The organism is Microvirga aerilata, from assembly GCF_016743775.1.
GTDB classification, from domain to species: Bacteria; Pseudomonadota; Alphaproteobacteria; order Rhizobiales; family Beijerinckiaceae; genus Microvirga; species Microvirga aerilata.
Genome location: NZ_JAEQMY010000009.1, coordinates 1 through 55,466 on the forward strand (window position 1 = coordinate 1; position 55,466 = coordinate 55,466).

Sequence of the window (55,466 nt, forward strand, 5' to 3'; positions counted from 1 at the left end):
GGCTACACCCGTCATGGCAGCCTCCTGTGTCAGATCAGGAGATTATGAACCCATGCGCAGGAGGTGCAACTGTAGTGCTAATCATCGATCCCCTTCACGCACGCGTGCGTCGAAGGTCGCATCTTACCTGTAGGGATAGCAGCGGCTTCGATCGAGCGTGAGGCCAAAATGCTGGGCGAGCCGGGCAATGGCCTCCTCATGCTCGGGGTATGGGTCCCGATTTGCCGCCCCCACGATGATGCTCCTGAAGTTCGAGGCCGCTCGTCCGTTCGGCGGCAGCATGGCCGTGACGAGTGCCGTCCCTTCCGCATCGCGCAAGGTCAGGAACAGCGGCATGACGCGTTGGATGTGGGCTTTCAGCCCGATGTTCTGCTCGACAAAGGGAACGGCGCTCGACCGATAGCTGTTCTCAGCAGCCTCCCAGGCCTGACGAAAGTGCTTCTCCACCGCATGGCCCATCGCGCTCGACTCGAGCACGGCCTCACCCTCGGTCTCGATCCGGAACCAGGTTTTCGATCCCGGCGCATCGCAGATGTATTGCATGACCTGTCAACGCGAAGAGCCCGTTGAAGGTTTGCGATGCCCTCTGTCACACCCAAGGGTCAACGCCCTTTGTTGACAAGGACCGATCAGGCGCCAGCAACTCGCTCAAGGCCGGCCATCCGTGAATTCGACGAGATCCCATAGGTTGCCATACAGATCCTCGAACACGGCCACGATGCCGTAATCGGCCTGCTTTGGCTCCCGGATGAATGTGATCCCCGCCTCGACCATGGCTGCATGATCGCGCCAGAAATCGTCGGTTCGCAGGAACAGGAAGACACGACCGCCAGCTTGGTTGCCGATGAACGACGCCTGATGCTCATTGGAGGCGCGTGCCAACAGAAGCGAAGTGCCCCCATTTCCTGTCGGCCTGACGATCACCCACCGTTTGTCCTGCTCCGGCTGGTAGGTGTCCTCGAGCAATTCGAACCGAAGCTTATTGACGTAGAAGTCGATGGCCTCGTCGTAGTCGCGAACGACGATAGCGATATGCGCAATCGATTGATCCACGTCGCCATTCCCTGAAATCGAGAGTGAAAGGCCATTCAGCGGGCGGCCCAGCGTCTGCGAAAGCTACGCTGTTTCACGTCTTCCATGCAAGGATGGCGTGGTCGGATCTACACCCAGCGGTGACTGCGCCCCTCAATGGTCAGGATTTTGCCCTGCCAGATGTCCATGCTGGCGGCCTGTCGGGAGTTGACCCCGCAGGCGATGGCGAGAAAGGCGCGGGCGACGCCGCCATGGGCCACCACCACCGTGTCGCGGGTGATGTCGTCGAGGAACGGGCGGATGCGGGCGACCAGCATGGCGTAGCTCTCGCCGCCACCGGGGGGAGCGTAGTTCCACTTGTCCTGTTCGCGCAGGACCGCCAATGACGGCTCGGCCTTGCGCACTTCCTTCCAGGTCATGCCCTCCCAGGAGCCGAAGGTCAGCTCCACGAGACGCTCGTCCAGCTTGTAGGATTCCGGGTGGAGGCCGATGGTCCCTCGCAGGATCTCCATGGTTTCGCGGGTGCGGGTCATGGGGCTCGCCACATAGGCGAGGTCCTCATAATGCGGCGCGAGGGCCTTGAGCTTGCGCCCGGCCTCCTCCGCCTGGACGCGCCCCACATCGTTCAGCGGAATATCCTTCTGGCCCTGGAGCCGGCCCTCGAGGTTCCAGTCCGTCTCGCCATGGCGAATGAAGTAGATCGTGGGGCGAGACGGCGTCACGGCTGATCCCGATTACTCTTTGTCCAGTGACAGATCGGGCGCTTCCGGGTTCTTCATGCCCACCACGTGGTAGCCCGCATCCACATGCAGGATTTCGCCGGTCATGCCGCGGGCCATGTCGGAGACCAGGTAGGCTGCCGTCTCGCCCACCTCCTCGGTGGTGACGGTGCGGCGGAGCGGGGAGTTGTACTCGTTCCACTTGAGAATGTAGCGGAAGTCGCCGATGCCCGACGCCGCGAGCGTCTTGATGGGGCCTGCCGAGATGGCGTTGACCCGGATGTTCTTGGGGCCGAGATCCGCCGCCAGATAGCGCACGGAGGCCTCCAGCGCGGCCTTGGCCACGCCCATGACGTTGTAATGCGGCATCCACTTCTCGGCGCCGTAATAGGTAAGCGTCAGGAGCGATCCGCCCCCGTTCATCAGCTTCTCGGCCCGCTGGGCGACCGCCGTAAAGGAGTAGCAGGAGATGAGGAGCGACTTGGTGAAGTTGCCCTCGGTGGTCTCCACGTAGCGGCCGGTGAGTTCGTCCTTGTCCGAGAAGGCGATGCAGTGAACCACGAAGTCGATGGAGCCCCAGAGGCGCTTGACCTCGTCGAACACCGCATCGATGGAGGCGCCGTCCGTCACGTCGCAATGGCCGACCACCACGCCGTCGAGTTCCTTCGCGAGGGGCTCGACGCGCTTCTTCAGGGCGTCGCCCTGGTAGGTGAAGGCGAGTTCGGCGCCATGCTGGCGGGCGGCTTGCGCAATGCCCCAGGCGATGGAGCGATTGTTCGCCACGCCCATGATCAAGCCGCGCTTACCGGCCAGAATGCCGGTGGCTTTTGTCTCCGCCATAGTTCACCTAGATCGTCGCTGGACAGGGAATTCGAGAACGGCCTCTTTAGCCGACCCTGCGGCGAGGGGGAAGACCTCTTGGGGGGCCTTGAGGCAATCCGGGCGTTCTAGGACTGATTTTCTATCGGGCTTCATGCATGGCCGTGGTCATCGGGCCTTGGCCGAGCGGCGCTTGCGGGCATAGTCCATCAGGTCCTCGTCCACCACCTCGGGCAGCCTGATCTCCACCGAGACCAGGAGATCGCCGTGTCCGGTCTTGCCCGGAAGGCCCTTGCCGCGCAGGCGGAAGGTGCGGCCCGAATTGGTCATGGGCGGGATCGACATCTCCACCGCGCCGCTCAAGGTCGGCACCCGGATGGTTCCGCCGAGGATCGCCTCCTCGATCTCGATGGGCAGACGCTGGCGCAGGTTGGAGCCCTCGGGGGTGAAGCGCTCGTGCGGAGCGAAGTTGATGGTGAGCAGCGCATCGCCCGGATCGATCCCCGGAGCGCCCTGCCCCAGGCCCCGCAGGCGGATCACCTGGCCGTCCGCGACGCCCTTGGGAATGACCACGTCCACGTCGCGGCCGGTGGAGAGCCTGATCCGCTTCTTGGCCTCCAGGGCCACCTCCTCCAGGGTGACCGTCAGGGTGGCGGACACGTCCTCACCCTTCTGCTGCGGCCGCCCGCGGCCCTGACGCATCCCGTCGTTGCTCGTGCGGAACGCGTCGCCGAAGAGCTGGGAGAAGATGTCGTCGCCCAGATCGGCCCCGAAGCCGCCCTTGCCCCGCCGTGCGCCGCCGCCGAACCCGGAGAAGCCCGCGAAATCCTCCGCCCGCGCACCGCCCCGGCCGCCGCCGAAGCCTTCGAACCCCTGGAAGCGCGGCTTGCCCTCGGCGTCGATCTCGCCCCGGTCGAACTGGGCGCGTTTTTGCGCATCGCCGAGGATTTCATAGGCCGAGTTCGCTTCCGCGAACTTGTCCTTCGCCTTTGGGTCATCCTTGTTGCTGTCGGGATGATAGGTCTTGGCGAGCTTGCGGAACGCCTTCTTGATCTCCGCTTCACTCGCGGAGCGGGATACGCCGAGAACGTCGTAGGGGTTGCGCATTGTGGATTCCATGAACCGTCAGAATAAGAGCCGGGAGCTCAACGGATTTGACGGTCATATGGGCAAAGTGTTGCCCCTTTGCAACGCCGCGACCGGCAAAAGCTAAACCTTGACCGCGCCTTTAGCCGGCTTGATCTCCTTGATCGTCCACTCGCCGCCGGACGGGCGACAGGCGGTGCCCTGGAGGGAGGCCGAGGACGGGCCGCTCAGCTGGGCCGAGAACGTGCGGCAGATCTCGTCGTTCTTCACGAAGGGTGCGCCCATGGGGGTGAAGTTGCCCTTCCGCGTGGTGTCGGGATTGTCCCACGAGACCTGGGTGCCCGCCCCCTGAGGATCGAGCGCCACGCCGAGCGCCGCCTTGGCGCGCCGCCAGTCCTCCTCGTCCAGATCGGAGGAGAGCGCGGTCACGGCCTTGGTGGCGATGGCTCCCGTTGCCTTCGGCTCGTCGTCGTCGAGGGCCGAGGTGCCAAGCGCAAGGCTGCATGCGCTCGTGGACAGGGCCATCAGCCCAACGGCCAGGATTTTTATGGCTTCGCTGAAGATAGCATCTGATCTATAACGGCGCGCATTGATCCACGTCACGCGTCGGATCCCCCAGAACCAAAAGACACAGAACGGAATTAAGCAGTGAACCAGTTAACAACCGGTGACTTCACTGAAACCGAAGAGCCCTTCGGGCTTTTTAGGGCCTGGATGCGGGAAGCCGAGGCCTCGGAGCCCAACGATCCCAACGCCATGGCGCTGGCCACCGTGGACGAGGACGGCCTGCCGAACGTCCGCATGGTGCTGCTCAAAGGCTTCGACGAGAACGGCTTCGTGTTCTACACCAACACGGAGTCCAACAAGGGTCGCGAGCTTCTCGGCCAGAAGAAGGCCGCCCTCGTGCTGCACTGGAAGAGCCTGCGCCGGCAGATCCGCGCCCGCGGTCCGGTGACCCTGGTGAGCGACGAGGAAGCCGACGCCTACTTCCAGAGCCGCCCGCGCGACAGCCGCATCGGCGCCTGGGCGAGCCAGCAGTCGCGCCCGCTGGAGAGCCGCTTCGCGCTGGAAAAGGCAGTGGCCCTGAACACCGCCAAATTCGCCGTGGGCGAGATCCCGCGCCCACCCCACTGGACAGGGTTCCGCATCGCGCCGGTATCCATCGAGTTCTGGCAGGACAAGCCGTTCCGCCTGCACGACCGGGTGGTGTTCAGCCGCGAGGACGACGGCTGGCGGAAGGTGCGGCTTTATCCCTGACGCGTCGCGACACCATGGACCCTGCCCTCCAACCCGGATAAGGGTTTGCACCCTTCGCACAGAGAATTCCCATGTCCTCTTCGACCAATGCTCCGCGCCGCATCATGCTGCTCACCGGCGCCAGCCGGGGCATCGGGCATGCCACGGTCAAGCGCTTCTCCGCGGCCGGGTGGCGGGTGATCACCTGCTCGCGGCACGGATTCCCCGAAAACTGTCCCTGGGAGATGGGGCCGGAGGATCACCTCCAGGTCGATCTCGCGGATGCGCAGGACACCCGCCGCGCCATCGCCGAGGTGAAGGAGCGCCTCGCCGTCGAGGGCGGTTGCCTGCACGCGCTCGTCAACAATGCAGGCATCTCGCCCAAGGGTGAAGGCGGATCGCGGATGGGCACCCTCGATACCCGCTACGAAGATTGGCTGCGGGTGTTCCAGGTCAATTTCTTCGCCTCGATCATGCTGGCCCGCGGCCTTCAGGACGAGCTCGCCAAGGCCAAGGGCTCGGTGGTCAACGTGACCTCGATCGCGGGCTCCCGGGTGCATCCCTTCGCGGGTGCGGCCTATGCCACCTCCAAGGCGGCGCTGGCGTCCCTGACCCGCGAGATGGCGGCCGATTTCGGGCCGCTGGGGGTTCGCGTCAACGCCATCTCGCCCGGCGAGATCGACACCTCGATCCTGTCCCCCGGCACGGAAAAGATCGTCGAGCAGCTCCCGCTCCAGCGCCTGGGCACCCCGGACGAGGTGGCAAAGGCCATTTATTTCCTCTGCACCGATGCAAGCTCCTACGTCACAGGCGCGGAGCTCCACATCAATGGCGGCCAGCACGTTTAAGAGAACCTCCCGCCGTCATGCGGCTTCCGCCGGCCGCGGCCCCACATAGCGCGACTGAGGCCGGATGATGCGGCCGGTTCGAGCCTGCTCGATGGTATGAGCGGCCCAGCCCGCCGAGCGGCCTGCAGCGAAGAGCGGCGTGAAGCCCTCGCGGGGAACGCTTAAGGAATCGAGCAGAAGCGCCGTGTAGAACTCCACATTGGTGTCGAGGCGGCGCCCGGGCTTGCGGCGCTCCAGCACCTCCAGGGCGGTGCGCTCGACTGCCTCCGCGAAGGCAATCCGGTTGTCAGCGCCCTTGAGCCGTGCGACGGCACCTTTAAGAACATCCGCCCGTGGGTCGCGCACCCGGTAGATGCGATGGCCGAACCCCATAAGGCGCTCGCCGCGGGCAATGGCGGCATCGAGCCAGGCCTCCGCGTTCTCAGGTCTGCCGATCCGGTCGAGCATGTCGAGCACCGGACCGGGCGCTCCGCCGTGCAGGGGACCTTTCAGGGCGCACAGTCCTGCGACCACCGCCGACAGAAGGCCCGCCTCGGTGGAGGAGACCACACGGGCCGCGAAGGTGGATGCGTTGAGGCCGTGGTCGATCACCGTCACGAGATAGGTGTCGAGGCCCCGCGCCTCGCCATCCTCGACGGGCGCGTCGCGCAGCATGCGCAGGAGGTCGGCCGCGTGGCCGGCGGACGCATCGGGAGCCACCGCCGGGAGGCTCCGGGACCCTCGCACCGCCATGGCGGCCGCCACCGCGGCAGCGCCAACGGCCAATGAGGCATGATCCTCCTCCGCATCCGGCAAGGCTGCGAGCAGAAGGCGCATGCCTTCCACCGGGGTGAGCCCGGAAAGGTGCGGGGCCAGCGGCGCAAGATGCGCGAATGCCCTGACCCGCGCCCTGCCGAGAAGACACCGGGGATCCTCGGAGATGTCGGGAACGAGCCCCTCCCACAGGGTGGCTACCGCCTCCTCGAAGGAAACCTGCCCGGCGAGCTCCTCCAGGTCACGTCCGCGTATGATCAGGCGGCCCGCCTCTCCATCCACATGGCTGAGCGCGGTTTCGGCGGCAACGACGTCATCAAGTCCGATCTTCATGGGATTGCTCCTGTGTCTCGGGCAATCTCATGCGGGGATTGCGCAAGCGTCAATCTTGAATCAACATATCAACCTATGCGCTCAGACTCCCTCGCTCTCGCCTCCGCCGAAGAGGCTTCGGCCCGTCTCGGCATCAGCCGGGCGAGCCTCTATGCCTATGTGAGCCGCGGCCTGATCCGATCTTTCTCCTCCCCGCACGATCCGCGCCAACGGCTCTACGCCGTCGACGACGTGGAAACCCTGGTGGAGCGCAAGGCGCGGTTCCGGCGTCCAGCGGCGGCGGCCGCAACGGCTCTCGATTGGGGCCTGCCGGTGCTGGAGACGAGCATCACCCGGATCAAGGACGGGCACCTGTTCTATCGTGAGAGGGATGCGATCGTTCTCGCCCGAGCCGCGACCCTGGAGCACACGGCCAGCCTTTTGATCGGGGCTTTGGACGAGGAGGCCTTCCGCCGTCCGTCCAGGGCCATCGAGCCGCTGCCCGGCCCCGCATTCGGACCCCATGCCTTCGTGGCGCAGGCCATCCGGCTCCTCTGCGCCCCGGCTCCGAGGGAGGCCCGGGCAGAGGAAATCGCAGCGATCCTGCGCCTGATGGCGGCGGCAGCCAGCGGCACCGATCCGGGCGCAACCCCCATCCACCGGCATCTCGCCGCCGCCTGGAGCGCCCCTGCGTCGGCGGCGGACGCGATCCGGCGGGCCCTCGTGCTGTGCGCCGATCATGAGCTCAGCTCCTCGGCCTTCGCAGTGCGGGTCACGGCCTCGACGGGGGCAACGCTGCGCAACGCTGTCATCGCAGGGCTTGCCGCCCTGAGCGGCCCCTATCATGGCGGCATGACCGAGCGGGTCAGGACCTTCCTGGAGGATCCCAGGATGCAATCCTATCCCGGGTTCAGGCATCGGCTCTATCCCGATGGCGATCCCCGCGGGCCGGCCCTTCTGGAGAACGTGCCGCTGCTCTCCTCCGATGCGACGACCCTGCGGGCCATCGAAAACGCAACAGGAGAGAAGCCCAGCATCGACACGGCCCTGGTCATGCTGGAGCGGGCCTATGGACTGCCGGCCGGTGCAGCCTTTACGCTCTTTGCCGTCGGGCGAACCGCCGGATGGCTCGCCCATGCCATCGAGCAGCGCAGTCAATCCAGCCTCATCCGGCCGCGAGCCCGTTATGTTGTGGCCGAGGACCAGCATTCCCCATGACCGACGACCGCTTCTACCCCTCCCGCCCCGTTCTTGCCGCCTCAGTCGCGGTCCTGCGCGAGGGACGCGTCCTGCTTGCCGCGCGGGGCAAGCCGCCGAGCGAGGGGCTATTCTCCCTGCCCGGCGGCAAGGTCGAGATCGGCGAGACCTTAGGCGAAGCCGCCCTGCGGGAACTTCGCGAGGAGGTTGGGGTTGAGGCCAAGCTTATTGGCTTGATCGCTCCCGTTGAATTCATTGAAAGGGACGAGAAAGGCCATATAAGACATCATGTCGTCATCGCCGCCCATGCAGCCCGCTGGGTCTCCGGCGAACCCCAGACAGGTCCGGAAGCAAAGGAAATCCGTTGGGTTACGGAACGGGACATCGCCGATCTACCGATGACGGCAGGGCTCGCCGGCATTCTGGAGCAGGCCTTCAGGCTCGGGCGCCAGGATCGGGCGTGATGAAGCGCGCAAGCCTTGCGCTCGTCATTCCCATGATGGCGCTGGCTTCCCTTCAGCCCGCGGCGGCACAGGGCTTCTTCGAGCGACTTTTCGGCCCTCCTCCGGGCCCGCAGCAGGGGGCGCCGCCGGCGCAAACCCGGCCGCAGCCGCAATACAGGCCGCAACCGCAATATCGCCCCCCGCCTCAGCAGCAGCAGCCGAGGCGCCCCCAGCAACAGCCGCAATCCCAGCGCCCCGCGCCCCAGCCACAACAGCCGGAGCAGCAGCAGGCGGAGCCCGCTCCTCAGGCCGAGCCGCCGCCCGCTCCTTATGAGAAGGAATTGCTGCGCCTGGCCGAGATCATGGGATCGCTCGCCATGCTGCGCCCCCTCTGCAACGCCCCCGACGCACCGGAGTGGAGCCGGCGCATGCAGGTTCTGCTCGACGCCGAGGGCACGACCCCCGGACGGCGCGAGCGGTTGGCCGGCGCCTACAACAAGGGCTACCAAGCCTATGCCCTCACCTACCGGGTCTGCACCCCATCGGCACAGGAAGCCTCCGTCCGCTTCGTCGGCGAGGGCGAACAACTGGCCCGCAACATCACCGGACGCTACGGCGGCTGACCGGGGCCTGTCCAAGACCACCGCAGCCCTGCCCTGAAGGCTTGGCTGGCTAGTGGCTCATGGGGTTGTAATGAGGCGCTGGTTCCCCTCCCCCTTGTGGGGAGGAGGGCTCCAGCGCCTTGATGGTCCCAACGCTCCCAAGAGAAAGACGGGTCTCGCGGCGTGCCTGAGGCCAGCGGGGAGAGGAGAGCTGGCGTCGTGCTTGACCCAACCAGCCAGAAGTTTCCCCATCCACTAATAAGCTAAAACTTCAGGAGCAAACGCAGCCTGACGGCCGCTCGTCAGCTTGCGCTCCGATGTGAGCCCCGGACACTGCCGATCCTGCGGGAGCCGGTGTTGCATGGCGGCCTCTTATCCACATTTTTCGCCCCGCACCCTCTCGCGTTAACCTCTTTGCAAGGTGATGCTGGCGGCGGGACGGTGCGATCGCTTAAGTTCTGGGCTCAACCGAACCCGCGCGCCGCCCCTCAAAGGGGCCAGGATCATGATGGACAACGACGTCCCCCTCGACGAACTGCCCGAAGACCTCAGCGCCCTCAAGCAGGCGGCCCTGAGCTATGTGACCGAGGCTTTCGCCGAGGCCGAACTCGACGGCCTCGACGGCGACTGCATGGCGCAGGCCGCCCTTTTCGCGGCCTTCACCGAACTCGTCGCCACCTATGGCGAGGACGCGGTGGCCGAATACGCCGCCACCCTACCGGACAAGATTCGCAGCGGCGCGTTCTCGATGGCGGTTTCGCTGAAGCATTGAGGGCGCAAACCCAACCAGCAACGGCAGGCTTGACCTGCCGTTCATTCTGGCCATGATGCGTCCATGCACGCGACCCGCCATATCTTCTCGTATTATCGGCCGACTTCATAGAAGCGGCACGGGTCGATTGTTACTATCGAAATGATGCCGCCGCGTGGCGGCATTTCAGTTTCAAATGATGTCCTCGCGGCGACCTTGCCACCACCGAGGACAACATGCTCAGCCGCCATCTCCAGCTATCCGAGAAGCCCAACCTTGCCATTGTCGGCGCAGGCGCATTCGGGGAATTCTGCATTCCGCATCTTCGCCGCTTCTTTAGCATCCGGCTCTGCGATCCAAGGCGGGATCTCGACGAGGTCTCCAAAGCACATCGCGTCGACACGGTCGATCTGGCAACCGCCGCCAAGCAGGATGTTGTGCTGCTGGCCGTACCCTTACGTCATCTGCGCTCGGTCGCGAAAGCTATCGCGCCGCACCTGAGGCCTGGAAGCCTTGTGGTTGATGTCTGCTCCGTCAAGGTGAAGCCTCTGGCCATTCTTGAAGAGGAGCTGCCACTGAGCGTCAGCATCATCGGAACGCATCCCCTGTTCGGCCCACAGAGCGGCCGAAACGGCATCGCAGGTTTGCGCATTGCGATCTGCCCGGCACGCGGACGGAGAAGCCGCATGGTCGAGCGGTTTCTACGAGGGAAGCTCAAACTCGACGTCATGCGGGTAACAGCCGAGGAGCATGATCGGCAGATGGCCTATGTGCAGGGACTCACCCACCTGATCACAAGAATCGTCGTCACGATGGATATGCCGCCGCTCGAGCACACAACAGCGACGTTCTCGCACCTGAATACGATGGTCGGCATGGTGCGTCACGACTCCGACGAACTGTTCCGCACGATCATCGCGGACAACCCGTTCACGGATAACGTGATGCAATCATTCGTCAAAGCCACAAAGGACGTTCTGCAATCCTTCGACGTCTCATCTGGCAAGGGCGCCTTGCCATGAATGCGATGAAGCTGAAACCGCTTATCCTCCAAGCGTCTCATCGAACCGCACCGCCTCACCCACCGACGGCGTCTCGAGCGAACCGTCCCACATGACCACATGGCCTCGCACGACCGTGCCGATGGGCCAGCCGGTGACCTTTTTGCCGTCGTAAGGCGTCCACTGCGATTTGGAGGCGATCCAATCGTTGGTGATTGTCTCGGTGCGCTTCAGGTCGACCACGGTGAAATCCGCGTCGTAGCCCGTTGCGATACGGCCCTTGCCGGCGATGCCGAATAGGCGCTTGGGACCGGCGCTCGTCATGTCGACGAAGCGCTCCAGGGTCATCCTGCTGGCGTTCACGTGGTCGAGCATGATCGGCACAAGCGTCTGCACGCCGGTCATGCCGGAGGGCGTGTTGGGATAGGCTTTGTCCTTCTCAGCGCGGGTATGCGGCGCGTGGTCGGAGCCGAGGATGTCGGCGATGCCCTCGTCCAATCCCTGCCAGAGGGCTGCGCGATGGAGTTCGTCGCGCACCGGCGGGTTCATCTGGATGTAGGTGCCGAGCCGCTCGTAGTCCTCGGGCCCCACCAGCGTCAGATGATGCGGCGTGACCTCCACGGTCACGAGATCCTTGTGGTCCTTCAGGAGCGCCATCTCCTCGGCGGTCGTCACATGGAGCACGTGGATGCGGGCACCCGTGTCCCGCGCGATGCGCACGAGGCGCTGGGTGCAGGCAAGCGCCACTTCGGCCGAACGCCACACGGGATGCGAGCGGGCATCGCCCTCGATGCGCAGATCCTTCCGGGCGCGCAGCATTGCCTCGTCCTCGGAATGGAAGGCGGCGCGGCGGCGGGTATGGCGCAGGATGCTGGCGATGCCCTCGTCGTCCTCGACCAGGAGCGAGCCGGTGGACGAGCCCATGAACACCTTGATCCCGGCAGCGCCCGGCAGGCGCTCCAGTTCGGGCAGATCTTTCACGTTCTCATGGGTGCCGCCGACCCAGAAGGCAAAATCGCAATGCATGCGGTGGCGGCCCCGCCTCACCTTGTCGGCGAGCGCGTCGGCGCTCGTGGTCTGCGGGTCGGTGTTGGGCATCTCGAACACCGCCGTGACGCCGCCCATGACGGCGGCGCGGGAGCCCGATTCGAGATCTTCCTTGTGGTCGAGGCCCGGCTCGCGGAAATGCACCTGGGTGTCGATGACGCCCGGCAGGATATGCAGGCCCCGGCAGTCGATCTCCCGTGCGGCGGAGGCATGTGACAGGTCGCCGAGAGCGGCGATCCTCCCGTTGCGCACGCCGATGTCGCGCTCCGCGCGCCCGTCGTGATTCACGACGACGCCGCCTTTGAGGATCAGGTCGAAGGTCTGGGCCATGGCAATCTCATCCCTTGAGGCCGATGCGGAAGCGGCATATGTCACGCGGATCACAAGTGCAACTGGAGCAGGGCATGCCGTCAGTCCATTTAGCCGACCGGGGCGTGGTAAGGGTTTCGGGCGAGGAGGCCAAGAGTTTTCTCGACAACCTCATTACCTGCGATCTGGGCCGTGTGTTCCCGCACACCGCGCGCCTCGGCGCCCTGCTGACGCCCCAGGGCAAAATCCTGTTCGACTTCATCGTCTTTCAGGCCCCCGAGGAGATCGGCGGCGGCTATTATCTCGACGGTCTCAAGGTTTTCGCGCCGGACCTCGCCAAGCGGCTCGGCTTTTACAAGCTGCGGGCGAAGGTGGCGATCGAGGATCTGTCCGATGCCATGGCGGTCGTGGCGGGCTGGGACGAGCCGAGGCCCGAGGACGAGGCGGGCCTCGTCGTGGAGGATCCCCGCCTGCCCGATCTCGGCTGGCGCGCCATCGTGGCGGCCCAGGACGCGGCGGAGTTCGCCAAGGATCCGGCGGACGCCTATCATGCGCGGCGCATCGCGTTGGGGGTTCCCGAAGGCGGCCGCGACTTCCTCTTCGGGGACGCTTTCCCGCACGAGGCCCTCATGGACCAGCTCAACGGCGTCGACTTCGACAAGGGGTGCTATGTGGGCCAGGAGGTCGTCTCGCGCATGCAGCACCGGGGCACGGCCCGCACCCGGCTCGTGCCGGTCGTTTACGAAGGCGGCTTTGCGGCGGATGTGGGCGTCGAGGTCATGGCCGGCGACAAGGTCCTGGGCAAGACCGGAACCGGCGCCGATGGCCGCGGGCTCCTGATGATCCGTCTCGACCGGGCCGCGGATGCGCTGAGCGCCGGCGAAACGATCCGGGCCGGAGGGATCCCGGTTCAGCTGCAGAAGCCGGCCTGGATCGGCTTTGCCTTTCCGGCTGAGGCGGGCTCGGCATCGCAAAGCACAATATAGTCAAGGTTCGACCGAACCAATGAACGACTTCCGCGTTGTACCGGATCGGGCTGTATACACGCCGACGCAACGGCATGAGACACGGCCCGACAGGGGATTCTCGATGAACGCTGTCCAAGCGTCCGGGACAACGTCACAGGAAGGGCGGTTTCAGCTCCTCGTCGACGCGGTCACCGACTACGCCATCTACATGCTCGATCCCACCGGCATCATCGCCAGCTGGAATTCGGGGGCCCAGCGATTCAAGGGCTATGTGGAAAGCGAGATCCTCGGCGAGCATTTCTCCCGCTTCTACACGGATGAGGACCGGGCGACCGAGCTGCCCCGGAGGGCGCTCGAAACGGCGGTGCGCGAGGGCAAGTTCGAGGCCGAGGGCTGGCGCGTCCGCAAGGACGGAACGCACTTCTGGGCTCATGTGGTCATCGACCCGATCCGGGACGCCCGCGGCAACCTGCTCGGCTTTGCCAAGATCACCCGCGACCTGAGCGAACGCAAGAAGGCGCAGGACGCCCTGAAGGAGAGCGAGGAGCGCTTCCGCCTGCTCGTTCAGGGCGTGACGGACTACGCCATCTACATGCTCGACCCCACGGGCCACGTCACGAACTGGAATGCCGGAGCCCAGCGCATCAAGGGCTACCAGCCCGACGAGATCCTCGGCCAGCACTTCTCCCGCTTCTACACGCAAGAAGATCTGGCGACCGAGCTGCCCCGGCGGGCGCTCGAAACGGCTGCCCGCGAGGGCAAGTTCGAGGCCGAGGGCTGGCGCATCCGCAAGGACGGAACACGCTTCTGGGCCAGCGTCGTCATCGATCCGATCAACAACGATCAGGGCGAGCTGATCGGCTTTGCCAAGATCACCCGGGACATCACGGAACGGCGCAATGCTCAATTGGCTCTCGAGCAGGCCCAGGCGGCACTCTTCCAGTCCCAGAAGATGGAAGCCGTCGGACAGCTGACAGGCGGCATCGCCCACGATTTCAACAATCTTCTGACGGTGATCGTCAACAATCTGGACCTGCTGACCCGCGGCGCCCGCGATGCCCGCGAGACCAGGCTGATCGAAAGCGCGCAACGCGCGGCCGAGCGCGGCGCGAAGCTTACCCAGCAGCTCCTCGCCTTCTCCCGCCGTCAGCCCCTGCAGCCCAGCCTGCACAACCCGAAAAAGCTCATCGAAGGCTTTGAGGCGGTTCTGCGCCGGGCCTGCGGCGAGATGATCAAGCTTCAGTTTTCCATGCCGACCCGGATCCGATCAGTGAATGTCGACGCGCCCCAATTCGAAGCAGCCCTCCTCAATCTCGTGGTCAACGCCCGCGATGCCATGCCCGAGGGCGGCAAGCTGATGATCACGGTGAACAACGCTGTCCTGAAAGAGCACGAAGCGGTCTCGTCGGGCTTGCGGCCGGGACCTTACGTTTCGATCTCCGTGCGGGACACGGGCCATGGGATGACTCCCGAGGTTGTCTCGCACATCTTCGAGCCGTTCTTCACCACCAAGGAGGTGGGGAAAGGAACGGGCCTGGGGCTCAGCCAAGTCTATGGCTTCGTGAATCAGTCGGGCGGCCATGTCGATGTGAACAGCACACCCGGGGAGGGCACGAAGTTCACCATGCTGCTCCCGGCCCAGGAGGACGGGGAGGATGCGCCTGAGGAGCAGAATGCCGGTGTGGCACGCCCTGCCAAGGAGACGGCCGGAACCGTGCTGATCGTCGAGGACGAACCTGCCGTGCTGGAGGTTGCCAGCGACATTTTCGACAGCCTGGGCTATGACGTGCTGACCGCAAGCGACGCCAACGAGGCCATCGAGGTGCTCGGGCGCGACGTCCATATCGACGTGATGTTCAGCGATGTGGTCATGCCGAACGGCATGAACGGGGTCGAGCTGTCCCGAAAGGCCCGCGAGCTGCGCCCCACCATGAAGATCCTGCTCGCCTCGGGCTATCCCATGTCGGCGCTTCCCTCGGAAGGGTTGGGCGAGGGAATGTCCTTCATCAGCAAGCCCTATCGATGGGCTGAGCTGTCCGACAAGCTTCGGTCGCTCCGGACCGGATCCTGACAACCATTCATCGGCGTGATGGACGGGACCGGCATTATTGATTGGTTTGCAGCGGGGCCTTGCGGCTAGAGTTCCGGCACCATCAGCCTGAGAGCGCCATGTATCAACCGCCCCACTTTCGCGAGGACCGCCTCGAGGTTCAGCATGCCCTCATCCGGACGCATCCGCTCGGTCTTCTCGTCACGCTCGGGAGCACGGGGCTTGTGGCCAATCCCATTCCATTCGTGCTGGACGCCTTAGCGCCTCCTTACGGGACTCTCAAAGCCCATCTCTCCCGCGCCAACCGCCAGTGGCAGGATTTCGACCCTGCCCAGGAAGTCTTGACGGTATTTCAAGGGCCAGAGGCCTACATCACCCCATCCTGGTACGCAGCCAAGCGGGAGCACGGCAAGGTGGTGCCGACCTGGAACTACGCCATCGTGCAGGCCTATGGCCGTATGACAATCATCGACGAACCAGCCTGGCTTCTTCAGCAGATCACCGCAATGACGGAAGATCAGGAAACGGCACGGCCGGAGCCCTGGGCCGTGGGCGACGCGCCAGAAGCCTTCGTGGCGGCGCAACTCAAGGGTATCGTCGGCATCGAGATCGAGATCACTCGGATCGAGGCCAAGTGGAAGGTGAGCCAGAACAGATCCGATGCCGACCGGCTGGGCGTGACTGCAGGATTGCGGGCTCGGCAGGATGAGGCTTCGCAACAGATGGCCGAACTGGTCGAGACGCGAGGCGCGCCGCGCGGCAGCTGATAGGCTTATGGTGTCCTTCTGGACGGGGCAGCCCATCCAGGATCGTTGGACGAGTAGAGCGCGGGCTCCCAACCTGCGCAAGAATAAGCTCATCCCAAGCGGGCCGAGATGAGCGAAGCGGACAGATCCAGCGCCACCCTTGTCCGGCAGTTCCGGGCCGGCTCGCACCGTCTGGCCCGGCAGTTCCTGTCAGCAATCTTGCCTCACCCTCTTCCTGTCGGTTCAGAGGCCCGCTACACCTGGGCCATGACCGACGGACTGATCCTTCATCCCGACCACAAGACCCGCTGCTGGTGGCCCGGCACCGACCCGTTCTATGTCGCCTATCACGACACCGAATGGGGCGTGCCCGAGCGCGACGACCGCGCCCTCCTCGAAAAGCTCATTCTCGACGGCTTCCAGGCGGGCCTTTCCTGGATCACGATCCTGCGCAAGCGCGAGAATTTCAGGCGGGCCTTTGCCGGGTTCGATCCCGCCGTGATCGCCCGGTTCGACCAGGCTCAGGTGGAGGCGCTGATGCTCGATCCCGGCATCGTGCGCAACCGCGCCAAGATCGAGGCGACGGTGGCCGGCGCCCGCGCCTGGTTGGAAATCCAGGAGCGGGGCGGCTTCTCGCGCTTCCTGTGGGATTTCGTCGACGGCCGGCCGGTGCAGACCAATGCCCGCTCCCGTGGCGACGTGCCGACGGAAACCGAGGTGTCCCGGCGGATCTCGAAGGCGCTCAAGGCGGAAGGCTTCAATTTCGTCGGCCCCACTATCGTTTATGCCTTCATGGAGGCGGTGGGCATGGTGAACGATCACCTGACAGGCTGCTACCGCCATGCGGAATGCGCGGCGCTCGCCGAGACGGCCTGATGGCGAAGGCACCCCGCGTCTGGCAGCGGATGCTCTCCGGCCGCCGGCTCAACTTGCTTGACCCCTCGCCCCTCGACGTGGAGCTCGACGATATCGCTCATGGGCTCGCCCGCGTCGCCCGCTGGAACGGGCAGACGGAGGGCGCGCATATCTTCTCCGTGGCTCAGCACAGCCTGCTCGTGGAGGCGATCGCAGACCACCTCAATCCCGGCATGTCCCGCGATTGGCGCCTTGCCGTGCTGCTGCACGACGCGCCTGAATACGTGATCGGCGACATCATCTCGCCCTTCAAGGCAGTGATCGGCGATGCCTACAAGGCGATCGAGGCGGGCCTGCTTGCGGCCATTCATCTCCATTTCGGCCTGCCCGCCCAGCCTGCGGCGGCGCTGAAGCGGTGCATCAAGCAGGCTGACCGGCAGGCGGCCTTCCTCGAGGCCACCCAGCTTGCCGGCTTTGCCCGGGAGGAAGCCGTCAGGTTTTTCGGGCGGCCGGAGCCCCTGCCCCGCACGGTGCATGCCCTTCTCGAGCCCTGGCCCGTCGCGCAGGCGCAGGAGCGCTATCGGGGCAAAGTCATGGCCGTGACGGCAGCATCTTCATCATAGGCTTACCCGAATCGGATAGGCTGATCGGCCCCAACGAGACAAAACGATGCCGACCCTGCACGTCTGCCCCCTCTCCCGCCTGCACGATACCGTGGCCGAGACCCGCGCCAGCCACCTGGTGACGCTCATGGGCAAGGACGCCGAGGTCCAAAGGCCCGCGAGCATTGCAGCGGAGCGCCACCTCGTCATTGGGGTCAGCGATATCGTAGAGCCCTTGGAGGGGTATGTTCTGCCCGGCGCGGAGCACATCGAGAGCCTTCTGGCCTTTGCTCGCGCCTGGGATCGCGAAAGCCCCCTCGTCCTCCATTGCTGGGCCGGCATCAGCCGCTCGACGGCGGCCGCCTACATCGTCGCCTGCGCCCTGGCGCCGGAGCGGGACGAGGCCGCCATCGCCTTTGCCTTGCGGGAGGCGGCCCCCAGCGCCACCCCGAATGCCCGCTTCATCGCACTTGCCGACGAACTCCTGAACCGGCGCGGCCGCATGGTCGATGCAATCCGGCGCATCGGACGCGGCGCCGAGGCCCCGGAGGGCACGCCTTTCACCCTGCGCCTGGCGTGAAGCGCGGCAACGCTGCACCGGAGCCCGAACTTGCCACGGCGCTCCACAATCCTCATAAGACCCAAACGACCCGAGGGGACTGCCGCATGACCGACACCACATCCATCAAGACTCTCCCCTTCGAGAAGGCCCTGGCCGAACTGGAGGAAATCGTGCGGCGCCTCGAGCGCGGCGATGTGCCCCTGGAAGACTCGATTGCGATCTACGAGCGCGGCGAGGCGCTGAAGAAGCACTGCGAGCAGCTGCTCAAGAAGGCCGAGGCCCGAATCGAGAAGATCACCATCGGGCCCGATGGCGCAGCCTCCGGCACCGCTCCGCTCGACGTCGACGGGTAGAGCGCGCCCCGCTTACGCGCCTTCAGCCCGTTCAAGGGCGACATCGACCTCCCGCAGGATCTGATCGGGATCGATGGCAAAGGCCTGCTTTTGTCCCTCCGGCTCGCCGATGACGGGCTCGTAATCGGCCCCCACTTCGGCTGCCCAATGCAGGCCGGTGCTCTTGCGCGCGTTCTGGGCCATCAGCTCGATAAGGAGCGGCTGGCGCCGGGCCCACAGGATGTTGGCAACGCCCGCCCCATGAACCGCCATGGCGACCTTGGCCTCGCCGAACCAGTGGATCTGTTCGTGGTGGTTTGCCCAGGACGCCTGAACGATCCTGAAGTCGCGCTTGCGCAGCCCCTCGATCAGGGCCGCCTCGCCTGCGACCTGGCGCAGGCGGGTATTGCCGCGGGTCAGATAGATCCGGGCTGCGGCCTCAGGCAGCTGGCGCTCCGCATAGGCAGCCTGAAAGACCGAACGAGCATAGTCCACCGCCTCCGGCGTCGCGAAGATGCGCTCGACGTTGCAGCAGTGGCTACGGGCATAAAGGTAAGCATCGGTTCGCACGCGTTCCCAAGGAGCAAGCCGCAGGTGGCTCACGGGAACGCCGATCCGGCGCAAGCCATCGATGAAACCCGACACCATCGGGTTGACGGACCGCGCCGTCACGATGGTCAGGGTCTCGCCGGAAGCAAGGGCGCCCCGGTGCAGCGCATAGCAGAGAGGCATCAGCACATCGGTGAGCAGATGCCCGTAATGTGAATAAGGCGGGATGGCCGCGACCGGCCCGTCCACATGCCGCGTCCGGAAGGCTGCAGGTGCAGGGAAGGCGAAATTCCAGTTGCTGTCGGCGGTCATGTCGAAGGCGAGCTGCCGCCCGGTCGACGCATCCACGGGGGTGATCGTGTGGCCGGGGATCAGCACGTCGGCGACCACCGCGATCACCCGATGGGCCGTGTCCGGATCCGTGAACCGGCAGGCGGGGTTCATCACGTCGACGTTGTGCTCAGCGACGAAGGCGCGCTGGCGGCTGTATCGCTCCTGCTTCAGGCAGAAGGCATGGACGCTGTGTTCCCGAAGGCTCACCTCGGCGCTGTCGGGCCAACCGAAATCGGGGAAGAACGACACGGCTTTCCGGAGCGCCGGGTGGGCGCTCGTCAGCCCTTTCATGGTGCGGAATGCGATGGGCTTGAGGTTGAACCTCCGGTGGAGAGCCGAGTGGTGCCGCGCCATCTTGATCCGTCACATGCGCTGAAGGCTGTCGGGGGAGGAAGCCACAGAGGCTAGGCGGTGGTCTGCTGCAGGCGACGGCTCCCCCCTCGCCGAGACGAAGAAGATGGGAAACCACATGAAGAGATAATGCGTGTTGAAGAACGCGAAGGGATTCGACAGGTCCGCACCCATGTAGCCGAAGGAAAAGATCAGGGACGCAAGCCCGAAGAAGCGCAAAGCGACATCCTGCCGGCCGCGAGCCAGATTTCCGGCGTAGAATGCGACCATGAGCCCGAATGCCGCAAGACCCACCAGCCCGAAATACATGGCCGTGCCGAGAAGGCCGTTATGGGCATGGCTCATCCATTCCTTTGAAAACCGGAAGCTCGGACCGCTTCCCAGGACCGGATGAAGAGCAATCTGCTCCACGACCCAGTCCCATATTTCGTTGCGGTACGATGGGCGGCACCAGGCATTTCCGAAGCTGCAGATCAGCGCCTTGAGGGGTTCCTCGAACAGGATGAGCCCCGCAACCACTAGCCAAGCTCCCACGCAGGCGGCGAGCACCGCGAACGCCCCCCGTCGATTGAGCCAGAAGGCCGATGGCAGCGCCAGGCAGAGCGCAATGAGCGGAGCACGGCTCTGCGTCCACACCAGGGCTGCCACCATGGGAAGCGCCAAGGCCATGGCAAGAGCCAGCTCCTTGCCGCGCCTGATGCCCTGCTCGCGCCACAGAGCCGCCGCCGCGATAAGCGCGACCGCAAGGCCGCCGGCTCCTGGGATCGGGTTTCCTGCCCGGCCCAGCGGGATGAGCCTTTCCATGAGATGAGGCGCTGTCAGAACGTGGACGACAATGGACAGAACGGCGTTTGCGGCTCCGAGGACGGCAATCGTCCAGAGAACCTGCTTCGTGCTCAAAACCCTGGCAACCTCGGCCGCAAACAGGGAAAACGCTCCGAGCAGGGCTATGTTCAGGAAGTCGGATGCCTGATAGCTCGTCTGTCCCAGGGTCGCTCCCAAGGCCAGCCACACCGTCAGGAACGCCAAAAAGAGCCACAGCCAGGGCGTTCGCCTGATCGCCTCCGCCGCAGCCCCGCTCCGGATCGCCAGGAGCGCCCCTGCCACGATGGGCGAGACGATCAGGCCGGGAGCTTTTCCGCCCTTGGCGAAGAAGACCGCAATCACGAAGAGGACAAAGGCCGCCATGCCCATGGCCGCAAGACGGCCATGATCTGCGAGTTGCTTTCGCAGCAGGACGACAGCATATGTCAGTCGGGAGGTGGTAGACGTCATCGGAGCCGGCAGACCTTGTCCCGACGCAGGGTTTGGAACATTATTTCTGGAATTCGGGCCGTCTAACACTTTAGAACCACTCTTTCAACCTTGCTCCATCCTATCCGCAGGATTCGAAGCAAGGGAGAACTTTGCATTCTGGTGATCACGTGAACGCAGCAAACACTCCTCTCCTGGATGCCATCCAGACCCCGGAAGATCTCCGCGGGTTGCCCGAGGGTCAGCTCAGGCAGGTGGCGGATGAGTTGCGCACCGAGACGATCAGCGCCGTCTCCGTCACCGGTGGACATCTTGGCGCAGGCTTGGGCGTGGTCGAGCTGACGGTGGCGCTTCACTACGTGTTCGACACTCCCCGCGACCGGCTGATCTGGGATGTGGGCCACCAGGCCTATCCGCACAAGATCCTCACGGGCCGGCGAGACCGGATCCGCACCTTGCGTCAGGGGAACGGGCTCTCGGGTTTCACCAAGCGGCAGGAGAGCGAGTACGATCCCTTCGGGGCTGCCCACTCGTCCACCTCCATCTCGGCCGGGCTCGGCATGGCGGTGGCGCGGGATCTCGAGGGCAGGAAGAACAACGTGATCGCCGTGATCGGCGACGGCGCCATGTCGGCTGGCATGGCTTATGAGGCCATGAACAACGCGGGCGCCATGCATTCGCGCCTCATCGTCATCCTCAACGACAACGACATGTCGATTGCGCCGCCAACCGGCGCCATGTCGTCCTATCTGGCCCGACTCGTTTCGGGCGGCACCTACCGGGGCCTGCGCGAAACGGCCAAGCAATTGGCCAGGAGGCTGCCGAAGTTCTTCTACGACAAGGCCGCCAAGGCCGAGGAGTTCGCCCGCGGCTTCTGGACCGGCGGCACCATGTTCGAGGAGCTGGGCTTCTACTATGTAGGCCCCATCGACGGCCACAACCTGGACCACCTCCTGCCGATCCTGAAGAACGTCAGGGACTCCGAAACCGGCCCGATCCTGGTTCATGTGGTCACCAAGAAGGGCAAGGGCTACGCCCCTGCGGAGGAAGCCGCCGACAAGTATCACGGCGTCGTCACATTCGATGTGGTCACCGGCGCTCAGACCAAGGCGAAGGCCAACGCTCCCTCCTACACCAAGGTGTTCGGGGAGAGCCTGATCAAGGAGGCCGCCAAGGACGACAAGATCGTCGCCATCACGGCGGCCATGCCGTCCGGCACGGGCATCGACCAGTTCAGCAAGGAATTCCCCGCCCGCACCTTCGATGTGGGCATCGCCGAGCAGCATGCGGTCACCTTCGCGGCGGGCATGGCGACCGAGGGCTACAAGCCGTTCTGCGCCATCTACTCCACCTTCATGCAGCGCGCCTACGACCAGATCGTCCATGACGTGGCGATCCAGAACCTGCCCGTGCGCTTCGCCCTCGACCGGGCGGGCCTCGTCGGAGCGGACGGGCCGACCCATGCGGGCTCCTTCGATGTGGCCTATCTCGGCTGCCTGCCCAACATGGTGGTCATGGCCGCCGCCGATGAAGCCGAGCTTGTCCACATGGTGGCCACCGCCGCCGCTTACGACGCCGGCCCCATCGCCTTCCGCTACCCGCGCGGGGAAGGCGTAGGCGTGGACATGCCCGAGCAGGGCGTGCCGCTTGCCATCGGCAAGGGCCGGATCGTCAAGGAAGGCAGCCGGATCGCGATCCTCTCCCTCGGCACCCGCCTGTCCGAGGCCCTGAAGGCGGCCGAGGAGCTGGAGGCGCGCGGCCTTTCCACCACCGTCGCGGATGCCCGCTTCGCCAAGCCCCTCGACGAGGATCTGATCCTGGGTCTTGCCCGCGACCACGAGGTTCTCGTCACCATCGAGGAAGGCTCCATCGGTGGCTTCGGGTCCTACGTGCTGCAGCTTCTCGCCGACAAGGGAGCGCTCGACCGGGGCACCCTCAAGGTCCGCACCATGGTTCTGCCCGACATCTATCAGGATCACGACAAGCCGGAGCGCATGTACGCCAAGGCCGGCCTCGACGCGGCAGGCATCGTCACCAAGGTGTTCGAGACACTCGGTGAGGGGGAGAGCCGGAAGGTAAGGGCTTAACAGCACCACCGCTGTGATTCCGGGACCGCTCAGCGGAGCCCGGAACCCATAACCGCTAACGGTACAGAAAGAAGCGGGGCGCTACCTACCCTTGCTGAAACCTCGTGTTTATGGATTCCGGGCTCGACTCTAAAGAGCCGCCCCGGAATGGCAGTGATGCCTAAATCGTCAGCGTCCCGGCTTTCGCGGCGACGTAGCGCTCACCGATCCGATCCCAGTCGAGCACGTTCCACCACGCCTTCAGGTAATCGGCGCGGCGGTTCTGGTATTTGAGGTAGTAGGCGTGCTCCCACACGTCGTTGCCCATCAGGACCCGCTGCCCGTCCATGAGAGGCGTATCCTGGTTGGGCTTGTTTACCAGACTGAGCTTGCCCTCACGGGTGACCGTCACGAAAACCCAGCCTGACCCGAACTGGCGCGTACCGGCGGCGTTGAAGTCCTCCTGGAACTTCGCAAAACCTCCGAGATCCCGGTCGATGGCGCTTTTCAGCTCAGCCGTCGGCTCTCCCCCCGATCCGCCCATGATCTGCCAGAACATGGTGTGGTTGGCATGCCCTCCTCCGTTATTGCGAACGGCGGTGCGGATCGATTCGGGCAGGTCGCCGATCTTCGCCAGCATCTCGTGCAGGGGCATCCTGGCAAGCTCGGCGTTCTGGCCCACCGCCGCGTTCAGGTTGTTGACATAGGCCGCATGATGCTTGCCATGGTGCAGCTCCATGGTCTGAGCATCGATATGCGGCTCGTTCTTGGACGGCGCATAGGGCAAGGGATCGAGCTTGAAGGGACCCGAGGGGGCTTGCGCCCAGACGCGGGGAATGGCAGCGCTGGCAGCGAGCAAGGTCGCGCCTGTCAGAAGGTTTCGGCGGCTGATCATGGGATCTCCCTTGGCCTGACGGACTTATGAACGGAGATGTTTCCGGGGCAATCTTGGTTCCGGTTCATGAAAGGATCGTGAACTCACATGGACTTGAGGCTTCGATGACCCGCAAACGCGCCGATGTGGTTCTCGTCGAGCGCGGCTTCTTCGCAAGCCGCGCCCGGGCGCAGGAGGCGATTGCGGCGGGCCTCGTTACCGTGAACGGCGCCGCCATCCGCAAAGCCTCCGACGGCGTCGCGGCGGACGCGGCCATCACCGCCGAACAGCCCCACCCCTACGTGTCCCGCGGCGGGGTGAAGCTGGCCGCGGCCCTCGATGCGTTCCGCATCGACCCGAAAGGCAGGATCTGCCTCGATATCGGAGCCTCCACCGGGGGTTTCACGGAAGTGCTGCTCATGCGCGGTGCGGCCCATGTTTATGCGGTCGACGTCGGGCACGGCCAACTGCATCCGAAGGTCGCCGGCGATCCGCGGGTCACCAATCTCGAGGGCACGGATGCGCGCTCGGTGAACGGGGAACTCATTCCTCAGGCAGCCGACCTGCTCGTGTCGGACGTGAGCTTCATTTCACTCAAACTGGTCCTTCCCGCCACTGTCGCCCTGTTGCGGCCTCCCGCCGAACTCGCCGTTCTCGTGAAACCGCAGTTCGAGGCCGGCCGCGATCACGTGAAGAAGGGCATCGTACGGGATGAGGCCGTGCATCGCGCCGTATGCGAGACCATGACGGCTTTCGTGGCCTCGCTCGGTTTTGAAATCATCGGGCTCGTTCCCTCGCCCATCGAGGGTGGGGACGGCAACCGGGAATTTTTGTTGGGAGCCCGCCGTGGCTGAACAGGTAACGATCAAGCGCCTCGGCGCAAAGGCCGACGGGGTTGCGGAGGGGGCGTCCGGCCCTGTCTTCGTGCCCAAGGTTCTGCCGGGCGAGACAGTGACGATCGAACGCGACGGAGCCCATGCGCGCCTCGTCAGCGTCGATACGGCCTCGCCCGAGCGCGAGACGCCGTTCTGCCCCTATTTCGACGCGTGCGGCGGCTGCGCGACGCAGCACATGAAGCATGGCTTCTATCAGGCCTGGAAGCAGGAGACGCTCGTCCATACCCTGCGCCAGGCGCGGATCGAAGCGCCCATAGATCCCCTGATCGACGCCCACGGGGACGGTCGCCGGCGCGTGACCCTGCATGTGCGCTTTCCCGACCGGGCCATGCATGTGGGCTACATGGAGGCGCGCAGCCACCAGATTGTCGAGATCGCCTTCTGCCCCATCGCGGAGACCACCCTGAAGGAGCAGGCGCCAGGCATCGCGCGCGCCATCGGCGAGCATCTCAAAGGCGCCCGCAAGCCCCTCGACATCCAGATCACCACAACGCAGACCGGCTTCGACGTGGACGTGCGCGGACATGGCCCCTTGAAGGACAAGGACTGCCTGAGCCTGATCGATCTTGCCGCCCGTCTCGATCTTTCCCGCCTGTCGATTCATGGAGACGTGATCGTGGAACGGCGGCCTCCCGCCATTCTCATGGGCCGGGCCGCCGTAGTCCCGCCCGCAGGCTCGTTCCTGCAGGCGACGCGGCTCGGGGAGGAGACGCTCGCCGGTCTCGTGACCGAAGCCTGCGAACGCTCCAAGCGCGTGGCCGATCTGTTTGCCGGGTCAGGCCCCTTCTCCTTACGCCTTGCGGCAAAATCCGAAGTTCATGCGGTCGAGTACGATCAAGGCTCGATGGCTGCGCTCGACAAGGCCTTCCGCGCGACGCCGGGCCTGCGGCGCATCTCGACCGAAGCCCGCGACCTCTTCCGGCGTCCGCTTCTCACGCCAGAACTCAACGCTTTCGACGCCGTGGTGCTCGATCCGCCCCGCGCGGGCGCGGAAGCGCAGGTCAAGCAGTTGGCGCTCTCAAAGGTCCCGCTCGTGGTCAGCGTCTCCTGCGACGCTGCTACATTCGCCCGCGATGCGGCGATCCTGATCGGCAGCGGCTACCGCCTGGAGCGCGTGGTTCCGGTCGATCAGTTCAAGCACTCGCCGCACCTGGAAGTCGTGGGCATCCTGCGAAAGGACGTGGTGAAGAAGCGGCGGTAAGCCGAGCCGGGATGATGCCTGCAGACGGTCAGAACAATCGCCCCTGCTCGTCCTCGTCGCTCGACAAGGGCTTCTTCGCCTTGGGCTTCGATTCCCGCACCGGCGCGGATTCCGGCTCAGCCAGCGGCTCGAGCAAACCGGGATCGTCGTTCTCCACCTTGTTCACGCGGCTCGACACAGGCACCACGTCGAGCCAATCGTCCGGGCATGGCCGCACGAGGCGCGTGACATCGGCCCGCTCGTCCCGCACGTCGAGCCATGCCGCGATGTCGTCGGGCGAGAGGATCACCGGCATCCGGTCATGCACGCCGGAGAGCGCGCCGTTGGCGTCCGTGGTGACGATGGCGGCGGTGTCGATCTCCCCTCCGTCCGGACTGCTGTAGGTTTCCCACAAGCCTGCCAGCGGCATGGGACCGCGATGGCGCGGACGGATCAGGAACGGCGTCTTCTCGCGCCCATGGCGCTGCCACTCGTAGAAGCCGTCAGCCAGGAAGATGCAGCGGCGGCGCTTCAAGGCATTCCTGAAGGTGGGCTTCGTTTCCAGGGTTTCGCCGCGGGCGTTGATGACGAGTGGGAAGTCCTTCGGGTCCTTCACCCAGGACGGCAGGAAGCCCCAGCGCACGAGCATGAAGTGCCGCTCGTCCTTGTCCTGCAGCACGATGGGCACAGGCTGCGTCGGAGCCACGTTGTAGCGGGGAGGAAAGTTAGGCTGCTCGGAGTAGCCGTAGAACTCCCGATAGGTCTCTGGAGGCAGCGTGATCGCATAGCGCCCGCACATGGATGTCTCCTATAGCCAACGTTTCCATCGGAAGTACAGATAGGGCAACGCGGCAGCGAGGATCATGAGGGTGATGGCCCAGGGATAACCCAGATCCCACTCGAGTTCCGGCATGAACTTGAAGTTCATGCCGTAGAGCGATGAGACCAGGGTCGGCGGCAGGAAGATCACCGACATGACCGAGAAGATCTTGATGATGTCGTTCTGCTCGATCGTCACGAGGCCGAGGGTGGCGTCGAGCAGGAACTGGATCTTGTTGGACAGGAAGGTGGCGTGCTCCTCGATGGACTGCACGTCGCGCAGGGCCGTGCGCCACTCCGACTGGTAGCCTGCCGTCTTCTGCGGCCGCGGCATGCTGGCCGAAAGGAACAGCAGCATGCGCTCCACCGACACCATGCTCTCGCGCACGTTGGAGATGATGTCGCCCTTGCGGCCGATGGATTTGAGCGCAGCCCGGAAGGACGCGGCGCGGCGCGCACCCTGCTTCTCGTTGTCGAAAATCGATTGCGACAGGCGGTCGATGCGGCCGCCCACCGTGCCCAGGATCTCGGCGGCGCGATCGATGATCGTCTCAATGAGGCCGTCGAGCACCGCCTCCGGCTGGTGCCGGCACCCGCCCGGCTTCACGGCGCGGGACATGAACATGCTGAAGGAGCGCGGCTCCCCATAGCGCACGGTCACGAGCGCTCGCTCTGTCAGGATGAACGAAACGTCGATGAGCTTGGGGGTATCCGACTCCGAGCTGCAGAGGACGCGCACCGTCATGTAACGCGCGTTGTTCTCATGGTAGAGGATCTCGGAGGGCTCGATATCCGCCATCTCCTCCCTGGTGGGGATCTCGATGTTCAGATGCACCTCGACGAGCCGGTCCTCCTCCCGGGTCGGCTCGATCATGTCGATCCACAGGGCATCGTCCGGAATCGGTGCTCCGGGCGGCAGAACATGACGGTCCAGGGACTGTCCCAGCGGTCCTGTTGCCTGCGCCGGCCTGTGGATCAAAATCATGCGTGTTCCTGCCCCTCAAGAATATTGGCTTTGACCAGATTGGCTTGAACCAAGCGGCCCTTGTCATGCCCGGCCGGAGCGTAGCGAAGGGGACGGGGATCCACAATCGGTCCGGGTTCTCAATGGGTCCCTTCCCTCGCCTGCGGCTCGGCCTGAGGATGGACAATGAGCAGTTTTTCTTAACCCAAGGATGACAAGGGCGGCGTATCGTCGGGCACGAAGAAATCGGGCATCAGCGGCTTCGTCGGATCGACGCGATACTTCTCGAAATCGGTGATGCCCTCGCCGTGCAGGAACACATCGTCGATGAGGAAGTGACCCGAGAAGCTCGTCGAAGGCTTCCGGAAGACCGCATAGGCCGCATCGGCCAGGATCTCCGGCGTGCGGCTCGCCTGGACGATCTCCTCGCCGCCGAGCAGGTTCCTGACGGCGCTCGTGGCGATGGTCGTGCGGGGCCAGAGGGCGTTAACGGCGATGCCCCTGGGCCTCAACTCACCCGCCAGGCCCAGCACGCAGATGCTCATGCCGTATTTCGCAAGCGAATAGGCCACATGCGGCGCAAACCACTTCTCGCTCATGTCGAGGGGCGGCGACAGCATGAGGATGTGGGGGTTCTCGGCCTTTTCGAGATGCGGGATCGCATTTTTCGACACCATGAAGGTGCCGCGCGTGTTGATCTGGTGCATCAGATCGAAACGCTTCATGTCGGTGATCGAGGTGGGCGTCAGGCTGATGGCGCTGGCGTTGTTCACCACGATGTCGAGGCCGCCGAAGGTTTCGACCGTTCTCTCAACAGCCCCCTTCACGGCTTCCTCGTCGCGCACGTCCACCACGAGCGGAAGCGCCTTGCCGCCTGCCGCCTCGATCTCTTCGGCCGCCGTATAGATCGTGCCCGGCAGCTTCGGGTGCGGCTCTGCGGTCTTGGCCGCGATCACCACGTTGGCGCCGTCCTTCGCGGCGCGAAGGCCGATGGCGAGACCGATGCCGCGCGAGGCGCCGGTGATGAAGAGAGTTTTACCTTTGAGAGTCATCGTGTCAGCTCGCGAGCGCCAGAGTTGCATCCTGCAGGAAACCTGCACCGTTCAAGACCGTATCCTCAAGCCCCCCTGCGCCCACCGCGATGTTCTCCGCAAAGAACCGGCACAAGGCGATGCGGCCCGCATGCGCCGGGTCCCCATCGCCGCCGGCCATCGCTGCATTTGCGGCAAGAGCCATCTCGGCAAGGGCTGCGCCGCCCTGCGCCAAGGCGAAGAGGCGCAGGTATGGGGTCGCGCCCGCCAGGGCCTCGCCCTGGGCATTGGATGAGACCTGCTGCAGCAGATGGCTCGTCGCCCGGTCCAGGCTCTCGATGGTATCCCGCAGGCGGGCGGCCGTGGTGCCGAAGGCGGGCGTACCCTCCTTCATGAGGCGCGCCACCGTCGCCCGCATGGCGGCGATCTGCGCCCGCACCGTCTGGCCACCCGACAGGGGCAGCTTGCGGACCACGAGGTCGATGGCCTGGATGCCGTTCGTGCCCTCGTAGATCGGTGCGATACGCGCGTCGCGGTAGTGCTGCGCCGCACCGGTCTCCTCGATGAAGCCCATGCCGCCATGGACCTGAACGCCGATGGAGGCAACCTCCATGCCGATATCGGTCGAGAAGGCCTTCGCCACGGGCGTCAGCAGGGAGGCGCGCTCGTGAGCCTTCTTCCGGCGCGCGGGATCCTCCTCCAGGTGCGCACGGTCAATGGCTTCCGCCGTCATGTAGCAGATGGCGCGGGCTGCAGCCGTGAGCGCCTTCATGGTGAGGAGATTGCGCTGCACGTCCGGGTGAACGGCGATGGGGCTCATGCCTTCCACGGCCCCGATGGCGCGGCCCTGCTTGCGCTCGTTGGCGTAACCCAGCGCCTGCTGGTAGGCGCGCTCGGCAATCGCCACGCCCTGCAGGCCCACGGCGAGGCGGGCGTTGTTCATCATCGTGAACATGCAGTTGAGCCCGCGGTTCTCCTCGCCCACGAGCCAGCCGACCGCGCCGCCGTTGTCGCCGAAGATCATGGTGCAGGTGGGCGAGGCATGAATGCCGAGCTTGTGCTCGATGCTGTGACAGCGCACGTCGTTGCGCGTGCCGTCCGGCAGAAATTTCGGCACCAGGAACAGCGAGATGCCGCGGGTGCCGGCAGGCGCGTCGGGCAGGCGGGCCAGGACGAGGTGGATGATGTTGTCGGTCAGATCGTGCTCGCCATAGGTGATGAAGATCTTCTGGCCCGTGATCCGGTAGGTGCCGTCGCTGGAGGGTTCGGCGCGGGAGCGAAGCGCTGCAAGGTCGGAGCCTGCCTGCGGCTCCGTGAGGTTCATGGTCGCTGTCCACTCGCCGGAGACGAGCTTTTCGAGATAGCGGCTCTTCAGGTCCTCGGTCGCGTGAATGTTCAAGGCCTCGATCGCCCCCATGGTGAGCACCGGACCGATGCCGAAGGCCATGGAGGCGGCGTTCCACATCTCGACGCAGGCGGAATTGAGCAGTGTCGGCAGTCCCTGTCCGCCGTATTCCACAGGACCTGGAAGCGCGTTCCATCCGGCTTCCGTCCAGGCAGTGTAGGCAGCCTTCCAGCCGGGCGCGGTGGTCACCACGCCGTCCTTCAGGACCACCCCATGCTTGTCGCCGTCACGGTTGAGCGGCGCGATCACGTCGTTGGCGAAACGGCCCGCTTCCCCCAGGATTGTTTCCGCCAAATCCGCGGACAGATCCCCATAGACCCCGTCGGCAACGGCCCAGTCGAGGCCCGCCACATGCCGCATGGTAAAGACGATGTCCGAAACGGGCGCGCGGTAGGTCATGGGTGTTTCCTCTCCAGCGAAGGGCTTTTCATATTGACGCGTGTTCTTGCGCGGTTAAACCCGCCCAGCAAGCGCTAATCCCGCAAGGGCAAGGAATAGTTTAGACGTGAACGATCCCGGGTCAATGCTCCAAACGGAACGCCTGACCGCCGATGAGGCCGGTCTTGCCCAAGCAGCGGCCGTCCTGCGGCGCGGCGGGCTCGTGGCCTTCCCGACGGAAACGGTCTACGGGCTCGGCGCCGATGCGACGGATGCGACGGCGGTCGCCCGCATCTATGCGGCCAAGGAACGCCCTAGCTTCAATCCCCTGATCGCTCATGTGGACAGCGTCGAGGCCGCCCGAATCCAGGGCATCTTCGACGAAACGGCGCAACGGCTGGCGGATGCATTCTGGCCGGGCCCGTTGACCCTGGTGGTGCCGGCCGCTCCCACGTGCACCGTGTCGGATCTGGCCCGCGCGGGCCTCGACAGCCTGGGGCTGAGGGTACCGGCCCATCCTCTTGCGCATGAACTTCTGAAACTCACCGGCCGGCCCGTGGCCGCGCCATCCGCCAACCGCTCGGGCCGCGTGAGCCCGACCGACGCGGATCACGTGCTGGGCGATCTCGATGGACGCATCGAGGCGGTGCTCGATGGCGGCGCAGCCCAGGTGGGGGTGGAGTCGACCATCGTGGCCTGCCTTGGCGGCGCGCCTCGCCTCCTCAGGCCGGGCGGCGTTCCGCGTGAGGCCATCGAGGCCCTGATCGGCATGAGGCTCGAGGGTGGATCGGAAGGCGGCAAGAGCCCGCTCGCGCCGGGGATGCTCGCCTCCCACTATGCGCCGCGGGCGCGGGTGCGCTTGAATGCGACGAGCGTTCAGGCGGGCGAGGCCGTTCTGCTGTTCGGCTCAGGGGTCCTTCATGGCGCGGAGGCGGCTCAAGCCTCCCTGAACCTCAGCAAAAACGGCAGCCTCGTGGAGGCCGCCGCTCATCTGTTTTCCTATCTCCGGCAACTCGACGCATCGGGTGCGCCAACCATTGCGGTCGGCCCGATCCCGGAGACCGGCCTCGGGGAAGCGATCAACGACCGCCTCCGGCGCGCCGCGGCGGAGCGGTGACCCGCCCCGCCTGAGCCCCTTACTTCGCTGCGAGCTTTGCGGCGATCTGGGCCACGTGCTTGCCCTGGAAGCGGGCGCCGTCGAGGTCGATCTCGGTCGGCTGGCGCGAGCCGTCGCCGGCAGCAACCGTCGAAGCGCCGTAGGGCGAGCCGCCGCGGATCTGATCGACGCCCATCTGCCCCTGGAAGGAGTAAGGCAGGCCGACAACCACCATGCCGTGATGCAGGAGCACCGGCAGGGTGGTGAGGATCGTGGCCTCCTGGCCGCCGTGCTGGGTGGCCGTGGAGGTGAACACCGATCCCACCTTGCCGATGAGCTTGCCCTGCGCCCAAAGACCGCCGGTCTGGTCGAGGAAGTTCTTCATCTGCGCCGTCATGGTGCCGTAGCGGGTCGGCGTGCCGAAGATGATCGCGTCGTATTCCGGCAGCTCGGCGACGGTGGCGATCGGAGCCTTCTGGTCGACCTTGTAGTGAGCGGCCTCGGCCACTTCCGCCGGCACGAGCTCGGGTACGCGCTTGACCACGACCTCGGCGCCTGCCTCGCGAGCACCTTCGGCGGCCGCATAGGCCATCTGCTCGATGTGCCCCCAGGACGAATAATAAAGAACCAGAACCTTGGTCATGTGAACTCCAACAGGTTGGGATGTGACGCAGAGCGATCGGCTTCCAGGCTCGTCGTTGCCTCGAACTGGAAGGACATCGCGCTCCGTTTGTGTGACGCCAGGAGGATAAGCTTTCCAGGCTGCAAAACCAGTGTTAGATATGCAGGGTGTCTCTTGCGTGAATGCAAACCTATGGCCAAACAGCAGCATCTCGACTGGGACGATTTCAAGCTTGTGAAGATCATCGCGGAGGCCAATGGCCTTGCCGGTGCGGCCGAGCGCCTTGGGGTCAATCATTCGACTGTTTTTCGGCGCCTCGGCCAGATGGAGGAGAACCTCGGGGTCAAGCTTTTCGAGCGCCACCGGACCGGCTACGTGCTCACCGCCGCCGGCGAGGAGATGGCGGCTCTTGCCGAGCAGATGGACGAGAACGTCACCGCCTTCACGCGCAAGCTCGCAGGCCAGGCGGTGGCGCCTGCCGGCGAGCTGCGGGTGACCACCAACGACACGCTCCTCGTGCACATGCTCACGCACATCTTCGCACGGTTTATCAAGAACTGCCCGGAGATGCGGCTCGACGTGGTGCTCGCCAACCAGGCGCTGAACCTGTCGAAGCGCGATGCGGACGTGGCCATCCGCGCCACGGACGATCCGCCGGAAACCCTGGTCGGGCGGCGCGTGGCGACCATCGCCTGGGCCGTTTACGGCCGCGCCGTGGACTTTCCGGATCTGCGCAGCCCGGCCGACATCGATCTGGCCGATCTGTTCGACCGGCACTGGGTTGCGCTTGGGGATAACCTGGCGACCCTCAAGGTGGCCCGTTTCGTGCGCGAGCGGGTTGCTGCGGAAAACATCGTCTACAAGGTCAACACGGTCCTTGGCCTTGCGGAAGCGGTGGAAGCCGGAACCGGCATCGGCCCCCTGCCCTGCTTCATCGCCGACGCGAGTCCCAACCTCGTTCGCCTGTCGGAGGTCAACCCGGAATTCTCAGCGGGACTGTGGCTCCTGACCCACCCCGACCTGCGCCAATCGGCCCGGGTCCGTGCCTTCATGGATTTCATGGCAGCCGAGATCGGCAAGCAGAAGAGATGGATCGAGGGCAGCGGCAAGAGAGCCGCAACCCTGCTGTCGGCGGACTAGCACTCAGCTTCCACCGACCTCTACCACGACGCGCCCCTTGATGCGCCCAGCCACGATCTCCTTCCCCGCCTCGAGAATCCCTTCGAGCGGAACGGTCGACGTCATGGCGGCGAGCTTGTCGTGGTCGAGCTCCCGCGCCAGCCGGCCCCAGGCCTCAAGCCGGAGCTCCCGGGGCGCCATCACCGAATCGACGCCGAGGAGCGCCACGTTGCGCAGGATGAAGGGCGCAACGGAGCCGGACAGGTCCATGCCGGCAGCCAAGCCGCAGGCCGCAATGGCGCCGCCGTACTTGGTCATCGACAGCACATTGGCGAGAATCGTGGAGCCCACGGTGTCGACGCCGGCCAGCCACCGTTCCTTGGCGAGCGGACGGGAGGGACCGGTCAGCTCCGCCCGGTCGAGGATTTCAGCGGCTCCCAAACCCTTCAGGTAATCCGCCTCCTCGGGCCGTCCGGTCGAGGCGATCACATGCCAGCCGGCCCCTGCCAGCAGCGCCACGGCCACGGAGCCGACGCCACCGACGGCGCCCGTCACGATGGCAGGACCGCGACTGGGCTGAAGGCCGTGCCGCTCCAGGGACATGAGGCACAGCATCGCCGTATAGCCTGCCGTTCCGATGGCCATCGCCTGCCGGGGCGACAAACCCTGAGGAAGTGGGATCAGCCAGTCGCCCTTGACGCGAACCCTCTCGGCATAGGCGCCGAGATGGGTCTCGCCCAGGCCCCAGCCGTTCAGCACCACGGCGTCGCCGGGTTTGAAGTCGGGGTTCGAGGAGGCCTCCACCGTGCCTGCAAGGTCCACGCCGGGGATCATCGGAAAGCGGCGCACCACCGGCGCCTTGCCGGTGATCGCAAGACCATCCTTATAATTGAGCGTGGAATGGGACACGCGGACGGTGACGTCGCCGTCCATCAGATCGGCCTCGTCGAAGGTGCGAATCCCGACGCTCTGGCCAGCTTCCGTCTTGTCGATCACGACGGCCTTGAATGCGCTCATCCCGATTCCTCCCCTCATTCCTTTGTCCGTACCATTTGTGGCGCGGCAGGGGATCAGGGCAAGCGCATCGTGCGGACCCGCAGGGCCGCGTCAGCGAAAAGTGGGCCCGGTTTTCCGCACGATGCTCGAGAAAGCCTATTCCTTCGCAGCAGTGGCGCGCTTACTCCGCAGGCTGCAGGGCAGGCGCGCGGTCGACGGGCTGCTCCTTGATCGGCAGGTTGATCAGGGCGGAGGCGAGGCCGAGCAGAACCGAAAGCCACCAGACCGCGCTGTAGTTGCCGTTGATCTCGTACAGGAGGCCGCCGAGCCAGACCCCGAGGAAGCCGCCGACTTGGTGCGAGAAGAAGGCGAAGCCGTAGAGCATGGCCATGTAGCGGGTGCCGAACATCAGCATCACGAGGGAGGATGTGGGCGGCACCGTCGAGAGCCACAGGAGGCCGATGGAAATGCCGAACAGGATCGACGTGACGGGCGTCGCCGGCAGCAGGATGAAGGCCGCAATGGCGACCGAGCGTCCGAGATAGATCCAGGCGAGCAGCCAGCGCTTCGACATGCGGGTGGACAGCCAGCCCGAGCCGAGGGAGCCGACCGCATTGGCAAGGCCGATGACGGCGAGCGTCCACCCGCCGATGGCGGCGGAGAGACCGGCGTCCTTCAGGTAAGCCGGCAGATGCACGGTGATGAAGGCAAGCTGGAAGCCGCAGGTGAAGAAGCCGAGCACCAGCAGCACATAGGAGCGATGCTGGAAGGCTTCCGTGAGCGCCTGGCGGATCGACTGGTTCGGCATCGCGGCCGGTCCAGCCTGCGTGGAGGTCGCGGTTGATCGCGTTGCGAGAGCGATGGCCAGGGGCATCACGAGCAGGACGCTCGCCGCAAACACCAGGAGAGCCTGCTGCCAGCCGAACGAATCGATCAGCACGTTGCCGATGGGCGGGAACAGGAACTGGCCGAAGGATCCCGCCGCGGTCCCTGCCCCGAAGGCCATGGGGCGCCACTTCTCGGGCAGGAGCTTGCCGAAGGCGCCCAGCACCAGGTTGAACGAGCATCCGGAGAGGCCGAAGCCGATGAGCACGCCGGCGCCCAGCTGGAGCATTCCGGGCGTGGTCGCATAAGCCATGACCACAAGACCGAGCGCGTAGAGCAAAGCGCCGGCACAGAGCACCCGGAAGGCGCCGAAGCGATCCGCCACCGCTCCGGCGAAGGGCTGTCCGACGCCCCAGAGCAGGTTCTGAACCGCGATAGCGAGACCGAAGGTGTCCCGGCCCCAACCGTATTCGGTGATCATGGGAAGCTGGAACAGGCCCGAGGACGCCCGGGGTCCGAAGGTGATCAGCGCGATCAGGCAGCCGGAGAGGACGATGAGTTCCGGCGAGACGCGGGACTGAGCGGGAGATGCGGACATGGCCACGGCCCTTGTAGGGAAAGCAGGGTCGCACCCTAGCTCAAGTCATGCATCGGCAACATTGAAAGTTTGTCGCCTTTGGTATGACGCTTTGTGATGGGTGAAAGGAGTGGCCCATCACTTGGGCCACCCCTTTCCGGCTTGGGCAGTCTATTCGTCAGATGACGGCGAAGTCCTTATACGTAAGGGGAAGGTTCTTCTTGATCACTGCGAAATCAACGGCAGCCTTGGACCCTGAGCCGTCGGCATCGTAGGACAGAACGCCCGTCTTCTTGTTGTAGATGATGTAGTCATCCTTGTCCTGGGCCTTGTCGGCAATCTTGAAGTAGGATGCCTTGAGCTTAGAAGGGTTATCCTCAGTCCCCTTTTTTCCAAGCTTCTTGAAGATGCCGTTCTCCAGCCAGATCGTGTCGTCTTTTACCTTGAAATCGACGATGGTGTCCTTGTTGGTTCTTTTGTTCGGCGTCGTGCTGAAGACGAAGAAGTCCTTGCCGCCCCCTCCGGTGAGCTTGTTCGCGGCGCTGTTTCCAATCAGATAGTCGCTGCCGAAGCCGCCAATCGCATTCTCGATGACCGCCCCCTTGGCGATGGTGAAGCCACCGGCGACGTTGATATGCTTGGAGATGAAGCCGCCGGCGTTCGGATCACCATTCGCCAGGGTAGCGGCCCGCAAGTCGATGACCACGCTCCAGATCGCGCCTCGAGCAGTGATCGTATCGTTGCCGCCGGCATCCCAGATGCAGGTCCAACCCGTGGCCCTGCCGACGCCCCACTCCTCGTCCCAGTCGTTGTATGTGGGCAGCTCGTAAACGTTGTTGCCAGTGGCCGTCGTCATGTTGGCGCCGTAGATCGCCTGAAGGGCAGCGATGTCGAACGCCCCGAAGCTCTTCATGGAGCCCCATTTGCCGTTCGGATGCCCGGTATTCTGAAAGCTCCAGTTACCCGACATGACGGTGAAGGGCGCCTGGTTGAGGCCGAACAGGCCAGGGTCGTTCTCACCATTTATACCAGGAAACTCGGCATGGGCCTGCCGCAGGCCGAGCGCCTTGCCGACCATGTTCAGGAGCATCGTGTAGCCCATGCCGCCAGGGTGCGAGCGATCCCACGCGTCCCCGAAGTAGACGCTATGGTAGAGCCAAGATTGGGTTCGGTTGGCCTCAAAGCTCTCCTGCGGGGTGTCGGCATCCGTCCAGATCCCGCCACTTCCCCAAAACTCTATATGAGTTTTCCAGAGAACCACATTCGCGGCACTTGCAGGCCGGTCGGTGTCACCGAACACAGGATCAATATCGAAGTTGATCTGCGCAACTGCGGAAGCGTTCGCCAGTGCGTTTATGATCGGCACTGCGTCTATATCCCGATAATCGCCTACGATCCACTCCCGTGGGTCGGTTGGTCCCCAGTCTGCGAGATAGGACTTCCCATCAGAGTTAGTCTTTGGAAGCACCCCGCCATGGTGTGCTATCGATCCCGGGCGGTCATAATCCAAGCCAAAATCGAACGTGATCGGCCCGGTGCTCATGTCCCAAACCGCGCCACCCGCAACCAGCGCGTCAATGTAAGCGCTGCCGTAGCCTGTGCCTGAAATCGTGCGAAAGCCTGCCATTTACGATTCACCCAGTTAACGTACACAAACCTTTTATACAAAATTACGTTACAGACAAGATGTGCTAAGGCGCACATCCCATAGCTGCGACAAGCAATGAACACGCCGACCGGCGTGTCGACCCTAGAGGGATGCACGATGATTGGAAGCATAGACGGGGGCGGCTCTAGAGGCTAACCTTCTGGGTGCTGCCCTTCCCCGTCACAAAACGGTTCATGCCGGCGTCGAGGCTGCCAGGAGCAGTCTAAACCACGAAGAAATCGTTGTGCGTCATCGCAAGGCCCTTCTTCAGGGTGGCGATCTCGACAGGCTTGTATTTGGAGCCGGAGCCGTCAGCATCGTAAAGGAGCACGCCCTTCTTGCTGTCGTAGATGATCCGGTCCTCCCGGTCCTTCGCCTTGGACGCCTTGACGAACATGTCCTTCTTGAACTTCACCGGGCTGTCATAGGAGCCCCGCCCGAGCTTGAAGTCCTGATTGTCGAGCCAGATCGTGTCCGACGCGACGCTGTAGTCGGCAATCTGGTCCTTGTTCGAGGATTTGTTCGGCTTGGTGTCGAACACGAAGAAATCCCGCCCCGCGCCGCCCCTCAGGACGTCGTTGCCGCCGTCGCCCCAAAGGATATCGCTGCCGGCATTGCCGATCAGCGTGTTGGCGGCCCAGTTGCCGATCAGCTCGTCGGCTCCGCTTCCCCCGACCGCGTTCTCGATGATCACGCCGTTTGCAATCGTGAAGCCGCCGGCAACGCCGGTTTCATTGGAGATGAAGCCGCCGGCATTGGGATCGCCGGTTCGCAGGGTTGCCGGGCGAAGGTCGAGAACGACGGCTGAGGACGCATGGGCCGCGCTGAGCGTGTCCGATCCGCCCGCATCCCAGATGCAGGACCACCCTTCTTCGCCCACATAGGGGCTCGAGGTCGGCAGCTCGTAGGTATCGTTGCCAAGAGCCGTCGACATGTTCGCACCATAAAGCGCCTGCAGGGCCGCGATGTCGAAGGCGCCGAGGCCTCCTTGGGCGCCGAAGGTCTTGTCGTAGGTGCTCCCGTCCCATCCGGCATTGTAGGACATGACTGTCCAGACGCCCTGGTTCAGGGCGTGATCGCCCCTTGAGCCTGCCTCCGTCACGCCCGGGAAGTTGGACGCGCCCCACTCGGTTCCCCCATCATGCGGGTGAGCCAGGCCCAGGCCATGCCCTAACTCGTGAATGATGGTATGCCGACCGTCACCGCCGAAGGCGAGGCTGTCCCATGACGGTGCCAGGGGATTGAAAAAGCCCCAGAGCTGGCTGTTGCCCTGATCTGCGACCGGCACTTCATGGTAACCGGCCGTATCGGCTCCGAGATCGGTCTTCCACCAGACGATATCTGCGTGAGCCGCCGAAGCGGCCGCCTCGAACTGCAACCCGCAAACGCTCTCGTAAACTCTTACGACTTCGTCGAAGACCGCATATTCATGGTCGAGCCAATCGTAGAACCCGGTATTCCCGTCAACGATGTCGCTGTACCCGTGAACGGCCTCTGCCTTGTCGTAATCCTCGGCCTGACCGAACCAAACCTTGATCGTTCCGTTCGCCATGCTCCAGGCGGCACCGCCCCAGATGAGGGAATCCGTATAGACGTTGCCATAGCCATGGCCCGGAACGTCGTGTCGAATGATAGCCATGGCATCCTCGCCTGAGATCTCGTGTGCATGAGTTATAATACTTCATTTCACGACTCAAAGTGCAGAAATGCACAAACCGAGGTCGTTCAGGTCTGCCCCGGCTTCAGCTTGTAGAAGATGTGGCGTCCGATCACGTCCATCTTCTTCAGGCGACGGGCCCAGCCGGGGCGGACGTAGTTGGCGTGGTAGTGGGTAGCTCCCCCAACGTCAGCCAAGTAGGTCTTGCCTTCGAGAACGGCGCTGGCGACGCGCGTTGCGCGCTCCCATGAGTCGGTGTCGCGAATGCGCAGGGCCTTGCCTTCGCAGGCGAAGGTGAACTGGCAGGCCAAGTGGCGATGACGGTTCTGGTACACCACGCCGCAGATGGTGGAAGGATAGAGCCCGCTCTTCATCCGGTTCAGGATCACCTGCGCGACGGCCGCCTGTCCTTCCTCGGGCTCGCTGCGGGCCTCGAAATAGACGGCTTCGGCCAGGCAGCGCTGCTCCTTGCCCAGGTTGTCCGGGTCGATCAGATCCGCATAGCGTGGGCGATCCGGGTCGCCGGACTTCGGCATCACCGTCATATCGCCGTAGCCCCCGCGGTCGAGGCGCGGGGACTGCAGGGACACGGGAGCTGCCGCGATCTCGATGGGGGTCGCCTCGACAGGGGCCGGCGTGGTCGAGGACAAGGTGACCGCGCGCTTGACCATGGGGGTCGTGGGGCTTGCCGACGCACCCGTCGACCCGGCTGCCGCCGCCGCAGGCGATTGAACCGAGGTGGCCTGGCGCGTCGTGGTGAACTCGGGAGCCTCCCAGGGCTCGAAAGCCTGCTCCAGTTCAGGCCCTTCGACCTGCCCCTCCATCAGGACTGTCGGGGGCAGAAGGTTCTCGTCCCGGCTGTAGAGGAGCCGCGCGCTACCCGCCTGATCGAGCACCGAGCGCAACTGCCCTGCCCGCCGAGACAGGGTGGCCTGGGGCGCCACCAGGGGGTTGCCCTTGAGGGCGCGGTCGACCACCGCCTCCGTGCCTGCATCGGCCTTGCGGTCGGCTTTCAAGGGAGCGCCGTCGGAGGCCTCATCGGGCAGGTCGTACCGAGGCAGGGAGCGTAGAATATCGCGCTCGATCCCGAGCCTGCCGCCGGCGAGGGAGGCGCCCGTGGGAGGGATGAGAGCCGTATCGGTCAGGCGGCCTGCGGCGCTGCGCGCCGCAAAGCTCACGCCGGAATGAAGATCGTTGCTGGCGGATGCCGTGAACGAGATCAGAAGCCCCGTTGCCAGTGCCCAGGGGGCCACGGTGGCGCAGATCCATTTCACCCGAGATCGACGAGACCGAAGACGCACGCGCAACACCCTGCAAAAACTAAAACAATCCGAAGCATCCAGCAGGACGGCTCCGACGCCTTAAAGTTATCGCGGGTTAAGGTTGATGGGTGGTTAAGAGGAGTTCCTCTCACCGGGCCGCAGCTGCGGTGGCCTGGCGCTTCCCGGCCAGCTGCCTCAGCAACCGGGCGCTCTCGGGATCGGCGGGAAAGAAGGCCTCGATGGCCAGTTCCGACAGGGTGACGTCCACCGGCGTGCCGAAGATCGTGGTGGTGCTGAACAGGGTGAGCACGCCCTCGTCGGTGGTCAGCTGGAGCGGCACGACGATGCCCGCGTAGTCATGGCATGTCGTCGTGGCGCGGGCGGCATCGGGCGTCGGATAGGACCGCAGCTCCTCGGCAAGCCCCCCCAGAACCGCATCGCCCGTCGCGTCCACCTGACGCTGCAGGCGGTGAACAAGATGGTTGCGCCACTCGGTGAAGTTCACGATGCGGCGCGCCAATCCCGCCGGATGAACGCTCAGGCGCAGCACATTCACCGGCGGCTTCATCAGGGCCGGATCCACATCGCCGATCAGGGACACGAGAGCCTCGTTAGCGGACACCAGCGACCAATGCCGGTCGACCGCAAGCGCCGGATAGGGATCGTGCCCTTTGAGCACGAGATCCACCGCCTGTCGCATGCTCCCGAGGGCCGGATCGTCCAGCGAGCGCTCCGAATAGACCGGTGCGAAGCCCGCCGCCACCAGCATGATGTTGCGTTCGCGCAGGGGCATGTCGAGCTTTTCCGCCAGCAGCAGCACCATCTCGCGGCTCGGCTGCGAGCGGCCGGTTTCGAGGAAGCTCAGGTGCCGCGTGGAGATCTCGGCATCGAGAGCCAGGTCCATCTGGCTGAGGCGCCGGCGCTGGCGCCATTCGCGCAGGTAGTCGCCTACATGCGGGGTGCTGTTCACGGGTTGAGGGCTTGCGGTTTTCATGGGCGGACCATAACGCGACGCCGGCGGATGTTCCATGACCTCGGAGGTAATCGACCGCGCTCAGAGCCTGCGCAATCCTTTGTCCAAGGTTGATGGCCTCAACCGGTGAATCACAAGGAGCCAGCCATGATGACGATCCATTCCTCCCCGCTTCTCCGCCAAGCCCTCGTGGCGGATGCCACCACCAGCGCCGCCTTCGGGCTGCTGATGCTGATCGGCGCCGGGCCGTTGAGCGGCATTCTCGGTTTGCCGGAAATGCTCCTGCGCATCGCGGGAGCGCTCCTCCTGCCCTACTCCGCCTTCATCGGCTGGCTGGGCATCCGCGAGCAGATCGGGAAGCCCGTCGCCTGGGCGGTGGTGCTGGGCAACGCCCTCTGGGTGGCCGACAGCCTGCTGCTTCTGGTGAGCGGCTGGGTGCAGCCGACGAGCGCGGGCTATGCCTTCGTGATCGCGCAGGCGCTCGTGGTGCTGATGTATGCGGAGTTCCAATATGTGGGACTGCGTCGGTCAACGGAAGCGATGGCGTGAGATAGCGAGCGCCCCCTGTCATCCCGGACGGACAATGCCGATCCGGGATGGCGCTTTGGCGCCCTATCCCCTGGCATCCCGCCCGTTGAAGGGGATCGTCCTGAGGTCCGCCAGCTCCACCGTCTCCAGGCAGCGCACGTTGATCGCCGCCGTCGCCTCTCCGGTCGGCTGCTTGCCCTCGCCGAAAGGGGCGGCGCCGCAGGTGGAGCAGAAACGGTGCTGGATCGTATGCGTGTTGAAGGTGTAGGTGGAAAGATCCTCCTCGCCGCGGATTACCTTGAGGGCTCCGCGCGGCACGAAGGTCAGCAGGTAACCCTTCCGGCGGCAGATGGAGCAGTTGCATTCGATGACCTGCTCGAGATCCGTCTCGACCTCGAACGCCACCTTGCCGCAATGGCATGAGCCCGTGTGCAGCGCCATTTCCCGATCCCTCTACGCTAAGACCCCAAAGCCACCATCAGGGTCACGATCAGCCCCGCGCCGATCACGGCGACGAAGCGGTCCCCCATGGTGAGCGGCTCGGTCCTCCCCTGCGCGGCCAGCTGCCCGATCGCAAGATCGAGCAGCAGCGACACCGCGAAGGGCCAGGCCGCGGGCGGCAGGGCAAGCTCCTGCAGGTCTGGCCGCTGCCTCACGACGAGACCGATCGCGATGCCGGAGACCAGCACCGCGGCGATGTAGAGCAAGCGAGTGCGCGACAGGGCCATGTGCCTTACGCCTGGCTTGTAGCTTTGCTGCCCAGGGCTGCTTGGGCTGCGGCCAGGCGGGCGATCGGCACCCGGTAGGGCGAGCACGACACGTAGTCGAGCCCGGCCGCCTGGCAGAAGTGGATCGAGGCCGGATCGCCCCCGTGCTCGCCGCAGATCCCGAGCTTGATGGTGGGCCTCGTCGTCTTGCCGCGCTCGACCGCAATCCTCACAAGCTCACCCACGCCCTCCTGGTCGATGGTCACGAACGGATCGGCCGGCAGCAGTCCTTTCTGCGTATACGGGCCCAGGAACGAGGCCGCGTCATCGCGCGAGATCCCCAGCGTGGTCTGCGTCAGATCGTTGGTGCCAAACGAGAAGAACTCCGCCGCCTCCGCGATCTCGCCCGCCCGCAGCGCCGCCCGCGGCAGCTCGATCATCGTGCCCACCTGATACGCGATGGTCACCCCGCTTTCCGCCTGCACGGCCTCGGCCATGGCCACGATGCGCTCCTTGACCAGGTCGAGCTCCGCCTTGGTCATCACCAGCGGCACCATGATCTCGGGAACAACAGGCTGGCCCGTGCTGCGGCCGGCCTCCACCGCCGCCTCGAAGATGGCCCGCGCCTGCATCTCGGCAATCTCCGGGTAGGCCACCGCCAGGCGGCAGCCGCGAAAGCCCAGCATCGGGTTGAACTCGTGCAGCTCGAGCGCGCGGCGCTTGAGCTTCTCGACCGGGGCGTTCATGGCCTTGGCCACCTCCTGCATCTCTTCTTCCGAGTGCGGCAGGAACTCGTGCAGGGGCGGATCGAGCAGGCGGATCGTCACCGGCAGCCCGCTCATGATGGTGAACAGCTCGGCAAAGTCCTTGCGCTGCATCGGCAGCAGCTTGGCCAAGGCCGCCCTGCGGCCCGCCTCGTCGTCGGACAGGATCATCTCGCGCACCGCCACGATGCGGTCGCCCTCAAAGAACATGTGCTCCGTGCGGCACAGGCCGATGCCCTCCGCCCCGAACGAGCGGGCGGTCTTGGCGTCGAGCGGCGTTTCCGCATTGGCGCGCACCTTCATGTGCCGCACCGCGTCGGCCCAGCCCATCAGGGTGGCGAACTCGCCCGACAGCTCCGGCTCCAGCATCTTCACCTGGCCCAGCAGCACCTGGCCGTTGGAGCCGTCGATGGTGAGGATCTCGCCCTTCCGCAGCACCTGGCCGGCCACCGTGAGAGTCTGGGCGGCATAGTCCACCCGGATCTGGCCTGCACCCGACACGCAGGGCTTGCCCATGCCGCGGGCCACCACCGCCGCGTGCGAGGTCATGCCGCCGCGGGTGGTCAGAATGCCTTCCGCCGCATGCATGCCGTGGATGTCCTCCGGCGAGGTCTCGATGCGCACCAGGATCGCCTTCTGGCCCGCCTTCTTGGCCGCCTCCGCGTCGTCCGAGTTGAACACGATCGCGCCCGAGGCCGCGCCCGGCGAGGCCGGCAGGCCCGTGGCCAGGATCCGGCGCTCGGCCTTGGGGTCGATGGTGGGGTGCAGCAGCTGGTCGAGGGCGGCGGGATCGACGCGGGTGACGGCCTCTTCTTCCGTGATCAGCCCCTCGGAGGCGAGCTCCACGGCGATGCGCAGCGCCGCTTTGGCCGTGCGCTTGCCGTTGCGGGTCTGCAGCATCCAGAGCTTGCCGGTCTCCACCGTGAACTCCATGTCCTGCATGTCCCGGTAGTGCTTCTCCAGGATGCCGTAGATGCGCACCAGCTCGTTGTAGGCGTCGGGCATGGCCCGTTCCATGGAGGGCTTGTCGGAGCCCGAGGCAAGGCGCGCCTTCTCGGTGATGTCCTGCGGGGTGCGGATGCCCGCCACCACGTCTTCCCCTTGCGCGTTGATCAGGAACTCGCCGTAGAGCTCGCTCTCGCCGGTGGAGGGGTTGCGGGTAAAGGCCACGCCGGTGGCCGAGGTCTCGCCCATGTTGCCGAACACCATGGCCTGCACGTTCACGGCCGTGCCCCAGCTGGCCGGAATGGCGTGCAGCTCGCGGTACTTGATGGCGCGGTTGTTCATCCAGGAGCCGAACACGGCCCCGATGGCGCCCCAAAGCTGCTCCTGCGGCTCCTGCGGGAAGGGCCGGCCGAGCTCCTTCTCGACCAGCGCCTTGTAGCGTGGGAGAATGGCCTTCCAGTCGGCGGCGGTCATGTCGGTGTCGAGGGAGTAGCCGCGGCGGTCCTTGTACTCGTCGAGGATCTCCTCGAAGTGGTGGTGCTCGAGGCCCAGCACCACGTTGGAGTACATGGTGATGAAGCGGCGGTACGAGTCGTAGGCGAAGCGCTCGTCGCCGGCGCCCTGGGCGAGCGCCTCGACGGTGACGTCGTTGAGCCCGAGGTTGAGCACGGTGTCCATCATACCGGGCATGGAGGCGCGGGCGCCGGAGCGGACGGACACGAGGAGCGGGTTTGCGGCGTCGCCGAAGGTGCGGCCGGTGAGGCGGCCGACGTAAGAGAGGGCGCTCTCGACCTGGGCCTTGAGCTCGTCCGGATAAGTGCTGCCGTGGTCGTAGTAGTAGGTGCAGACTTCCGTCGTGATGGTGAAGCCCGGGGGCACGGGCAGGCCCAGGTTGGACATCTCGGCGAGGTTCGCCCCCTTGCCGCCCAGCAGGTTCTTCATCCCCGCCTGGCCCTCGGCCCGTCCATCCCCGAAGGTGTAGACCCACTGCGTCATCACTCGACCCCTTGGCTCAAAAACGCCCTGCTGCAGCGCAGGTGTTGGCTTGAAACATGTGGAGCCCAAACGCAAGCTGAACAGCCGAGGTTCCGGGTTTTTCTGGCGGAGTAGCCTTTTGGGTCAGGGGAGGAGCCCGCGAGCGGCCGCTCGCGAGCATGTCCACGAAGTACCTCATGGCCAAGAAAAAGGCGGCCCCAAAAGCCGCCTTGCTTCAGACCCGGTAGCGCCCGTTGCGCTTCACGTAGACCGTGGTGCCCACGGGAACGCGCTCGTACAGGTCGGCCACGTCCTCGTTGAGCATGCGGACGCAGCCGGAGGAGACCTGCTCGCCGATGCTCCAGGGCTCGTTGGTGCCGTGGATGCGGAACAGGGTGTCCCTGCCGTTCTGGTGCAGGTAGAGGGCGCGGGCGCCGAGCGGGTTGTCGAGGCCGGCCTCCATGTGGCGCGGGAGATCCGGCTTGATGCCGATCATGGTCTTGGTGGGCGACCAGGCAGGCCAAACGCCCTTGCGGCCGACGGAGGCGACGCCCCGCCAGGAGAAGCCCTGCTTTCCGACGCCGACGCCGTAACGGATCGCCTTGCCCTCGGGCTGGACGAGATAGAGCATGCGCTCGTCGATATCGACCACGATGGAGCCCGGCTTCTCCGAGCCCTTGTACTCCACCGTCTGGCGGGCGTACTTCGCGTCCATCCTGCGCCGGTCGACCAGCGGGATGTTGTGCGGCTGGTCCGGGATCGAGCCCACATACCAAGCGGCATCATCGTTCGCCGAGGCTACCGGCTGTTGGGCGGTCTGGCATGCAGCCAGGGGCGCGCTCAGGAGAGCGGCGATCAGGAGGCGTCGAATCATCATCGGTCTTCTGAATTGAATCGGTTGCCGCCTACCTAGGGCCTGGGGGCCGCCTTGGCTGTGCCCCTTGAGCCACACCTTAACCTGAATTAACCCGGTCAGCCCTCAATCCGGGAGAAGTCGGCCACCGTGCGGGTCGCCTCGCGGATGCTGTTCAGGAGTCGGAGGCGGTTGGCCCGAAGGCCTGCGTCGTCGGCATTGACGGTCACCTTGTCGAAGAACGCGTCCACGGGCTGGCGCAGGCGGGACAGGGCCCGCATGGCGCCTTCGAAATCCTCCGCCTCGACGGCAGCGGCGGCCTCGCGCTTGGCGCCGTCGAGCACCACGGCGAGCGCCTTTTCCTCGATCTGGCCCTGGTCGTTAACGATCTGGAGATCGGGCGCCTCGCTGTAGACCCGCCCGTCCTTCTTCTCCTCGATGCGCAGGATGTTGGCCGCACGACGATAGCCGGCGAGCAGGTTCCTGCCATCCTCGGTGTCGAGGAAGCGACCCAGCGCCTCCACGCGGCGGACGATCATGAGCAGGTCGTCCTGGCTTTCGAGCGCGAACACGGCGTCGATGAGATCGTGACGCGCGCCTTGATCGCGGAGATAGACTTTCAGGCGATCGGCGAAGAAGGAGAGGAGATCATTTCCAAGTTCCTTGTCGCCAAAGAACTCTCTCGCATCTTCAAGCTCGATGGCCTTTGTGCCGCCGGCGAACTTCGTAGCGACCTCGTCCAATTGATCGCTGCGCATTTTCTGCGCAATATTCTCGATATCTTGCAGCTCACTAGACCGTGCACGTAGATAACTGACGAATTGATGCATCGCACTTGCGTAGATGAGCGGTTCAGAAATTGGAAGGCGTAGCTGGTTGTCCAAAACTAGCCGGACCACACCCAACGCCGCACGGCGGAGCGCGTAAGGATCCTTCGATCCCGTGGGCTTCTCGTCGATGGCCCAGAAGCCCACGAGGGTGTCGATCTTGTCGGCGAGCGCCACGGCCACCGAGACCGGATCGGTCGGCACGCGGTCGGAGGGGCCGAGGGGCTTGTAGTGCTCCTCGATGGCGGCGGCGACGGACGCGTGCTCGCCCTGCAGCGTCGCGTAGTAGCGGCCCATGAGGCCCTGCAGCTCCGGGAACTCGCCCACCATCTCGGTGACGAGATCGGCCTTGGCGAGACGGGCCGCGCGCTGCGCGAGTTCAGGGTCGGCGCCGACGATGGGAGCGAGTTCCTTGGCCAGCGCCGCGATGCGCTCCACGCGCTGATATTGGGTGCCGAGCTTCTCGTGGAACACGATGCTTTTGAGCTTCTCCAGCCGGTCTTCCAGCTTCACCCTCTGGTCCGTCTCCCAAAAGAACTTGGCGTCGGAGAGGCGCGCGCGCACCACGCGCTCGTTGCCGGCCACAATGGTCTTGCCGCCATCGGTGGCGATGAGGTTCGAGGTGAGCAGAAACCGGTTGGCGAGCTTGCCGGTCGCGGGATCGCGCAGCACGAAGCATTTCTGGTTGGCGCGGATGGTGGTGCGGATCACCTCCGGGGGGATGTCCAGGAAGGCTTCGTCGAAGGAGCCCATGAGCACCACGGGCCATTCCACGAGACCGGCCACCTCTTCGAGCAGGCCTTCGTCCTCGACGAGCTCGAGCCCTTGGGCGAACGCCAGATCCTTCGCGTCGTGCAGGATCATGTCCTTGCGGCGGTCCGCGTCGAGCACGACCTTGGCGCGCTCGAGCGCCGGGGCATAATCGTCGAACCGCTTCACGCGGATCTCGCCCGGCGCGAGGAAGCGGTGGCCCTTCGTGACGTCACCGGACGCGATGCCGTCCACGTCGAAGCGCACCACCTCCGGGTCCTCGGTCTCGGGGCCGAAGGTGCAGACGATGGAGTGCAGGGGGCGCACCCAGCGAAGGCTGCCCGGCTCCTTGGAGGCCGCGCCCCAGCGCATGGATTTCGGCCAGGGGAAGTTTTTCACGATGCCGGGCAGGATCTCCGCCAGCACATCCTGCGTGGCGCGGCCGGGCTTCTCGATGACGGCGACGTAGAACTCGCCCTTCTTCGGATCGCTCTCGATCCTGGCCTGGTCGATGGAGGCGAGGCCAGCCCCCTTCAGGAAGCCCTGGATCGCCCCGTCCGGGGAGCCGACGCGCGGGCCCTTGCGCTCCTCGCGCACGTCCTGCCCCTTCACCGGCAGGCCTGCGATGGTGAGCGCGAGCCGCCGCGGGGTGGCGAAGCCTTGCGCGCCCTCGTAGAGGAAGCCGCGCTCCACGAGCGCATCGGTCACAAGCTTCTTCAGATCCTCCGCCGCGCGGCGCTGCATGCGGGCTGGGATTTCTTCGGAAAAGATTTCAAGGAGAAGATCGGGCATGGCGGGGGCGTCCATCACCCTCCCCTTGAGGGGGAGGGTCGGCCGTCAGGCCGGGGTGGGGTGGGAAGCGCGGCGGCTTCTGATTGAGGCGAGCCATACAGGCCCGCGTAAATGGTGTCGAGAACGCCGTTCATGTTCTCGGGGAGTTCGGTGTTCCAAAAGCGGACGACGCGGTAGCCTTCCTTTTGAAGCCAGCGGGTCCGGGCTTCGTCTTTGGCCGCGACATCATCCTGCGAATGATGGCCGCCGTCGGGTTCGATGAGGAGGCAGGCCTTCAGGCAGGCGAAGTCCGCTACATAAGGGCCGGTGGGAACCTGGCGGCGGAAGTGGCTGCCATAGACGGGAATGCGCTTCAGGGCGCGCCAGAGGGCCTTTTCCGCATCAATTGCATTCCGACGCAGTACGCGAGATCGGGAGGTGCCGATTTTGCGGGTTGAAGGCATCTCAGTTCGTCTCGCTGTCCATTCTCTCGCAGGCGCCGCCCTGGCCCTCCTCCCCCTTGTGGGGAGGGGTACGAGTGCGGCCTGCTCTTTTTCAAGCCGCCACGCCCCCGCCCTCGGTCTTCAGCCATGCGGCACCGCAGGCCTTGGCCAGTTCGCGAACGCGCAGGATGTAGCTCTGGCGCTCGGTGACGGAGATCACGCCGCGGGCGTCGAGCAGGTTGAACATGTGGCTGGCCTTGATGCACTGGTCGTAGGCCGGCAGCGCCATGAGGTGGCGCTGGTCGTTGGCGCCGTCCTTGGGCTCGCCGTCGGCCAGGTACTTGCGGCAGGCGGCCTCGGCGTCGCGGAAGTGCCGGAACAGCATCTCCGTATCGGCATACTCGAAGTTGTGGCGCGAATATTCCTGCTCGGCCTGCTGGAAGACCTGGGCGTAGGTGACCTTCCGGTCGCCGTCGAGCCCGTTGAAGTTGAGGTCGTAGATCGACTCCACGCCCTGCAGATACATGGCGAGGCGCTCGAGGCCGTAGGTGAGTTCGCCGGCGACGGGCGAGCACTCGAAGCCTGCCACCTGCTGAAAGTAGGTGAACTGGGACACTTCCATGCCGTCGCACCAGCACTCCCAGCCGAGCCCCCAGGCGCCCAGCGTCGGGCTCTCCCAGTCGTCCTCGACGAAGCGGATGTCGTGCAGGGCGGTGTCAATCCCGATGGCCTTGAGCGAGCCGAGATACAGCTCCTGCAGGTTCGGCGGGTTCGGCTTCAGGATGACCTGGAACTGGTAGTAGTGCTGGAGCCGGTTCGGGTTCTCGCCGTAGCGTCCGTCCTTGGGGCGGCGGGAGGGCTGCACATAGGCCGCGCGCCAGGGCTTGGGACCCAAAGCCCGCAGGGTCGTGGCCGGATGGAAGGTGCCTGCGCCCATCTCCATGTCGTAGGGCTGGAGGATGACGCAGCCCTGTTCGGCCCAATAGCGCTGGAGCGTGAGGATCAGGCCCTGGAAAGAGCGCGCAGGGTTCATGTGCGCGGGTTCGCTCGTCATATCGGCGTCCGGTTTGTCCAAAGAATTGAGGCGAACCCTTGGGATGACGGACGCCTCAAGTCAAGCGTCGGGGTGCATCCCGGTCGTTCCCGGAAGGACCTGCAGCCGAGGAAGGGAAGCCATGGCGCTGAGGGTGTGAGCGGATCCCCTTCCCTCACTTCGTTCGCCGGGGATCACAGCAGTGCACCCCCTCGGTGTCATTCCCGGCCGGAGCGCAGCGGAGGGGAAGGGAAACCATACAGGCACCCAACCTATGGCCCCCTTCCTGCACTTCGTGCGCCGGGGATGACACGGCGGGTGTCAGAGCCCAAGCCTCGCCCAGGCCGCCCGCTCCTCGAGCGCGCCCACGATCTCGCCGGGATCGATCAGGCTGCTTTGGCTTAAGGATCGGCGGCCGAGCAGGCGGCCCAGGAGCGGCGGGCGGGCCGGCTCGATCATGCGGAACTTCACGTCCTCCCCGAAGCGCTGGCGCAGGGTGGAGCGGATGTCGCCCAGACCGTCGACGAGGCCCAGATCCAGCGCCTCGGCCCCGGCCCAGAAGGCGCCGGTAAAGAGGTCCTCATAGGAATCGTTGAGCTTTTCGCCCCGGCGCTCCCGGACGAGATCGACGAAGACATCGTGGATCCGCCGCTGCAGGCCTTTGAGGCGCACCACATCCTCCGGGTCTTCGGGCCGGAACGGATCGAGCATCGCCTTGTTCTTGCCGGCCGTATGCACCCGCCGCTCGATGCCGAAGCGCTCGATGAACTCGTGGAAGCCGAAGCTGGCGGACACGACCCCGATGGAGCCGACGATAGAGGCCGGATCGGCGAAGATCTCGTCCGCCGCGCAGGCGATCATGTAGCCGCCGGAGGCCGCCGCATCCTCCACGAAGGCGATCACCGGAAGCTTCTTCTCCTCCGAGAGGCTGCGGATGCGCCGGAAGATCAGGTGCGACTGCGCCGCCGAGCCGCCGGGCGAATTGATCACGATCGCCACGGCCTTGGCGCCGGGCACCGAGAAGGCGCGCTCCAGCAAGGGGGCCACGGTCGACATGGCAAGCCCCGAACGCAGAGGCGTCACGGCCCCTATGGCGCCGGACAGCCGCACCACGGAAACAACCGGATGCCGGTAGGTTCGGTATCGGCTCGGGAGAAGGAATTGCAGGCGCGCGGGAAGCATGGAGGAGAAGGATGTGGTGGAGGAAGATGTCTGGGAGGATGTCTTGGCCATAACCTTCATGTAGGGCGGGAGGCACGGCTTCCCAAGATGAACGCTTCGTTAGGGGAATTGTCGGTTCGCGTTCAGTTAGGATCCTTTACATCTTCATCATGAACAACAGCCCTGCCGTGACACCACCTCGAACGGGTGCCTGGCGGAGTTGAGGAGAGAATGACATGCGTAAGCTGATTTTTGGCCTTCTTGGATTTGCAGCCCTTGGCTTTGGTGCCCTTTCGGCTCAACCGGCCGAGGCCCAACCCTATTATCGGGGCTACGGTTACGGGGCTCCCGTCGTCGAGTACCGCTATGCCCGCCCCCGCCCTCGCCCGGTCGTGCGGGTCGAGTACCGCAGCCCGCGCCGGGCCTACCGCGCCTACCCGGCTTACCCGGCCTATCGGCCAGCCTACCGCCCGGTTCGGATGGTCCAGCGCTGCTTCGTGCAGCCGCGGCGGGTGTGGAACGGCTACCGGTGGGTTCGCCGCCCGGTGGAGGTCTGCCGCACGGTCCGCCGGCCGGGCTATCGGTTCTGAACGAAAAGGGCGCCACACGGCGCCCTTTTTCATAGGAGGCTGGCCTCCCCCCGGTGCAGCGCCTCGGTCAGGGGGGTGAACCGCCCGTCAGGGCCGTTCAAGATCAGCGGCGGCAGAATGCTCAACGGAGCGCGGCTGCCCCTGATGCCGGAGAGCAGAAGGCGAATCGCAGCCTGGTCGACCTGCGGATGAACGAAGCGAAGCTCCATTCCCCCGAGCCTGTCCCGCAAAATCCCGAGACACTCGCCCAGGCGGTCGGCCCGGTGGATCATCACCAGCCGCCCCTTGGGCTTGAGGAGGCCCATGCAGGCCTTCAGCCACGCTTCCAGTCCGCCCGCCGGCAGGGCATGGGCTGCCGCCCGGCCCTTGTCGGGGGACAGGCGTGACCGCCCCTCTTCCAGGAACGGCGGGTTGGTCAGCACGATGTCGGCGCTCTCCGACCCAAGGCCCGCGGCGAGGCGGGAGGCCTTGTCGAGCAGGTCGGCCACGGCCACCTGCCCCTGCACCCCATTGTCCCGGCAGTTGCGGCGGCAGAGCTCGGCCAGGTCCGGGTCCCGCTCCAGGAAGACGTAGCGCCCGTCCCTTTCCCTGGCCGCCGCCATGAGCCCGACCGCGCCGGTGGCGGCGCCGACGTCCATCACCACATCGCCGGGCCGCAGGGGTGCTGAGGCTGCCAGCAGCACCGCATCGGTCCCGGCCCGGTGACCTTTGGCGGGCTGAGCCAGGCGCACACGGCCGGCCAGCAGCAGGTCGTCCGTGACGTCAGGCATGGCGCAGCTCGGCCCCGAGGCCGGCCTCGCCGATCAGGCGGCGGGCCTGGGCGGCATGGTCCTCCGGCACCAGGATCCGCCGGGGAAAGATCCTGGTCATGCCTTCGAGGGCACTCATATGCATGTCCGCCACAAAAACAGGTATATTGGCGTTCTCCAATAAGGATTGTAGGAAGCCGATCACAACGAGATCGCTGGTACGGACGATTTCGACCACTGGCTTGACGGCCCTTTCCCTGCGGCATGTGTTTGCATTGCAGCATGGAAAGTGCCATGCCACGTGAAGCATGATTCAGAAAAGTGGTGTCCGGTTTTCTGATAAAATCATGCAAAATCAAAACCTGTTCCTCGATCGGTTCGATCGAAATCCAATTGAGGGGTGGGCTTCATATTCCTACCGGCCAAGCCGGCCGGCAACCCGGGTTTTGTGACGTGGGCGTCGTCGTTCCGTTCGAAGATAAGCATCCCGAGAAGAATGCGAGCATCGAGAAGCTCGTATCCCTTGTGGCGTCCGACATGGAACGGGTCAATGCGATGATCCTGTCGCGCACGGGATCCCAGGTCACCATGATCCCGGAGGTGGCCAACCACTTGATTTCTTCCGGCGGCAAGCGCCTCAGACCCATGCTGACGCTGGCGACCGCCGGCCTCTCGGGCTACCAGGGCGACGGGCACGTGAAGCTTGCGGCTTCCGTCGAGTTCATGCACACCGCCACCCTCCTCCACGACGACGTGGTGGACGAGAGCGACATGCGCCGGGGCAAGATCGCCGCCCGAATCAAGTGGGGCAACGAGGCGAGCGTGCTGGTGGGCGACTTCCTCCTCGGACAGGCCTTCCGCATGATGGTGGAGGTGGGCTCGCTTCGCGCCCTCGACATCCTCTCCGCCGCCGCCACCGTGATCGCGGAGGGCGAGGTGATGCAGCTTGCCGCGGCCAAAAACACCGAGACCACCGAAGACGAATACCTCGCCGTCATCCGCGGCAAGACGGCGGAGCTGTTCGCCGCCGCCTGCGAGGTCGGCCCGGTGATCGCGAGCCGCCCCAAGGCGGAGCAGGCCGCCTGCCGCTCCTACGGCATGAATCTCGGCATCGCGTTCCAGCTCGTGGACGACGCCCTCGATTATGGCGGCAAGGCCGCGACGCTGGGCAAGAACGTGGGCGACGACTTCCGCGAGGGCAAGATCACCCTCCCGGTCGTGCTCTCCTTCCGTCGCGGCACGGACCAGGAGCGGGCTTTCTGGAAGCGCGTTCTCGAGCAGGGCGACATCGAGGATGCGGACCTCGAGCAGGCTGTCGCCATCATGCGTCGGCATCGGGCCCTGGAGGACACGGTCGAGCGGGCGCGTCACTACGGCGCCATGGCCCGCGATGCCCTGGCGCTCTTCCCCAGCGGCCCCATGAAGCAGGCGCTCCTCGATACGGTGGATTTCTGCATCGCCCGAGCGTACTGAGCATAGCAGGCTTGTTCTTTTTACAGAACAAATTGATTGACATATGAGCCGACCGCTTTAAAACGGCTCCTGTCTCGGGACGGCTCCGGCTGTCGTGAGGCCGCGGTGATTTGAGACGAGCAGCTTGCCCCGCGTCATCAAAGGCTAAAGCGCCACGGGCGAATCCCGCCTCGTGGTTCACGAGGATCGACGCGTCATGATGCCCCTGCACCCCACCTCCGTCCGATGTCCACAACGGCATATGCCGCCGTGCATGGATCGTCGCATCACGGCCTGAAATCCCCAAGCCCCCTCGAACATCCCGATCGGCTTCATATGGAAGCCGCAACGAACTTTGTCCGAAAGAGACCTCCCATGACTGTTTTCACTCGCCGCACCCTGTTCGCTGCCACCTTCGCCGTTAGTGCCGCTCTGACGGCAGCCCTGCCTGTCGCGGCCCAGCAGAAGAGCATCAAGGTCGGCGTCATGTCCGGCGCCGAGGAAGAGGTGGCTCAGGTCGTCAAGAAGGTTGTGGCCGGCAAGGGCCTGAACGTGGAGCTCGTCCCCTTCTCCGACTACGCCCTCGTCAACGAGGCCTTGGAGCGCAAGGACCTCGACGCCAATGCATTCCAGCACAAGCCCTATCTGGATGCCCAGATCGCCGCCCGGGGCTACAAGATCATTCCCGTGGGCTTCACCTTCGTGCAGCCCATCGGCCTGTACTCGACCAAGGTGAAGGCGGTTGCCGACCTGCCGAATGGCGCCAAGATCGGCATTCCGAACGATCCGAGCAATGGCGGCCGCGCGCTCAACCTGCTCGCCGCGCAGGGCCTGATCAAGATCAAGGAAGGACAGGGCCTGTCCCCAAGCCTTCTCGACATCGCCGAGAACCCCAAGGGCATCAAGTTCTCCGAGCTCGACGCGGCGCAGCTGCCCCGCGCCCTGCCCGACCTGGATGCCGCCGTGATCAACACCGATCACGCGCTCAACGGCGGCCTCGACATCCGCAAGGACACGATCGCGGTCGAAAAGCGCGAGGGCAACCCCTACGCCAACTTCGTCGCCGCCCGTCAGAGCGACGAGAACCGCCCGGAGATCAAGACCTTTGTGCAGTCCTACCAATCGCCCGAGGTCGCGAAGTTCCTGGAAGACCGCTTCAAGGGCGCCATCATCCCGGCTTGGTAAGGTGCTTCGCCAAGGGATACCGCTCAACTCTGCACGTCATGGCCGGGCTTGCCCCGGCCATCTCGATCAGAAGAGCGATGCGCCTCTCCTTGCCGGGCTCACCGGCACAAGGCCAGTGATGGCGTAAAGAGGATCAGATCACTCCAGGAGTTACCTAAGGCTCGTCGCCTTCACCCACCAATGCGGACGCTTGCTCTGGATCCGCTTCGCCGCGGCGGCAGCTGCTTCGCAATGGTCATACAGGCCGAATACCGTCGCGCCGGAGCCCGACATGCGCGCGAGGCGGCAGTTCTCCGTCTGCCGCATCAGGTCCAGGGCCTCACCGATCACAGGCTGAAGCGACATAGCGGGCGCCTCGAGGTCGTTGCGCGCCGCTTTGAGGCTGCTGAGGAGCGAGCCGGATGAAGCACCTGCGAGGTCTGGATGAACCGTTCCGCGTAAGTCCTGCCCCGGCTGCAAGCCGAGCGCCTTGAAAACCGCAGGCGTTTCTACAGGAACCCGAGGGTTCACCAGCACGGCGAACAGGCGCGGCAGATTGAGCGGGAGCCCCAGTTCCTCCCCTGCTCCGCGCATGATGCGGGCGCGCGG

General features: G+C 65.1%; 56 protein-coding genes (1 of these 56 running past the window's edge). 23 read left to right on the plus strand and 33 right to left on the minus strand.

What is annotated here, in order from left to right; translation table 11 throughout:
• Positions 1-123 precede the first annotated feature (123 nt).
• The 6 genes from JKG68_RS08110 to JKG68_RS08135 form a co-directional block, all read right to left on the minus strand.
• Complete coding sequence (locus JKG68_RS08110; RefSeq protein WP_202057897.1) at positions 124-543, minus strand: hypothetical protein; 420 nt, start codon at positions 541-543, stop codon at positions 124-126.
• 105 nt (positions 544-648) lie between these two features.
• A complete protein-coding gene (locus JKG68_RS08115) occupies positions 649-1,053 on the minus strand; it encodes a VOC family protein (protein ID WP_202057898.1) in 405 nt (134 codons plus the stop codon).
• Between the two features lie 107 nt (positions 1,054-1,160).
• The gene (locus JKG68_RS08120) at positions 1,161-1,754 is read right to left on the minus strand and encodes a histidine phosphatase family protein (RefSeq protein ID WP_202057901.1); all 594 of its coding nucleotides are present in this window, start codon (positions 1,752-1,754) and stop codon (positions 1,161-1,163) included.
• A 12-nt stretch (positions 1,755-1,766) separates the two neighbouring features.
• Positions 1,767-2,591 carry an enoyl-ACP reductase FabI gene (gene fabI, locus JKG68_RS08125; RefSeq protein ID WP_202057902.1) on the minus strand — a complete coding sequence of 275 codons (825 nt, stop codon included), beginning with the start codon at positions 2,589-2,591 and terminating at the stop codon, positions 1,767-1,769.
• Positions 2,592-2,738: 147 nt separating this feature from the next.
• Positions 2,739-3,677, minus strand: a complete 939-nt coding sequence (locus JKG68_RS08130; protein WP_202057903.1) for a DnaJ C-terminal domain-containing protein — start codon at positions 3,675-3,677, stop codon at positions 2,739-2,741.
• Positions 3,678-3,779: 102 nt separating this feature from the next.
• Positions 3,780-4,259: an RT0821/Lpp0805 family surface protein gene (locus JKG68_RS08135; protein ID WP_312890752.1), complete on the minus strand. Its 480-nt coding sequence runs from the start codon at positions 4,257-4,259 to the stop codon at positions 3,780-3,782.
• Between the two features lie 45 nt (positions 4,260-4,304).
• Here JKG68_RS08135 and pdxH point away from each other — a divergent pair, with 45 nt between their 5' ends.
• Complete coding sequence (gene pdxH / locus JKG68_RS08140) at positions 4,305-4,913, plus strand: pyridoxamine 5'-phosphate oxidase (protein ID WP_202057904.1); 609 nt, start codon at positions 4,305-4,307, stop codon at positions 4,911-4,913.
• A 71-nt stretch (positions 4,914-4,984) separates the two neighbouring features.
• Positions 4,985-5,740 carry an SDR family NAD(P)-dependent oxidoreductase gene (locus tag JKG68_RS08145; RefSeq protein ID WP_246515213.1) on the plus strand — a complete coding sequence of 252 codons (756 nt, stop codon included), beginning with the start codon at positions 4,985-4,987 and terminating at the stop codon, positions 5,738-5,740.
• Positions 5,741-5,755: 15 nt separating this feature from the next.
• Here JKG68_RS08145 and JKG68_RS08150 read toward each other — a convergent pair whose 3' ends face one another.
• Positions 5,756-6,826, minus strand: a complete 1,071-nt coding sequence (locus tag JKG68_RS08150) for a citrate synthase/methylcitrate synthase (protein WP_202057906.1) — start codon at positions 6,824-6,826, stop codon at positions 5,756-5,758.
• 75 nt (positions 6,827-6,901) lie between these two features.
• Between JKG68_RS08150 and JKG68_RS08155 the strand changes: the two genes are divergently transcribed.
• The 5 genes from JKG68_RS08155 to JKG68_RS08175 all read left to right on the plus strand — a co-directional run bounded on the left by JKG68_RS08155 (position 6,902) and on the right by JKG68_RS08175 (position 10,820).
• On the plus strand, positions 6,902-8,023 hold the full coding sequence (locus JKG68_RS08155) for a citrate synthase (RefSeq protein WP_202057908.1): 1,122 nt from the start codon (positions 6,902-6,904) through the stop codon (positions 8,021-8,023).
• Positions 8,020-8,466 carry an NUDIX hydrolase gene (locus tag JKG68_RS08160; RefSeq protein WP_202057911.1) on the plus strand — a complete coding sequence of 149 codons (447 nt, stop codon included), beginning with the start codon at positions 8,020-8,022 and terminating at the stop codon, positions 8,464-8,466. The genes JKG68_RS08155 and JKG68_RS08160 overlap by 4 nt, the downstream gene beginning before the upstream one ends.
• On the plus strand, positions 8,466-9,068 hold the full coding sequence (locus JKG68_RS08165; RefSeq protein WP_246515215.1) for a TIGR02301 family protein: 603 nt from the start codon (positions 8,466-8,468) through the stop codon (positions 9,066-9,068). The genes JKG68_RS08160 and JKG68_RS08165 overlap by 1 nt, the downstream gene beginning before the upstream one ends.
• A 484-nt stretch (positions 9,069-9,552) precedes the next feature.
• Positions 9,553-9,819 (plus strand): hypothetical protein, encoded by a 267-nt coding sequence (locus JKG68_RS08170; RefSeq protein ID WP_202057913.1) that lies wholly within the window; start codon positions 9,553-9,555, stop codon positions 9,817-9,819.
• 215 nt (positions 9,820-10,034) lie between these two features.
• Positions 10,035-10,820, plus strand: a complete 786-nt coding sequence (locus JKG68_RS08175) for a prephenate dehydrogenase/arogenate dehydrogenase family protein (protein WP_202057915.1) — start codon at positions 10,035-10,037, stop codon at positions 10,818-10,820.
• A gap of 21 nt (positions 10,821-10,841) precedes the next feature.
• Here the strand turns inward: JKG68_RS08175 and JKG68_RS08180 are convergent, their stop codons facing one another.
• Complete coding sequence (locus tag JKG68_RS08180) at positions 10,842-12,176, minus strand: dihydroorotase (protein WP_202057917.1); 1,335 nt, start codon at positions 12,174-12,176, stop codon at positions 10,842-10,844.
• 74 nt (positions 12,177-12,250) lie between these two features.
• Between JKG68_RS08180 and ygfZ the strand changes: the two genes are divergently transcribed.
• From ygfZ to JKG68_RS08215, 7 genes are all read left to right on the plus strand, one after another.
• Positions 12,251-13,141 (plus strand): CAF17-like 4Fe-4S cluster assembly/insertion protein YgfZ, encoded by an 891-nt coding sequence (ygfZ, locus tag JKG68_RS08185; RefSeq protein ID WP_202057920.1) that lies wholly within the window; start codon positions 12,251-12,253, stop codon positions 13,139-13,141.
• A 103-nt stretch (positions 13,142-13,244) separates the two neighbouring features.
• On the plus strand, positions 13,245-15,194 hold the full coding sequence (locus JKG68_RS08190) for a hybrid sensor histidine kinase/response regulator (RefSeq protein ID WP_202057923.1): 1,950 nt from the start codon (positions 13,245-13,247) through the stop codon (positions 15,192-15,194).
• Positions 15,195-15,292: 98 nt separating this feature from the next.
• Complete coding sequence (locus JKG68_RS08195; RefSeq protein ID WP_202057925.1) at positions 15,293-15,940, plus strand: FMN-binding negative transcriptional regulator; 648 nt, start codon at positions 15,293-15,295, stop codon at positions 15,938-15,940.
• Positions 15,941-16,186: 246 nt separating this feature from the next.
• Positions 16,187-16,795, plus strand: coding sequence for a DNA-3-methyladenine glycosylase I (locus JKG68_RS08200; protein WP_202058290.1), 609 nt, complete (start codon positions 16,187-16,189; stop codon positions 16,793-16,795).
• Positions 16,795-17,397 (plus strand): YfbR-like 5'-deoxynucleotidase, encoded by a 603-nt coding sequence (locus JKG68_RS08205; protein ID WP_202057927.1) that lies wholly within the window; start codon positions 16,795-16,797, stop codon positions 17,395-17,397. Before JKG68_RS08200 ends, JKG68_RS08205 begins: the two co-directional genes overlap by 1 nt.
• Positions 17,398-17,443: 46 nt before the next feature.
• Complete coding sequence (locus JKG68_RS08210; RefSeq protein WP_202057929.1) at positions 17,444-17,956, plus strand: tyrosine phosphatase family protein; 513 nt, start codon at positions 17,444-17,446, stop codon at positions 17,954-17,956.
• Between the two features lie 86 nt (positions 17,957-18,042).
• Positions 18,043-18,291, plus strand: coding sequence for an exodeoxyribonuclease VII small subunit (locus JKG68_RS08215; protein WP_202057932.1), 249 nt, complete (start codon positions 18,043-18,045; stop codon positions 18,289-18,291).
• Between the two features lie 12 nt (positions 18,292-18,303).
• Here JKG68_RS08215 and JKG68_RS08220 read toward each other — a convergent pair whose 3' ends face one another.
• A complete protein-coding gene (locus tag JKG68_RS08220; RefSeq protein WP_202057934.1) occupies positions 18,304-19,506 on the minus strand; it encodes a glycosyltransferase family 61 protein in 1,203 nt (400 codons plus the stop codon).
• Positions 19,507-19,515: 9 nt separating this feature from the next.
• Positions 19,516-20,778: an O-antigen ligase family protein gene (locus JKG68_RS08225; protein ID WP_202057937.1), complete on the minus strand. Its 1,263-nt coding sequence runs from the start codon at positions 20,776-20,778 to the stop codon at positions 19,516-19,518.
• A gap of 149 nt (positions 20,779-20,927) precedes the next feature.
• Between JKG68_RS08225 and dxs the strand changes: the two genes are divergently transcribed.
• Positions 20,928-22,844: a 1-deoxy-D-xylulose-5-phosphate synthase gene (gene dxs, locus JKG68_RS08230; protein ID WP_202057943.1), complete on the plus strand. Its 1,917-nt coding sequence runs from the start codon at positions 20,928-20,930 to the stop codon at positions 22,842-22,844.
• 160 nt (positions 22,845-23,004) lie between these two features.
• On the opposite strand, the gene JKG68_RS08235 is transcribed toward dxs, so the two are convergent.
• Positions 23,005-23,718, minus strand: coding sequence for a superoxide dismutase (locus tag JKG68_RS08235; RefSeq protein WP_202057947.1), 714 nt, complete (start codon positions 23,716-23,718; stop codon positions 23,005-23,007).
• 104 nt (positions 23,719-23,822) lie between these two features.
• Here JKG68_RS08235 and JKG68_RS08240 point away from each other — a divergent pair, with 104 nt between their 5' ends.
• The gene (locus JKG68_RS08240; RefSeq protein WP_202057949.1) at positions 23,823-24,551 is read left to right on the plus strand and encodes a TlyA family RNA methyltransferase; all 729 of its coding nucleotides are present in this window, start codon (positions 23,823-23,825) and stop codon (positions 24,549-24,551) included.
• Positions 24,544-25,794, plus strand: a complete 1,251-nt coding sequence (locus JKG68_RS08245; protein WP_202057952.1) for a class I SAM-dependent RNA methyltransferase — start codon at positions 24,544-24,546, stop codon at positions 25,792-25,794. The genes JKG68_RS08240 and JKG68_RS08245 overlap by 8 nt, the downstream gene beginning before the upstream one ends.
• A gap of 28 nt (positions 25,795-25,822) precedes the next feature.
• Here JKG68_RS08245 and JKG68_RS08250 read toward each other — a convergent pair whose 3' ends face one another.
• The 4 genes from JKG68_RS08250 to JKG68_RS08265 form a co-directional block, all read right to left on the minus strand.
• Entirely contained in the window at positions 25,823-26,572 is a 750-nt protein-coding gene (locus JKG68_RS08250; protein ID WP_202057954.1) for an SOS response-associated peptidase, read from the minus strand.
• A 9-nt stretch (positions 26,573-26,581) separates the two neighbouring features.
• Positions 26,582-27,577, minus strand: coding sequence for a magnesium transporter CorA family protein (locus JKG68_RS08255; protein WP_202057957.1), 996 nt, complete (start codon positions 27,575-27,577; stop codon positions 26,582-26,584).
• A gap of 179 nt (positions 27,578-27,756) precedes the next feature.
• The gene (locus JKG68_RS08260) at positions 27,757-28,608 is read right to left on the minus strand and encodes an SDR family oxidoreductase (RefSeq protein WP_202057959.1); all 852 of its coding nucleotides are present in this window, start codon (positions 28,606-28,608) and stop codon (positions 27,757-27,759) included.
• Positions 28,609-28,612: 4 nt separating this feature from the next.
• Positions 28,613-30,391, minus strand: a complete 1,779-nt coding sequence (locus tag JKG68_RS08265) for an acyl-CoA dehydrogenase family protein (protein WP_202057961.1) — start codon at positions 30,389-30,391, stop codon at positions 28,613-28,615.
• 106 nt (positions 30,392-30,497) lie between these two features.
• Between JKG68_RS08265 and JKG68_RS08270 the strand changes: the two genes are divergently transcribed.
• Positions 30,498-31,487, plus strand: coding sequence for an L-threonylcarbamoyladenylate synthase (locus JKG68_RS08270; RefSeq protein WP_202057970.1), 990 nt, complete (start codon positions 30,498-30,500; stop codon positions 31,485-31,487).
• Positions 31,488-31,506: 19 nt separating this feature from the next.
• Here JKG68_RS08270 and wrbA read toward each other — a convergent pair whose 3' ends face one another.
• Positions 31,507-32,109 (minus strand): NAD(P)H:quinone oxidoreductase, encoded by a 603-nt coding sequence (gene wrbA / locus JKG68_RS08275; protein WP_202057976.1) that lies wholly within the window; start codon positions 32,107-32,109, stop codon positions 31,507-31,509.
• A gap of 171 nt (positions 32,110-32,280) precedes the next feature.
• Here wrbA and JKG68_RS08280 point away from each other — a divergent pair, with 171 nt between their 5' ends.
• Positions 32,281-33,228, plus strand: coding sequence for a LysR family transcriptional regulator (locus tag JKG68_RS08280; RefSeq protein ID WP_202057978.1), 948 nt, complete (start codon positions 32,281-32,283; stop codon positions 33,226-33,228).
• A 3-nt stretch (positions 33,229-33,231) separates the two neighbouring features.
• On the opposite strand, the gene acuI is transcribed toward JKG68_RS08280, so the two are convergent.
• From acuI to JKG68_RS08310, 6 genes are all read right to left on the minus strand, one after another.
• On the minus strand, positions 33,232-34,224 hold the full coding sequence (acuI, locus tag JKG68_RS08285) for an acrylyl-CoA reductase (NADPH) (RefSeq protein ID WP_202057981.1): 993 nt from the start codon (positions 34,222-34,224) through the stop codon (positions 33,232-33,234).
• Positions 34,225-34,384: 160 nt separating this feature from the next.
• On the minus strand, positions 34,385-35,626 hold the full coding sequence (locus JKG68_RS08290; protein ID WP_202057983.1) for an MFS transporter: 1,242 nt from the start codon (positions 35,624-35,626) through the stop codon (positions 34,385-34,387).
• Positions 35,627-35,783: 157 nt separating this feature from the next.
• Positions 35,784-37,232, minus strand: a complete 1,449-nt coding sequence (locus JKG68_RS08295) for a M10 family metallopeptidase C-terminal domain-containing protein (RefSeq protein WP_202057986.1) — start codon at positions 37,230-37,232, stop codon at positions 35,784-35,786.
• 244 nt (positions 37,233-37,476) lie between these two features.
• The gene (locus JKG68_RS08300; protein ID WP_202057989.1) at positions 37,477-38,892 is read right to left on the minus strand and encodes a M10 family metallopeptidase; all 1,416 of its coding nucleotides are present in this window, start codon (positions 38,890-38,892) and stop codon (positions 37,477-37,479) included.
• An 86-nt stretch (positions 38,893-38,978) separates the two neighbouring features.
• Positions 38,979-40,163, minus strand: a complete 1,185-nt coding sequence (locus tag JKG68_RS08305) for a cell wall hydrolase (RefSeq protein ID WP_312890754.1) — start codon at positions 40,161-40,163, stop codon at positions 38,979-38,981.
• Positions 40,164-40,320: 157 nt separating this feature from the next.
• Positions 40,321-41,166: a helix-turn-helix domain-containing protein gene (locus JKG68_RS08310; protein ID WP_202057994.1), complete on the minus strand. Its 846-nt coding sequence runs from the start codon at positions 41,164-41,166 to the stop codon at positions 40,321-40,323.
• A gap of 126 nt (positions 41,167-41,292) precedes the next feature.
• Here JKG68_RS08310 and JKG68_RS08315 point away from each other — a divergent pair, with 126 nt between their 5' ends.
• Positions 41,293-41,694, plus strand: coding sequence for a hypothetical protein (locus tag JKG68_RS08315; RefSeq protein WP_202057996.1), 402 nt, complete (start codon positions 41,293-41,295; stop codon positions 41,692-41,694).
• A 63-nt stretch (positions 41,695-41,757) separates the two neighbouring features.
• On the opposite strand, the gene JKG68_RS08320 is transcribed toward JKG68_RS08315, so the two are convergent.
• The 8 genes from JKG68_RS08320 to JKG68_RS08355 all read right to left on the minus strand — a co-directional run bounded on the left by JKG68_RS08320 (position 41,758) and on the right by JKG68_RS08355 (position 50,923).
• On the minus strand, positions 41,758-42,114 hold the full coding sequence (locus tag JKG68_RS08320; protein ID WP_202057999.1) for a GFA family protein: 357 nt from the start codon (positions 42,112-42,114) through the stop codon (positions 41,758-41,760).
• A gap of 17 nt (positions 42,115-42,131) precedes the next feature.
• A complete protein-coding gene (locus JKG68_RS08325) occupies positions 42,132-42,401 on the minus strand; it encodes a hypothetical protein (RefSeq protein ID WP_202058001.1) in 270 nt (89 codons plus the stop codon).
• Between the two features lie 5 nt (positions 42,402-42,406).
• Positions 42,407-45,085, minus strand: a complete 2,679-nt coding sequence (ppdK, locus tag JKG68_RS08330) for a pyruvate, phosphate dikinase (RefSeq protein ID WP_202058003.1) — start codon at positions 45,083-45,085, stop codon at positions 42,407-42,409.
• Positions 45,086-45,299: 214 nt separating this feature from the next.
• Entirely contained in the window at positions 45,300-45,941 is a 642-nt protein-coding gene (locus JKG68_RS08335; RefSeq protein ID WP_202058005.1) for a L,D-transpeptidase, read from the minus strand.
• Positions 45,942-46,036: 95 nt separating this feature from the next.
• Entirely contained in the window at positions 46,037-48,286 is a 2,250-nt protein-coding gene (gene glyS / locus JKG68_RS08340; RefSeq protein WP_202058292.1) for a glycine--tRNA ligase subunit beta, read from the minus strand.
• Positions 48,287-48,300: 14 nt separating this feature from the next.
• Positions 48,301-48,729, minus strand: a complete 429-nt coding sequence (locus tag JKG68_RS08345) for an endonuclease domain-containing protein (protein WP_246515219.1) — start codon at positions 48,727-48,729, stop codon at positions 48,301-48,303.
• Positions 48,730-48,820: 91 nt separating this feature from the next.
• Positions 48,821-49,762, minus strand: coding sequence for a glycine--tRNA ligase subunit alpha (locus tag JKG68_RS08350; protein WP_202058007.1), 942 nt, complete (start codon positions 49,760-49,762; stop codon positions 48,821-48,823).
• A gap of 300 nt (positions 49,763-50,062) precedes the next feature.
• Positions 50,063-50,923 (minus strand): S49 family peptidase, encoded by an 861-nt coding sequence (locus tag JKG68_RS08355; RefSeq protein WP_202058294.1) that lies wholly within the window; start codon positions 50,921-50,923, stop codon positions 50,063-50,065.
• A gap of 215 nt (positions 50,924-51,138) precedes the next feature.
• Between JKG68_RS08355 and JKG68_RS08360 the strand changes: the two genes are divergently transcribed.
• Complete coding sequence (locus JKG68_RS08360; RefSeq protein ID WP_202058010.1) at positions 51,139-51,492, plus strand: hypothetical protein; 354 nt, start codon at positions 51,139-51,141, stop codon at positions 51,490-51,492.
• 29 nt (positions 51,493-51,521) lie between these two features.
• Here the strand turns inward: JKG68_RS08360 and JKG68_RS08365 are convergent, their stop codons facing one another.
• Entirely contained in the window at positions 51,522-52,262 is a 741-nt protein-coding gene (locus JKG68_RS08365) for a tRNA1(Val) (adenine(37)-N6)-methyltransferase (protein WP_202058012.1), read from the minus strand.
• Complete coding sequence (locus JKG68_RS33310) at positions 52,255-52,551, minus strand: putative signal transducing protein (RefSeq protein ID WP_210346264.1); 297 nt, start codon at positions 52,549-52,551, stop codon at positions 52,255-52,257. The genes JKG68_RS08365 and JKG68_RS33310 overlap by 8 nt, the downstream gene beginning before the upstream one ends.
• 143 nt (positions 52,552-52,694) lie before the next feature.
• Here JKG68_RS33310 and JKG68_RS08375 point away from each other — a divergent pair, with 143 nt between their 5' ends.
• Positions 52,695-53,714 (plus strand): polyprenyl synthetase family protein, encoded by a 1,020-nt coding sequence (locus JKG68_RS08375; RefSeq protein ID WP_202058017.1) that lies wholly within the window; start codon positions 52,695-52,697, stop codon positions 53,712-53,714.
• Between the two features lie 354 nt (positions 53,715-54,068).
• Positions 54,069-54,878: a MetQ/NlpA family ABC transporter substrate-binding protein gene (locus JKG68_RS08380; protein ID WP_202058019.1), complete on the plus strand. Its 810-nt coding sequence runs from the start codon at positions 54,069-54,071 to the stop codon at positions 54,876-54,878.
• A gap of 150 nt (positions 54,879-55,028) precedes the next feature.
• Here JKG68_RS08380 and JKG68_RS08385 read toward each other — a convergent pair whose 3' ends face one another.
• Positions 55,029-55,466, minus strand: the 3' portion of a protein-coding gene (locus JKG68_RS08385; protein WP_202058021.1) for a 4-(cytidine 5'-diphospho)-2-C-methyl-D-erythritol kinase. 435 nt of this gene lie beyond the right edge of the window; the window shows 438 of its 873 coding nt (coding positions 436-873); its start codon lies off the right edge, out of view; its stop codon occupies positions 55,029-55,031.

Bases quoted from the DNA above. Each gene is read 5' to 3' on its own strand.
- JKG68_RS08110 (WP_202057897.1), bottom strand. From the start codon at position 543: ATGCAATACATCTGCGATGCGCCGGGATCGAAAACCTGGTTCCGGATC.
- fabI (WP_202057902.1), bottom strand. From the start codon at position 2,591: ATGGCGGAGACAAAAGCCACCGGCATTCTGGCCGGTAAGCGCGGCTTG.
- JKG68_RS08130 (WP_202057903.1), bottom strand. From the start codon at position 3,677: ATGCGCAACCCCTACGACGTTCTCGGCGTATCCCGCTCCGCGAGTGAA.
- JKG68_RS08145 (WP_246515213.1), top strand. From the start codon at position 4,985: ATGTCCTCTTCGACCAATGCTCCGCGCCGCATCATGCTGCTCACCGGC.
- JKG68_RS08150 (WP_202057906.1), bottom strand. From the start codon at position 6,826: ATGAAGATCGGACTTGATGACGTCGTTGCCGCCGAAACCGCGCTCAGC.
- JKG68_RS08155 (WP_202057908.1), top strand. From the start codon at position 6,902: ATGCGCTCAGACTCCCTCGCTCTCGCCTCCGCCGAAGAGGCTTCGGCC.
- JKG68_RS08160 (WP_202057911.1), top strand. From the start codon at position 8,020: ATGACCGACGACCGCTTCTACCCCTCCCGCCCCGTTCTTGCCGCCTCA.
- JKG68_RS08165 (WP_246515215.1), top strand. From the start codon at position 8,466: ATGAAGCGCGCAAGCCTTGCGCTCGTCATTCCCATGATGGCGCTGGCT.
- JKG68_RS08170 (WP_202057913.1), top strand. From the start codon at position 9,553: ATGATGGACAACGACGTCCCCCTCGACGAACTGCCCGAAGACCTCAGC.
- JKG68_RS08175 (WP_202057915.1), top strand. From the start codon at position 10,035: ATGCTCAGCCGCCATCTCCAGCTATCCGAGAAGCCCAACCTTGCCATT.
- JKG68_RS08180 (WP_202057917.1), bottom strand. From the start codon at position 12,176: ATGGCCCAGACCTTCGACCTGATCCTCAAAGGCGGCGTCGTCGTGAAT.
- ygfZ (WP_202057920.1), top strand. From the start codon at position 12,251: ATGCCGTCAGTCCATTTAGCCGACCGGGGCGTGGTAAGGGTTTCGGGC.
- JKG68_RS08190 (WP_202057923.1), top strand. From the start codon at position 13,245: ATGAACGCTGTCCAAGCGTCCGGGACAACGTCACAGGAAGGGCGGTTT.
- JKG68_RS08195 (WP_202057925.1), top strand. From the start codon at position 15,293: ATGTATCAACCGCCCCACTTTCGCGAGGACCGCCTCGAGGTTCAGCAT.
- JKG68_RS08200 (WP_202058290.1), top strand. From the start codon at position 16,187: ATGACCGACGGACTGATCCTTCATCCCGACCACAAGACCCGCTGCTGG.
- JKG68_RS08205 (WP_202057927.1), top strand. From the start codon at position 16,795: ATGGCGAAGGCACCCCGCGTCTGGCAGCGGATGCTCTCCGGCCGCCGG.
- JKG68_RS08210 (WP_202057929.1), top strand. From the start codon at position 17,444: ATGCCGACCCTGCACGTCTGCCCCCTCTCCCGCCTGCACGATACCGTG.
- JKG68_RS08215 (WP_202057932.1), top strand. From the start codon at position 18,043: ATGACCGACACCACATCCATCAAGACTCTCCCCTTCGAGAAGGCCCTG.
- JKG68_RS08220 (WP_202057934.1), bottom strand. From the start codon at position 19,506: ATGGCGCGGCACCACTCGGCTCTCCACCGGAGGTTCAACCTCAAGCCC.
- JKG68_RS08225 (WP_202057937.1), bottom strand. From the start codon at position 20,778: ATGACGTCTACCACCTCCCGACTGACATATGCTGTCGTCCTGCTGCGA.
- JKG68_RS08235 (WP_202057947.1), bottom strand. From the start codon at position 23,718: ATGATCAGCCGCCGAAACCTTCTGACAGGCGCGACCTTGCTCGCTGCC.
- JKG68_RS08240 (WP_202057949.1), top strand. From the start codon at position 23,823: ATGACCCGCAAACGCGCCGATGTGGTTCTCGTCGAGCGCGGCTTCTTC.
- JKG68_RS08250 (WP_202057954.1), bottom strand. From the start codon at position 26,572: ATGTGCGGGCGCTATGCGATCACGCTGCCTCCAGAGACCTATCGGGAG.
- JKG68_RS08255 (WP_202057957.1), bottom strand. From the start codon at position 27,577: ATGATTTTGATCCACAGGCCGGCGCAGGCAACAGGACCGCTGGGACAG.
- JKG68_RS08260 (WP_202057959.1), bottom strand. From the start codon at position 28,608: ATGACTCTCAAAGGTAAAACTCTCTTCATCACCGGCGCCTCGCGCGGC.
- JKG68_RS08265 (WP_202057961.1), bottom strand. From the start codon at position 30,391: ATGACCTACCGCGCGCCCGTTTCGGACATCGTCTTTACCATGCGGCAT.
- wrbA (WP_202057976.1), bottom strand. From the start codon at position 32,109: ATGACCAAGGTTCTGGTTCTTTATTATTCGTCCTGGGGGCACATCGAG.
- JKG68_RS08280 (WP_202057978.1), top strand. From the start codon at position 32,281: ATGGCCAAACAGCAGCATCTCGACTGGGACGATTTCAAGCTTGTGAAG.
- acuI (WP_202057981.1), bottom strand. From the start codon at position 34,224: ATGAGCGCATTCAAGGCCGTCGTGATCGACAAGACGGAAGCTGGCCAG.
- JKG68_RS08290 (WP_202057983.1), bottom strand. From the start codon at position 35,626: ATGTCCGCATCTCCCGCTCAGTCCCGCGTCTCGCCGGAACTCATCGTC.
- JKG68_RS08295 (WP_202057986.1), bottom strand. From the start codon at position 37,232: ATGGCAGGCTTTCGCACGATTTCAGGCACAGGCTACGGCAGCGCTTAC.
- JKG68_RS08300 (WP_202057989.1), bottom strand. From the start codon at position 38,892: ATGGCTATCATTCGACACGACGTTCCGGGCCATGGCTATGGCAACGTC.
- JKG68_RS08310 (WP_202057994.1), bottom strand. From the start codon at position 41,166: ATGAAAACCGCAAGCCCTCAACCCGTGAACAGCACCCCGCATGTAGGC.
- JKG68_RS08315 (WP_202057996.1), top strand. From the start codon at position 41,293: ATGATGACGATCCATTCCTCCCCGCTTCTCCGCCAAGCCCTCGTGGCG.
- JKG68_RS08320 (WP_202057999.1), bottom strand. From the start codon at position 42,114: ATGGCGCTGCACACGGGCTCATGCCATTGCGGCAAGGTGGCGTTCGAG.
- JKG68_RS08325 (WP_202058001.1), bottom strand. From the start codon at position 42,401: ATGGCCCTGTCGCGCACTCGCTTGCTCTACATCGCCGCGGTGCTGGTC.
- ppdK (WP_202058003.1), bottom strand. From the start codon at position 45,085: ATGACGCAGTGGGTCTACACCTTCGGGGATGGACGGGCCGAGGGCCAG.
- JKG68_RS08335 (WP_202058005.1), bottom strand. From the start codon at position 45,941: ATGATGATTCGACGCCTCCTGATCGCCGCTCTCCTGAGCGCGCCCCTG.
- glyS (WP_202058292.1), bottom strand. From the start codon at position 48,286: ATGCCCGATCTTCTCCTTGAAATCTTTTCCGAAGAAATCCCAGCCCGC.
- JKG68_RS08345 (WP_246515219.1), bottom strand. From the start codon at position 48,729: ATGCCTTCAACCCGCAAAATCGGCACCTCCCGATCTCGCGTACTGCGT.
- JKG68_RS08350 (WP_202058007.1), bottom strand. From the start codon at position 49,762: ATGACGAGCGAACCCGCGCACATGAACCCTGCGCGCTCTTTCCAGGGC.
- JKG68_RS08355 (WP_202058294.1), bottom strand. From the start codon at position 50,923: ATGCTTCCCGCGCGCCTGCAATTCCTTCTCCCGAGCCGATACCGAACC.
- JKG68_RS08360 (WP_202058010.1), top strand. From the start codon at position 51,139: ATGCGTAAGCTGATTTTTGGCCTTCTTGGATTTGCAGCCCTTGGCTTT.
- JKG68_RS08365 (WP_202058012.1), bottom strand. From the start codon at position 52,262: ATGCCTGACGTCACGGACGACCTGCTGCTGGCCGGCCGTGTGCGCCTG.
- JKG68_RS33310 (WP_210346264.1), bottom strand. From the start codon at position 52,551: ATGCTTCACGTGGCATGGCACTTTCCATGCTGCAATGCAAACACATGC.
- JKG68_RS08380 (WP_202058019.1), top strand. From the start codon at position 54,069: ATGACTGTTTTCACTCGCCGCACCCTGTTCGCTGCCACCTTCGCCGTT.